The following is a 55,191-nucleotide window of genomic DNA, read 5'->3' on the forward strand; positions in this document are numbered from 1 at the left end:
GGAGATTGAAGACCTCCGCCGCGATAACGCCCTGACCGAAGCCGTTGATGAACTCAAACGTACCGAGGCAGATATCAATCGTCAGGTCATGATGGAAAGCCCGCTGGCGTCGAAGAAGCCTGGGCCCGCTGAGGCCGACAAACTGACAGATGAGGGCGCCTCGACCGCTGACTCTGTCGAACAGGACACACCGAGCGAGGCCGCATCGGCGCCAACACCTGATAAGCCAGCACCCAAAAAGCCGGCCGCAAAAAAGCAATCTCCCAAAAAGCAAACCAAGTCCGCCAGCGAGAGCGGCACCAGAAAATCCACGCCAAAGAAAGTCGCGCCGCAGCCTGACAAGACCGGGGCCGGTACTGAATGACGAAGGATATGCGCGCGGACGAAAAGCCGAACTTTACCGACGAAGACGAGATGGAATCCTCTCGTGCGCCGCTGCTCGATCATCTGATTGAGCTGCGCAGCCGCCTTATCTGGAGCATCGCCGCGCTCGCCGGGGCCAGCATCCTCTGTTTCTTCTTCGCACGGCCGCTCTACAACATCCTCCTCGCGCCGCTCGTTCAGGTGGCCGAGGTTGATCGCGGCGATACACGGTTTGAATTGATCTACACCGCGCCGCTCGAAGTCTTCTTCGTGCAATTGAAGCTCGCTTTGTTCGCTGGCGTGTTCGTCGCCTTTCCGGTCATGGGCTGGCAGATCTACTCTTTCGTGGCGCCGGGCCTCTACAAGCGTGAAAGAGGCGCGGTTCTGCCCTTTCTCATCGCCGCGCCGGTTCTTTTCCTGATTGGCGCGATCTTCGTCTACTATGTGATGCTGCCGCTGATTTCGAACTTCGCGCTCTCCTTCGAGCAGGAAGCGAGCGAAGGCGTCGCGGCGATTACCCCGCAGATCAAGGTGTCGGAATATCTCTCGCTGGTCATGGCGTTGATGCTGGCCTTCGGTCTGAGCTTCCAGCTGCCCGTCGTGCTCGGCCTGCTGGGACGCGCAGGTCTTGTCGGGACAGACACGCTCCGCAAGGGCCGCAAATATGCGCTTGTCGGCATTCTTGTTGCCGCGGCCTTCTTCACGCCGCCAGATCTTATCTCGCAGATCATGCTCGCCGTGCCGGTCTATTGTCTCTACGAGATCAGCATTGCCTGCGTCGCGATGATGGAGAAAAAGGCCGCCGAGGAAGAAGCCGAGCGGGCCGAAGAGTAACCCCGCTGCCAGAACCGCAAGAATGATCACCTTGCCCGGTTTCGAAGCGGCGATGTTTGGTCTAGATGAGGCCAGACAGAGACGTACACGATAGGGCTGGGCCTTGCATGTTTGATATCCGCGCCATCAGAGATAACCCACAGACGTTCCGCGACGCTTGGAACCGCCGTGCCGCCGGGCTGGGCGACAAGGTCGATGACATCCTCGCCCACGACACAGCGCTCAGAAAAGCGCTCACAGACAAGCAGGAAGCTGAAAGCGCGCGCAACGCCAATTCCAAGCTGATCGGCCAGGCCAAGGCCAAAGGCGACGAAGCTGAGTTCGAGCGCCTGCGCGCCGAAGTCGCCACGGCCAAGGAAACAATTGAAACAGCTGGCGAGCAGGAAGAAGAAGCCCGCAAACTGCTTGATGAACTCATCTACGGCCTGCCGAACCTTCCGCTCGAAGATGTGCCTGAAGGCACAGACGAAGAGGGCAATGTCGCTCAAAAACATTGGGGCAGCCCGCGCGACTTCAACTTCAAGCCGCAAGACCATGCAGACCTCGGCGAAAAGCTCGGGCTGATGGACTTTGAGACGGCTGCAAAGATGTCCGGCTCCCGGTTTGTGCTGCTCAGCGGCGCGCTCTCGCGGCTGGAGCGGGCGCTGGCGAGCTACATGCTCGACGTCCAGACGGGCGAGCATGGCTATACCGAGTGTTCGCCGCCTCTGCTCGTACGCGATGAAGCCATGTTTGGCACCGGACAGCTTCCGAAATTCGGTGAGGATTCTTTCCGCACGACAGATGGCATGTGGCTGATCGCGACATCAGAAATCTCGCTCACCAACATCGTCGCAGGCTCCATTATCGAAGCGACCTATCTGCCGCGCCGCTTCACTGCGCACACGCCGTGCTTCCGTTCAGAAGCGGGCAGTGCAGGGCGCGACACGCGCGGCATGATCCGTCTACACCAGTTCAACAAGGTGGAGATGGTCTCCATCGTGAAGGACGTCGAAGCGGGCCTCGAAGAGCTCGAACGCATGACGACCTGCGCCGAGACCATCCTCGAGCGCCTCGAGCTGCCATACCGGCGGATGCTGCTGTGCACGGGCGACATGGGTTTCGGCGCCCGCAAGACCTATGACCTCGAAGTCTGGCTGCCGAGCCAGGACACCTATCGCGAGATCAGCTCGTGCTCGTATTGCGGTGACTTCCAGGCCCGTCGCATGGATGCTCGCTGGCGCCCGGCACCGAGCGAGGACACTCCAAAGCCAAAGCCGGAATTCGTGCACACGCTGAACGGCTCCGGCCTCGCGGTCGGGCGCACGCTCGTTGCTGTGCTGGAGAACTACCAGCAGGAAGACGGCTCCATCGCCGTGCCGAAAGTCCTGCAGCCTTATATGGGCGGGCTTGAGGTGATTAGCTAAAACCAGACCTCATCCTGAGCCTGTCGACGGATGTGCAGCGAGCGGAACAGCAAAATGAGAATCCTCCTCACCAATGATGACGGCATTCACGCACCGGGGCTTTCCGTTCTGGAATCCATCGCGCGCGAGCTGTCTGACGACATCTGGATCGCCGCGCCGGAAGTTGAGCAATCGGGCCAGTCGCGCTCCATCACGCTGACGCAGCCGGTTCGTACGCGAGAAGTGCGCGAGAAATGCTGGGCCGTCATGGGCACACCGACCGACTGCGTGCTGCTCGCTGTGCATGAGCTGATGGATGAGAAGCCGGACCTTATCCTCTCCGGCGTCAATCGCGGCCAGAATATCGCTGAGGATACCAGCCTCTCCGGCACCATCGCTGGCGCCATGTTCGGCATGCATCTCGGCGTGCCCTCCATCGCGCTCAGCCAGGCGCAGAGCTTTCGCGAACGCGGCTCCCTGCCATGGGAAACGGCCAAGCAGTGGGGCGCGAAAGTGATCCGCCCACTCATCGACAAGGGCTGGCCGGATGATGTCGTGATGAATGTGAACTTCCCGGATCGTGAGCCCGATGACGTCGCGGGCGTCGAAATCACGCGGCAGGGGTTTCGCGACGAATCCATCATCCACACAGAGCGCCGTGAGGATCTTCGCGGAAATGACTATTTCTGGATCGGGTTTCAGGGCAAACTGTCCAAACCCGAAAAAGGCACCGATTTGCGCGCCATCTATGACGGAATGATATCGGTGACACCGCTCCACGTTGATCTGACGCACAATCGCTACCTGGAGACGCTAAGGGCGTCATGGCAGACCTGATCGCAGACCCTTTCCGGGCGGCCCGCCTGATCCTGCACCTGCGTCGGCAGGGCATCCGCAATGATGGCGTTCTCTCGACCATCGAGACCATCAATCGCGGCGTCTTCGTCGATCGCTCATTCCAAGCCCTGGCCGCTGAAGATGCTGCCTTGCCGATCCCATGCGGACAGATGTTGCCCAAGCCTGTCGTTGTTGCGCAACTCCTCAGCGCGCTCTCCGTCACGCCGGGGCGTCAGGACACGATTTTGCTGGTCGGCGCCGGTAGCGGATATGTCGCGGCGTTGCTCGCCCAGATCGGTCGGCACGTCTGGGCGGTGGAGCGCTATCGCAGGCTGGTGGATGAGGCGAGCCAGCGGCTGAAAGACCTGAAAGTGGATAACGTCAAAATCAAGCATGGCGACGGGCTGGCCGGCTGGCGCGAGCATGGCCCGTTTGACCGCATCCTTTTGATGGGCGCCGTTTCTGAAATCCCTGAAGCTCTGCTCGGACAGCTGGGTCGGGGTGGCATTCTCGTTGCGCCTTACGTCGCCGAAGGCCGGCCGCAGGGTATCCGCGCGCTCAGCAAGGCTGGCGTGAAGCATGACCTGCCCATTGCCGAGCCACTCACAAAGCTAAAGCCAGGTCTGGCAAAAGCGCTTTAGCGCGCCTCGCAGTTCGCGTGGGCGCCTATTCCTGGTCGACGTCAGCGCACTCACCTGGCGCCGCAACGCTAGCGCCCGCCGAGGCGGCTTTGCAGGCATTTGCGTATGTCTTGCCATCGCATCCGCAGACTGGATCATATTGCTCTGTGCAGAAATCAGGCTGCGGCTGGCAGGTGCCTGCGCCATCCATGACTTTCAGACATTGACCAGCAGGTTGCTCGCAATAAAGCCCGGCGGGGCAGGCAATGGCCGCGATCCCGCCGCACATCGCCCCTTCCGCATCAGGTGCGGCCTCTGGTTCTGGCAAGGTCGGGGTGTCGTCTGGCGTCTCCTGCGAGACGTCTGTGCCGGTTGAGTCCGGCGTTGCCACGTCATCGGCAGCTTGCTGGCAAGCCGTCAGCGCCAGAAATGCAAAGCCTAGCAGGAAATAACGCATATCAGCCCCCATAATCTTGTAGGGACAGAACACATGTCCGGCTGGCCTTTGCAATGAAAATCGCAAGGCCAGCCGGGAAATGTAGGTGTCTGGTCAGACTTTAGCTCTTCAGCGCCTCGGCAACGCGCGCGAAGATATTCTGACCATGCTCGCCGCCCATATTGAAATGGGTCTGGTCGGACTTGTCCGTGATCTGGTCCCATTTGGCGGCAACCGCTTCTGCCGTCAGATCATCATCGCGGCCAACGAACACGCCCTTGGTCTCGACAATTTCTGCCATCGAGAAAGCACCAGCGCCAGCTGAAAGCACCATGCCGGTCGGTGCGTCGTCCTTGACGAGGTTCATGACGCCCGGCGACACATATTCCGGCTTCAACTGTGCCAGGACTTCTGGCGGCATCAGGCCTTCGGTCATTTGCGTTGCTGCGATCGGGCAGACAGCGTTGACCTTGATGTTGTTCTTCGCGCCTTCGATCTTCAGCGTGTTCATCATGCCAACAAGGCCGAGCTTGGCGGCGCCGTAATTGGCTTGACCGAAATTGCCGTAGAGACCGGTGGAGGAAGTCGTCACGACGATACGGCCGAAATTCTGTTCCTTCATGATGTCCCAGGCGGCCTTCACTGGAAGGAAGCTGCCGATCAGATGGACGTCGATCACCAACTTGATGTCTGCGATGCTCATCTTCGAGAATGACTTGTCACGCAGGATGCCGGCATTGGCGATCAGGATGTCGATGCGGCCCCATTTGGCCATCGTGTCATCGATCATTTTCTGGACGCCGGCTTCATCTGCAACCGAAGAGCCGTTTGCAATCGCTTCACCGCCTAGGGCTTCGATTTCCTTGACGACGGCGTTTGCCGCGTCCGAGCTTCCGCCCGAGCCATCCATTTTCGGGCCAAGATCATTGACGACGACTTTTGCGCCGCGACGGGCCAGCTCCAGCGCGTGGCAACGGCCAAGGCCGCCGCCGGCGCCAGTAACGATGGCAACGCGATCATCAAAGCGGATATCGGACATGAAATTCTCCTGCAGTCTCTGTAAAAATCAGTGCGCCAGCCTTGCAGCACTGGTTCACCACAAGGTCAAGCATCGCGCAGGGTTAGCGCTTGCCGAAGACCGGCCGGCGTGCTGCATCAGGGATGGCTAAACAGGGAGGAAATAACAATGTTGGCTTATGTAACGCTCGGCAGCAACGACACCGAAAAGGCGCTGGCTTTCTATGATGCGCTGATGCCTGAAATGGGCGCCAAGCGCTTCTTCGACAATGAGAGGCTGTATTTTTACGGCACGGCGCCGGGACAGCCCATGCTGGCCATTGGCGGCACCTATGATGGTGAGCCTGCCACCTGCGGCAATGGCGTGATGCCCGCTCTGGCCTGCGACAGCAATGAAACGGTGGATCGCGTCTACAAGAAGGCGATTGAGCTCGGCGCCAAGGATGAGGGTGCCCCCGGCAACCGCATGCCGACCTTCTACGGCGCCTATTTCCGTGATCCAGACGGCCACAAGATCTGCGTCTGTAAACTCGGCTAGGCTGACAGATCAGCACCTGCAAAACAAAGAAAGCCGCCAGCTCAAAGGCTGGCGGCTTTCCAGTTTTGTATGACCAATGAGATCAGGAAGCGGTTTCGATCTCTTTGATGTCGCCTTCATGAAGCAGGCGTTTCACGGCTTCGTCGATGTAGCGTAGCAGTGGCTTGCCGTCGGTTTCAGGCTGACGGTTTGCCCAGTCGTCATGTTGCTGACGAAGATCGTTCAGCTTTGCCATCTTGGTGTCCAGCGCCTCAGATGAGTTCACGACACCATCAATCTGGTCTGTCGTGACAGGGCGTGGTTCCATATTGATCTCTTGGTCACGCAGCGGGGTAAATTTCTTATTCTTCATCGGGCTTCCTTCCAGTCTTGCTTCTCTACCAAACCAACGGGAACCGCGCCCGTCGGTTCCAAATAGGGCAAATCGGTGACTCTCAGGGCTGGACCTTCACAGATCGCAGATTATGGCTGGATTCAATCCGTGAAGAGAGAAGAGGGCCTTCTATGGAATGGGGTTGGGATAATGCGCGCGCGCTAATCGGCATTGCGGTTATATTCGGCATAGGTTGGCTGCTGTCCGAACGGCGCAAGGATTTTCCATGGCGCATCGTACTCGGCGCTGTCGGGATCCAGTTTGCATTTGCGCTGATATTGTTCGGTGTGCCGTGGGTTCGCCAGGGCCTGTTCAAGGCCAGCTATATCGTTGACAGCTTGCAGGAGGCCACACGTGCCGGCACGAGCTTCGTCTTCGGCTATGTCGGCGACAATCAGGCCGCGAGCAGTCTTATGGAAGGCGATGCGCCGCCACTCTTCTTCTTCCAGATATTGCCGGTTGTCATTGTCGTTGCCGCCCTCTCGGCCATTCTCTGGCACTGGCACATCCTGCGCTGGGTCACCAAGGGCTTCGCTTTCGTCTTCCGCAAGGCGATGGGCCTTGGCGGGGCAACCTCGCTGGCTGTATCTGCAAACGTCTTCATGGGCATGACGGAAGCGCCCGTCCTGATCAAGCCATACATCAAGGGCATGACCCGTTCGGAGATCTTCATCCTGATGACGGCGGGCTTTGCGACCATCGCGGGCTCGGTTCTGGTCGTCTATACGACCTTCCTGCAGCCGGTCATGGCAAATCCAGCTGCTCAGCTCCTCACGGCGTCGATTATCGCCGCGCCAGCCGCTGTCGCCATGGCGCTCACCATGGTGCCGGAGACCACCGACGAGAACCAGCGCGCCCACGAACCGGACTTTGAGTACGATTCCACCATGGACGCGTTCGCGACCGGTGCGGCCGACGGCCTTCAGATCGTTCTCAACATCGCGACCATGCTGATTGCAGCGCTGGCACTGCTCTGGCTTGCCAATGCCGGTCTCGCGGCTGCCCCGGACGTCAATGGAGAGCCTCTGTCGATCCAGCGTATCCTCGGCTGGATCTTCGCGCCGCTGATGTACATGATCGGTGTGCCATGGGGTGAAGCTTCGCTGTCGGGGTCGCTCATGGGCATCAAGACGGTGCTGACAGAGTTCGTTGCCTTCATCGAGCTCGGCAATGTGCCGGCCGATGCGATGGACCCGCGCACGCGTATTATCACCGCGCACGCCATCTGCGGCTTCGCGAATTTCGGCTCCATCGGCATCTTGATCGGGGGGTTGAACATTATCTGCCCCGAACGGCGCTCCACCTTCCTTGAACTCGCCTGGAAAACGCTGATTGCCGGGACGCTCGCAACCTGCCTTTCGGGGGCGGTAGTCGGGGCCTTGCCGGTGGCGCTCTTCACAGGCGGGGCCGGCTGACGCAGCTTCAGGCCTCGTCAAGCCAGGTGGCCCGCGCTAGATGGCGGATGAAGAGAGTAAACTCCATTCATCTGCCATCAGGGAAGAGACGCTTATGCCGTTTTGCCGACTGTTCGCCACGACCTCCAGCCTTGTCCTCCTGGCCCAGATCCCGACCGGGCTAGCAACTGGACAGGAGGTCGAGGGCCAGGGCAACGACGTGATCGTTGCCGATAGCCGGTTGCCGATTGTCGAGGTGTATGGGGACCGTCGCTCAGACCAGCCGGGCAGTGTCGCCACGCTCGATGCGGAAACAATCGCCGAGATCGACGCCGATCACCCGGCCGAGATCCTGAACGAGCTTCCCGGCGTCAACATCCAGATGAACTCTGGCCAGGAGCACCTCATCGCGCTTCGTTCCCCCGTGCTGACAGGCGGGGCCGGGCAGGGCAGCTTCCTGATCCTCGAAAACGGCGTGCCGACCCGCGCGCCCGCTTTCGGCAATGTGAATTCGCTGTTTGAGATCCACCACGAGGTCGCCGAAGCGATTGAGATCGTGCGGGGGCCCGCCTCCGCCAAATACGGCTCCAATGCGGTCCACGGCCTGATCAATGTGATCCTCGGCGAACCAGCGCCCGGGACCTATCTCGACACCCGCCTCAGTGGCTCGACCCTCAACCGCTACAGGGCTGACCTCACCAGCAATGTCGCAAACACGGCGCGGATCTCGCTCTCTGTTCAGGATGATGCAGGCTGGCGCGACAATACAGGCGTCGAGCAACAGAAGCTGTCCGGATCGTATGCATTCGATTTTGCCGGCTGGGATGGCCTCGCCTGGGTCACCGCAACAAACCTCAATCAGGAGACGGCCGGCTTTCTCGAAGGCTACAAGGCCTATCGTGAAGACGACATCGCCACGACAAATCCGAACCCTGAAGCCTATCGTGACGCCAAATGGGCCATGGGCGCGGTTCGCCTCTCACGGCCTCTCGGTGACGGGACGCTGACGCTCACGCCCTTCTATCGCTGGCAGGAGATGGAGTTCGCCCAGCACTTCCTGCCCAATGGCGGTTTTGAACAGAACGGTCAGGATGGCGGCGGCGTCATGGCGAGGTACGAACAGTCTTTTGATGCTGTCACGATGCGCGTCGGTGCCGACCTCGACATCTCGTCCGGCTGGCTGAAAGAGACCCAGCCAGACCCCTTCGGCTTCTTCCCGGGCGACAGCCGGTTCCCGACCGGCGTCCATTATGACTACACCGTCGACACCACCATGCTCGCGCTCTGGGGCGAGGCGGAATGGGAAGTCTCGGAAGACCTCACCATCCTCGCAGGCCTGCGCGGCGAGACGCATGAGTACGACTACTCCACCGACGTAGCGCCCGGCCCGAATGGCCGCTTCCTCGTGCCCGCTGACCGCGAAGACAGCTTTGATCTGCTGACCCCCAAACTCGGCGCAATCTGGACGCCGGGCAATGGCGCGATCAGCTATTACGCCAACTATGCCCGCGGCGAACGCGCCCCGCAGGCCTCAGACCTCTACCGTCTGCAATCCCAGCAAGGCATCGCCGAAGCCGATGTCGAGACGATGGACAGTATCGAAGTCGGCATGCGCGGGACCTCCATGAACGGCGCGCTCTATTTCGATCTCGCGGCCTATTACGCTGAGAAGGACAACTTCTTCTTCCGCGATTCCGATGGTCTCAACGTCACAGACGGTTCCACGCGCCATCAGGGTCTGGAGGCAAATCTCGCCTACGCGATCAGCGATCAGTTTTCCGTCTCGGCCACCGGCAGCCTCGCAGAACACACCTACACATTTGACCGCATCGTCGGAAACGGCTCGGAAATCATCCGCTCCGGCAATGAAGTCGACACCGCCCCGAACGTTTTGGGTGACCTGACGCTGAACTGGACGCCGACAGAGCGCTTCGAAGCCAGTCTTTCCGCCGAATATATCGGCGAATATTTCACAGACCCGGCTAATGAGCAGACCTATCCCGGCCACACGCTGACCAATGTCCGCCTGTCCTACGACTTCAGCGACGACCTCGAAGCCTATGTCATCGTCCGTAACCTGTTCGACCTCAACTATGCCGACCGGGCCGATTACGCCTTCGGCAATGACCGCTATTTCCCGGGCGAACCCCTGAACGCTACGTTCGGTGTGAGGAAGCGGTTTAACTGACGGCCCCGGGCCTCGCCCTTCGACAGGCTCAGGGTGAGGTCCTCCATCCTTGTTCGATTAAGCGAGACCTCATCCTCAGCGTGTCGAAGCCTCGTCCTAAGCTTGTCGACGCCTCATCCTGAGCCTGTCGAAGGATGAAGCTCCAAAGCGCTGCTTCGCCGCGCTTCCTCCCAACGTCACCCCTAGCATCGCCTGCCGGGTGCGCTACACCTCAATCAAAACGAGGAGGACACACCATGAAGCTCTATCACAGCCCGCAAGCGCCAAACCCGGAACGCGTCACCAAATTCCTGAAAGCCAAGGGAAAACTGGACGCTGTCGAGATCGAAGAGCTCTCGATCATGAAGCAGGAGCACAAGAGCGACGACTACCGCAAAGTCTCGCCTTTCTCGCAAGTCCCGGCGCTCGTCCTCGATGATGGCACCACGCTGACCGAAAGCCGCGCCATCTGCACCTATCTCGAAGGCGTCTTCCCGGAGCCAAACCTGATGGGAGACGACCCAAAAGAGAAAGCGCTCATCGAGATGTGGGATCGGCGCGTTGAGCTGATGCTGTTCCTGCAATTCGCGACCTGGTTCCGCAACAGCCACCCGGCGATGGCGCCGCTAGAAGTCCCGCAGCTTCCCGAGGTTGGCGCAAAAGCCGAGAAGAGCGCCAAGGCGATGGCCAAGCGCATCGATGCCCGCCTCGCCGACAATGACTTCCTCGCCGCCGGCCGCTTCTCCATCGCCGACATCACCCTCTACTGCTTCTGCGGCTTCGCTGGCGTCATGAAATGGAAGCCGCACGAAGAGTTCGAGAACATCGGCAAATGGCGCGAGCGCGCGAAGGCCGAGATCGGATGACGCCGTCCGGGCCGGCAGATATCTCGAAGGCTGAACCTGAGGAGACGCTCACGCCGCTGACATCGGCGGAAAAGCGTGTGTACTGGAAAAAGTACGAGGCGTGGTGTCAGGCGTGTGACAAGCAGGCGATGCGCGGTTCAGCTCTCATCGTGTTGATCCTTGGCGCCCTCCTGATGATCGCGGGACTGATCCTTGCTGTAGGTGCCTTCAGCTTTCGACTCTGGGGACTGCTCATTCCGTCAGGTCTCGCCTTGGTGGGAGTAAGCTCGGTTCTCGCGAACCGCCGCAAGGAGGCCTGGCGCCGGAACAATCCATTCCGGTTTCGCGAACAGGTTCGCCGTGTCAGACCGTCCTGACCAACCGATAGCCGCAATCGAGCGCGTCCAGCTCGAGCAGATGGCCGTAGCGCCGCTCCCAGCTGCCATCTTCCAGGTCGCTCTTCAAGCGCGCCAGGCCAACTGAGACGTCCCCGATCTTCCAGAAGGACGACATCGCCCGCCGTATCCGCTCATCGAGATAGGCGGCAGGCCGCCGCCAGTAGGCAGCAAGGAAACCGTCCGTACAGTCATGCGGTATCGGCACCGGTTCGATCTTGGCCTCTCCCAACCATTCGCCATACCGCGCCATAGGCGGCATGGCCTCTTCGTCGAGCGTCAGCAGGGCTGGGAAATAATCGAACAACCAGAACCCTTTATGGCTGGCATCGAATGTCAGAAACACAACCGGCCCGCGCGTCACGCGCCGCATCTCGGCGCATCCTTTCGCTTGGTCGCTCCAATGATGAATGGTCAGCACCGCAATGGACGCGTCGAAACTATCATCACCAAAAGGCAGCGTCTCAACGCTGCCTTGAATGACCTTGGCATCAGATACCGGCCGCTGCGCAATCATTTCCGCAGATGGCTCCACGGCCGTCAAATCCACGCCCGCAGGCTCATAGGACCCGCTGCCCGCGCCGACATTCAGCACGGTCCGGGCCTCACCAAGCGCGGCATGGATCTGGCGCGCGACCCGCGCATCCGGCTTGCGAAGTTCAGCGTAGTTCAGGCCTATCGTGTCGTAGAGCGCGTTCATGGCTGGAAGCGTAGCACGCCGCTTTTCGGCAGCGCTAGGGATCGAATTTCACGCCATTGATCTTTGCGGCGTCCTTCAGGCAGCCGAGGCACAGAATGCGGCAAACCTCATCGCTGATTGCTGCCCACTCTTCATCTTCAGAATTCCAGCAAGCATCGCAAAACGCCTGGAAATTACCTTCCTCATCCTGAAGCCAATTAAAGCCCACTGCCGCTTTTAGGCTGATCGATTCGACGAGATGTACGCAGACAAAAGTCGCTTCGCTTTCTCCATGTGAGCTACAATCAACTTTTGTCATGCAGGTGTGCCCGCAAACTCAACTTGGCTCGCCCGTTGCGCATCCACCCAGACCTGAATGTCCTCCAGCGCGCGAACCGCCTGAACACTCTTCTTGGCCCGGCCCTTGGCCTTGCCGCGCAGGCGCTTGCCTTCCTCATCCTTCTTCGGAATCGTTTCCGGGTCCGGATCGGGGAAGAGGCCGAAATTGATGTTCATCGGCTGGAAGCTCTGCTTGCCCTCAAGATGCCCGCCCGTGATGTGACCGATCAGGGCGCCAAGCGCAGTCATCGCAGACGGCTCCACGGCCGTCAAATCCACGCCCGCAGGCTCATAGGACCCGCTGCCCGCACCTACATTCAGCACGGTCCGGGCCTCACCGAGCGCGGCATGTATCTGGTGCGCGATCCGCGCATCCGGCTTTCGGAGCTGGGCGTAGTCGATGCCGATTGTGTCGTAGAGAGCCGTCATGTGACAAGTGATAGCACCGCTTTGGCGATCAGTCTCGCCAGATCAGATCTGCGCCCTCGACGCTGGGCGAGGGATATCCGGCGTCATGCGCAAATGGCAGCTCGCCGCCTGAACGAAGCGCGTCCAGTATGGCCGAAAAGTCGGTCTGGAAACGGAAACCGAGATCGCGTTCAAAGGCAGACGCATCGTACACCCGTCCGATGGATGAAGGCAGGGTCCAGTCATGGCGGGCATAAAGCTCTGGCGCATCCGGGAAATAGCGAGCGACTACGCTGGCGGCGTCTTCCTTTAGGGCGGCACAGTCTTCACGCTGGAAGGGTGTTGGCGCGGAGACGAGATACACGCCAAAGCCAAGCTCCGGCGCTTTTTCCAACGCGGCGATATGGGCGCGGGCGGCGTCTTCAACGGTCATTCGCCGGTTCAGAAACTCATTGGCCTTCAGGTTTTCCGGCGGAGGATCGGTGAGTGTGTCATCATCTTCGGGAAAGAAGCGTGAGGTGCGCAAAACAAGACAGGCGAGCCCTGTTTGCTGATGCACCTCACGGCAAAGATTCTCGGCGGCAAGTTTCGTGACGCCGTAGATGTTGCGCGGCGCGAGTGGCGTATGGTGCTCATCTAGCCAGACGGCCGCATCGCTCGCCTCAGCACGGATTGCCTTCGAGATCATCAGTGAGGTCGTTGACGTGAAGACGAACCGGCTATGACCGGCCGCCACTGCCGCCTCGAGCAGGTTGAGCGTCCCCGTCACATTGACGTCGATGAAGGCCTTTCTCGGAAAGCGGGCGATGTCCGGTTTGTGCAGCGCGCCGCCATGGATAATCGCTTCAATCCCGTGGTCGGAGACCACCCGGTCCACGAAGGATCGGTCAGCTATCGTTCCAATCTCCTGCGTGTGCGCGCCGGGCGCAACATCGATGCCCGTTACATTATGACCCGAGGCCGTGAGCATCGGTGCAAGATGGCGTCCGAGCCAGCCAGAAGAGCCTGTGAGGAGGACACGCATTGGTCTGGTCTATTCCGCCGCCACGCTCGCCCGTTGCGCATCCACCCAGACCTGAATGTCCTCCAGCGCGCGAACCGCCTGAACACCCTTCTTTGCGCGGCCTTTGGCCTTGCCGCGCAGGCGCTTGCCTTCCTCATCCTTTTTCGGAATGGTTTCCGGGTCCGGATCGGGGAAGAGGCCGAAATTGATATTCATCGGCTGGAAGCTCTGCTTGCCTTCCAGATGCCCGCCCGTGATGTGGCCGATGAGAGCGCCGAGCGCTGTCGTTGGCGGCGGCGGCGCAAGCTCAAGCCCGAGCCGTTCAGCCGCTGCAAACCGTCCGGCGAGCAGACCCATGGCCGCGCTTTCGACATAGCCTTCAACGCCCGTGACTTGTCCCGCAAAGCGAAGGCGCGGCATCGATTTCATGCGCAGTTGATTATCGAGCAGTTTCGGCGAATTCAGGAACGTGTTGCGGTGAATGCCGCCAAGCCGGGCGAACTGAGCGTTCTCAAGCCCTGGGATCATCCGGAAGATGTCTGCCTGCGCGCCATATTTCAGCTTGGTTTGGAAACCGACCATGTTCCACAGCGTGCCAAGCGCATTGTCCTGGCGCAGCTGCACCACGGCATGGGATTTCACGTCCGGATCATGTGGATTGGTCAGGCCAACCGGCTTCATCGGTCCGAAGCGCAGCGTCTCGCGCCCACGTTCCGCCATGACTTCAATCGGCAGACAGCCTTCAAAATAGGGCGTGTCCTTTTCCCAGTCCTTGAACTCGGTCTTCTCGCCCGCGATCAGCGCGTCGATGAAGGCGTTGTACTGGTCTTCATTCATGCCGCAATTGATATAGGCGGCTGTGTCGCCGTGCGGGCCGGGCTTGTCATAGCGGCTCTGTTTCCAGGCTTTGTCCATGTCGATGCTGTCGAAATAGACGATCGGCGCGATCGCATCGAAGAAGGCAAGGTCTTCCTCGCCCGTATGCGCGCGGATGGCTTCGGCGAGCTTGATCGACGTCAGCGGCCCGGTCGCGATGATGACGCTGTCCCAGTCTTCTTGCGGAATGCCGTCGATTTCTTCGCGCACAATGGTGACCAGCGGATGGGCTTCCAGCGTCGCGGTGACGTCTTCGGAAAAGCCTTCGCGGTCCACGGCCAGTGCACTGCCTGCCGGGACCTGATGATCGCCGCCCTTGGTAATGATCAGCCCGTTTGCCCGGCGCATCTCTTCATGAAGCACACCAACAGCATTCGAGGTGTGATCGTCAGACCGGAACGAGTTTGAACAGACGAGCTCGGCCAGCTTGTCGGTCTGGTGCGCTTCGGTGCCGCGAACGCCGCGCATCTCGTGAATGATGACAGGCACGCCCATATTGGCCGCCTGCCAGGCTGCTTCGGAGCCGGCCATGCCGCCGCCGATGATGTGGATAGGTTTGATGCTCATGATCGGGGATGTGACGTGGCGGGCCTGTCCGGTCAACCCTTTCAGAGCTGGCAGATCAGTCCGCGGTCTGGCGCGACCTCGCCTGCCGCCGAAGCTTGCCACGCCGCATCGATGGCCGCTTGGCCCGTCACGGTCTCAGGCGTCACGAAATTCCGCGAGACCGGATAGAAGGAGACCATGGCTTCGCGCGTCATCGCGCCGAGCTTCTCCGGGCCGAGGGCCTTGGCGCGCTCGGCCGCATAGGTCGGCACGAAGAAGAATTCCGGCTGCGGGCCTGCGAGCGTCCCAGATGGTGTGCGGTCAGCTTCCCAGTCGGTCATGCCGATCACCAGGCTGCGTTTCAGCGCGTCGCCGCAGGCATTGTGGACGGCGGCTGTCAGGGCAGGGCGGCCGACAAAGTCGACATAGGCTGCTGGGGCCTCAGGCGAGAGGCTGGACGCCTCATCATAGGTCTTCACGTCGGAATAAAGCCCAGCGCCCTTCACGAAGTCGACATTCGCAGGCGACGTCAGCCCGATCACCGTGACGCCCTGCCGGTGTAGCCCGTGCGCCGTCGCGAGGGCCGTCTTGGACGACGCGCTCGATATGATGACAGTCTTTGGCGGTGTTTTCCCGTTCATCAAACTGTCGACGATCATCCAGCCGGTCATGTAGAGCGGCCGGAACAGCATCTGCTCCGCTTCACGGTCAGCGACATAGATCGGGTCCGTGTCGGTGAAGATGTAGGTGTTATAGACCGGTGCGAGGGCTTGCCGGTGGGCGGCGCCATCACTGAAACCGGTTTTGCTGAGACGGGTCGGTTGAACGACAAGATGGCTGGAAATCGGGAAGTAGCCATAGACCCGGCGGCCCGGCTCAATCCCGTCGACATTCGACGTCTCAACCGTCGCAAAGCCCCAAACCGGGACGCGCCCATAGGACGGATTGCTTGCCGGGAAGAAGTCCCAATATTTCATCGGCTCGCCGCCAAACGCGGCGTACGTCACATTATTGGCCGTCAGCGCAAATGCATCGAGCTTCAGCCGAACCTCGCCCGAGCCAGCCTCGGCGTTTTCGGACACCCATTTCGTGTCGCGGATATTCGCTTTCGCCATCCAGTGCTGTTCGGCCATCGGTCACTCTCCCTGTTTCGCGAAAGCCTACAGGAAGCGTGCAGACCCGCCTAGCGATACCCCGACGCCAACGCGCATGAGGGGCTGGATCGCTCGCACGCTTTCGCTAAGAGAGGGCCGATGAAATCCGAAGACGACGCCAAACACCTGCCTCAAACCACGCTTGACCCAGGCGATTGGTCAGCCTTCCGCACGCGCGCCCACGCCATGCTGGACGCGGCCATCGACAAGATGGAGCGGGCAGGGGACGGCCCCGTCTGGACGCCTGTGGACGACGATCTGAAGCGGCAGCTGGCCACTGGCCTGCCCGTCAAAGGGCGCGGGGTAGACGCGGCGGATGACGCGATCCGCTCACTGCTCCCGCACGGCGTCGGCAACACCCATCCGCGCTTTTTCGGCTGGGTCCACGGCTCCGGCACGCCTGCGAATCTCATTGCAGACATCGCTGCTGCCGCACTCAACGCCAATGCAGGCGGACGCGACCACGCCGCCATCCAGGTTGAGCGCCAGCTCATCGGCTGGATGCGGGACCTGTTCAGCTTTCCGGAAACCGCCAACGGCCTTGTCACCACCGGCACATCCATGGCGACCATCAGCGCTCTCAAAGCCGCCCGTGCCCGCGCGACAGACCTCGCAGACCGAACATCCGGCATCGCGAACACCCGCCTCGTCGGGTACACCTCCGCTGAAGCCCATGCCTGCAATGCCCGCGCCTTCGACATGCTGGGCCTCGGCACGGACGCCCTGCGGCGGATCCCGACAGACGACGCGTTCCGGATCGATACCGCCGCGCTTCAGACAGTCATCGACGCAGACCGCGCTGCCGGTCTCCAGCCTTTCGCCATCATCGGCACCGCCGGTACCGTCAACACCGGCGCGATCGATGACCTCCCGGCGCTTGCTGCCATCGCCGCGCGCGAAAACATCTGGTTTCACATCGATGGGGCGTTCGCGGCCAGCGGCATCATGAGCGACAGGCTGCGCCCCAAACTCGCGGGGATAGAGCTCGCAGACTCCATCGCCTTCGACTTCCACAAATGGTGCCACGTCAATTACGATGCCGGCTTTGTCCTTGTCCGCGAGGGCGACTGGCTACGAAGCGCCTTCACGACCCGGCCCGACTATCTTCAGCCCAAACAACGCGGCCTCGCGGCAGGTGAACCCTGGCCGGTCGAGTTCGGACCTGAGCTTTCACGCGGCTTTCGCGCGCTGAAAGTCTGGGCGCATTTCCAGGAGTTCGGCACCAAACGCCTCGGCGCATCAATCTCCGCCAATTGCGACCTCATCGAACAGCTTGCCGCCCTTGTCGATGCAGACCCGCTCTTGCAACGCCTTGCGCCTGTCCAAACCAGCATCTGCTGCTTCCGCTACCAGCCCCACGATATCGACCCAGCCCATCTCGACGCCATAAACGATGAGATCGTCATCCGCCTGCAGGAGACGGGTATCGCGGCGCCCTCAACAACCTGGCTGAACGGAAAGCTCGCTATCCGCGTGAACATCACCAATCATCGCACCCGGCCGAGCGACCTCACTGTCCTGATCGACGCGATCCACGCGCTCGCGCCCAAGGCCATCGCCGACGTGACCGGCCGCCTCGAAAGCGAATAGCTGCCCTGATCCCTGCAAAACAGGCGCTGAGCCCGTTGCCGCCTCGTGGCCTTGCGTCTACTTGCTAGAGAATGACATCAAGTTTCAAAACACCGCCGCCCGACATCCTCGACAAGCTGATCGACAATTGCCTGAAGGCAGGCGCCAGCGCTGCAGATTGCAGCCTTGGCATCTCCGAAGGCGTCAGTGTCGATGTGCGCGGTGGAACGCTCGAAAATGTTGAGCGCAGCGAATCGCAAGGCGTCTCTCTCCGCGTTCTCTTCGGCCGTCGCCAGGCGCATGTCTCCGGCTCTGATCTTTCAGACGATGCGCTGAAAACCATGGCCGAACGCTGCGTCGCCATGGCCCGCGCCGTGCCCGAAGACAAATATGCGGGCCTCGCTGACCCGGACCTGCTCGCAAAAGACCCACCCGCCCTCGACCTTGAAGGCGACGGCGAAATCGCGCTCGAACGCCTCGAGGCTGACGCCATCGAAGCCGAGAAAGCCGCGCTTGCTGTCTCTGGCGTCAAAACCGTCTCGGCTTGCGGCAATGGCTGGAGCCGGTCGGAGCGATGGGTCGCGGCCAGCAATGGTTTCAGCTCATATCTCTCCGGCGGATCGACAGGCCTCGGTCTCGCTGCGGTCGCTGAACGCGATGGCGCCATGGAACGCGACTATGACAGTTGGAACGTCCGCAAGATGGCCGACATGCCATCGCCCGGCGAGATCGGCCGAACAGCCGGTGAGCGCGCCGTGGCTCGTCTCGGCCCCCGCAAGGTGAAGACCCAGAAAGCCAGCGTCATCTATGATCGGCGCGTCTCGTCCAGCCTGCTCAGCGCCTTCCTGTCAGCTATATCCGGCCCGTCCGTCGCACGCGGCGTCAGCTTCCTGAAAGACCGTCTCAATGAGAAAGTCTTCGCTGACGGCATCAATATCGTCGATGACCCGTTCCTCGAAAAGGCGCTCGGCTGCCGCAACCATGATGGCGAGGGCCTGCCGGTCGAACGCAAACTGCTGATCGATGATGGCGAGCTTACGCGCTGGCTGCTGAACACGGCATCGGCCAGCCAGCTCGGCCTAAAGCCCAACGGATTTGCCAGCGGCGGCTTCGGCAATCCGCCCGGCGTCGGCACATCGAACACACATATTGAAGCGGGCACCCAGTCGCCTGAAGACATGATGCGCGCAGCAGGCAAGGGCCTCCTCGTCACGGATATGTTCGGCCCGTCGATCAACCCCAATACGGGCGACTATTCGGTCGGTGTGGCTGGCTTCTGGTTCGAGAACGGCGAGATCCAGTACCCAGTCTCAGAGGTCACGATTGCCGGAGACCTCCCATCCATCTTCGCACGCCTCGTTCCAGCGAGTGATCTTGAGTTTCGCGGCCGCATGAACGCGCCGAGCCTTCTGGTTGAGGATATGTCGATTGCGGGAAACTGAGCCTGACTTCAGCGACGATCTGCGTCTGCTAAAAGACGCGGCGATTGAAGCCGGAAGCCGGGCGCTTGCCTATTTTGAGCGTGGCCAGGTGCCGTCCTGGGAGAAATATCCCGGCCACCCGGTCACAGAGGCAGACCTCGCCGTCAACAACATGCTGCAAGAGCGGTTGATGTCGGCCCGGCCAGACTATGGCTGGTTGTCAGAAGAGACGGCCGTCACACGTCGAACGCAACTCAAGGATACGGTCTGGTGCATCGATCCGATTGATGGCACGCGCGCCTTCATGAGCGGCGAACCCTATTGGGCGATCGGCGTCTCGCTCATCCAGAACGGACAAGCCGTGTGCGGCGTGGTCCATGCACCTGCGCTTGGGGAAACCTATGTGGCGGAGACGGGTAAAGGCGCCTGGCTGAATGGTCAGCGCATCTTTACGAGCAACCGTGACGAGGAAGATGGCTGCCGCATGATTGCGTCGGAATCGATGCTCACCCATCCGGCCTGGAAAGTCCCATGGCCACGTCTTGAGCTTGCCCGGCCAAAGCCGAACGCGACGCTCCTGCGTATGTGCTGGGTCGCAGCCGGGGGCTGGGATGCCACGCTCGCGCTCTGGCGCAAATCCGATTGGGATCTTGCCGCCGGCAGTATCATTGTGAGCGAGGCGGGCGGTATCGCCTCGACACATCTCGGCGAACCCTTCATCTTCAATCGCAGCGAGCCCGCGCAGAGAAGCCTCATTGCGGCTGGAAAGCAGTTGCATCCTCTGTTAGTGGAGCGCGTAAAAGGGGTCAGACTGCCCGATCCAAACTGGACGGTCAGGCCCTATGAAAAAACGAATGTAACGGAGCCCAAACCAATGGCCGATATGCCAGACTCAAAACAGCTGCTTCATCTCGTCATCGGTGGTGAGCTGAAGAATGTAAGCGGCGTGGAATTCGAAGACCTGTCCAAGATTGATTTCATCGGCGCTTTCCCGAATTACAAGGCGGCCTATGACGCCTGGAAATCTGCCGCCCAAAGCACGGTCGATAATGCCGAGATGCGGTATTTCATCCTGCATGCGCACAAGCTGCTAGACCCTGAAACAGGTTCGCACCATCACGTCTAACGCGTCTAAAAAGCACGGCAGGACACGTAGCCTGCTGCGGCTGGTCCGCGAGCGTTTCCGGCCGCATTGGGGCCACTTTGCCATCGGTACGGCTTGCGCGGCAATCACGGCGATTGCCGCAGCCTCCTATGGCTATCTGCTGAAGATGGTTGTCGAAGGGCTTGAAAAGCTCGCCGGCCCGACCGAGACCAGCGTGCCCGTCACGCTCTGGGTTCTGATTTGTGTGATTGGCCTGGCGGCCATTATCCGCTCGGTCTCGCTCTATGGCATGACGCTGGCCAACAATACGGGCGTTCAGCGCGCAATCGTCGACATTCAGGCCGACCAGTTTGCCTCGCTGACCGAAGGCGATTTCGCTCGCCTGTCTGGCGACAAATCAGGCGGGTTTGTCTCGCGCTTCATCAATGATGTGAATGCGATGCGCGATGCGGGCCTGCGCCTCGCCAACAATCTCACCAAGGGTGTGCTCACCGTCATCGGTGTCTTCATCACCATGCTCTTCATGGACTGGATGTTGACGCTGGTTCTGCTCGTGATCTACCCAATCGCTTTCGGGCCGGTCATTGGCCTTGGCAACCGGGTGCGCAAACGTTCCAAACAGGCGCAGAAGCAGATCGGTGAAGTCGCATCGCTTCTGTCTGAAAGCTTCCAGTCCGCACGCGTCGTGAAGGCCTATGGGCTTGAAGAGTATCAGCAGGCGAGGGCGAAGAAGAGCTTCGTGGAACGCTCACGGCTGTTCCTTAAAGTGCTGACGGACAGGGCGGCGGTCGATCCGATCCTCGAGATTACGGGTGGGCTGGCACTGGTCGGGATTCTTGCGCTCACTGCGTGGCGCATCGCGCAGGGCGACACCTCGCTCGGAAACTTTGTGGGTGTGATCGGTGCCGTTGCCGTTGCCGCGCCTGAGCTTCGCGCGCTTGGCACCCTGAATGCCGTCGCACAGGAAGGCGGTGCCGCCGCTGACCGCGTGTTCGAAATCCTGGATGCGGAACCTTCAACGCCGGATCGTACAGATGCACGAGAGCTGGTGTCTCCACGTGGATCGCTTGATTTTCGCGATGTGCACTTTGTCTATCCAGATGGTTCGCCAGCTTTGAAGGGGCTTAGCTTCTCGGTCAATCCGGGTGAAACGGTTGCGCTAGTCGGGCCATCCGGGGCTGGAAAATCAACTATATTCAATCTCTTGCTGCGACTTTATGATCCTCTGTCAGGGGCCGTACTTCTGGACGGCAATGATGTGCGGACCTTCACCGGCGCAAGCCTCAGGCGGGCCTCTGCGCTCGTCGCCCAGGAAGCGCTTCTCTTCGATGATACGATTGCGGCCAACATTGCGCTTGGCAGGGTTGGAGCCAGGCGGGACGACATCAAGGCCGCCGCCAAGGCCGCGAATGCCCATGACTTTATCCTGTCGCTTCCGGGGGGCTATGAAGCGCCGTGCGGTGAGATGGGGCGCAACCTGTCCGGCGGCCAACGCCAGAGAATAGCGCTCGCCCGTGCTATCCTCCGTCAGGCGCCCATACTGTTGCTCGACGAGGCGACATCGGCGCTCGATGCTGAAAGTGAAGCGAAGGTTCAGGCTGCGCTCGCTGAATTTGCGCAGGACCGTACAACGCTCGTCATCGCGCACCGCCTCTCCACCGTCCGCGCGGCGGACAGGATCATCGTGATCGAAGATGGCGAGGTCGTGGAAGAGGGCACCCATAGCCAGCTGATGGCCGCGCAGGGCGCCTACAAGAAGCTCGTCGAGCTGCAACTGAGCTAGTGGGCTCTGGCGCTGGGGTCTGTCGGAAACAAGGTTCTTATCCGCCCCCCGCGATCCTGTGGTTCAATCTTCGCCATGACCCGCGAATGGATCCTGCAAACCCTGGAAGAGCTGCGCGTCTGGTGCTGGCCCATCTTCCTGTGGGATCTGATGCGTATCCGCGCATGGCTCAACGCCAATCCGAACGAGACCGAAGAAATCTTGATGTTCGAAGTCCTGTCGAATGGCCGGATCATCATGACCAACCATCTTAAAGCGGATCGGCCAGACCCGGCGGACTGGGCGCACTACGCTCCGCGGGCGCCGTGGGAAAAGCTGGCTGTGGATGCGTGCCTGATGATTTGGGGCGTGCCCGCCGCATGCGAAGACAGTACGGATCGTGTTACGTCGGTTTTTCCGCTCGCAAACCTTTGTGTCGCCCAGCCCTTCTTCGACACGGGTTAGCGCTTAGTCCCAATCAGATTTCAGCTCACCTGCCGCCCATCCGCCGATGGTGCGGCCGCAGGTGCTGGCTTATCCGTAAGAGCGTTGCTGGGGCAGTTGCGCCGCGGAGGCTGTCAGGAATTTTGCGAGCTTCTCAGAGCTTTCGGCGCCCTGAACAGCAATACGGCGCATCGCAATATAGGTCGGCACGCCGCTCACCCCCATCTCGCGGAACGTGTCGGCTTCCTTGCGGGTCTCCTCAACATCCGCGCCGCTTGCGAGCAGCTTTGCGATGATGTCGCGCTCAAGTCCGATCTCTGCGCCGATATCAGCCAGCACGTCATGATCGCCAATATCCCGGATGTCATGGAAATAGGCCCGGAACAGCGCTTCCTTGGCTTCGGCACCTTTGCCCTGGCCTTGGGCCCAGCGAACGAGGCGATGCGCGTCAAAGCTATTGGGGCGATGTTTGAGGTCTTGGAACCGGAAAGGAATGTTTTCAGCTTCGCCATACTCGATCAGCACCTGGCGCATTGATGCCCAGCGGCTGTCTTCGGTCTCGGGGCCAAACTTGCTGGCCATGTAATCGCGATAATTCACGCCGCCCTCAGGAATGGTCGGGTCCAGCTCAAATGGGCGGAACAGCAATTCGACGTCCAGCTCAGGCACCAGCGCGATCGCGCCCTGAATGCGCCGCAAGCCGAGCCAGCACCAGGGGCAGACGAGGTCCGATACCATTTCGATGGTGAGTTTAGTCATGGGTCGCGCTCCTTGGTTTCCACCAATCTGATCGGCGCGCGCCCGGAATTCAAGGCAGGAAAGGAGGAGCTAGACGATTGCTGCGATGGTAAATCCGAACAGAAGGATCAGCGCCGCCCAGGCATTCGACTTGAAAACCTTGAGGGCATTCGCCTCATCGCGATTGACCATATAAACCTGCCAGACCGCATGAGCGAGGAAGCCGATAACGGTCAGCGCCCCAAGGCGCGGCGCGCTATTGGCTGCACTCGCCGCCGCAAAGAAGGCCGCTGCTGTGAGGTAAAAACAGAACGCGCCGAGCACTGCCTTGTCGCCCATCAGGCGTGCGGAGGACTTAACGCCAATCAGCGCATCGTCTTCCTTGTCCTGCAGCGCGTAGATCGTGTCATAGCCGACGGTCCAGGCGGCAAAGCCGAGATAGAGGAGGACGGTGCCCATCGAGACGTGCGTCGCCATGGCAGCCGCCACTAGAACGCCCCAGTTGATCGTGAAACCAAGCCAGGCCTGAGGCCACCACGTTACCCGTTTCATGAAAGGGTAGGCCACAATCAGCGGCAGGGCGAGCAGGGCCACCACCTTCGCGTCGGTCGGCAGACACAGCCATGCGATGAAGCCGACGGCAACTTGCAGCGCCAGAAAGATGTAGGCGTTGCGAACACTCACCTGACCAGACGGCAGGGGTCGGTTAGCGGTCCGATCGACCGCGGCGTCGAAGTCTTTGTCGGTAATATCGTTCCACGTGCAGGCCGCCCCGCGCATAGTGACAGCACCAATCGCAATGAGGAGGTCCCACCAGATATCGATCCAGAAGAACCCGGTGGCGATTCGTGTATAGGCGAGCGCTGCCATCGCCGGCAGCATGACAAGCCAGGTCCCTATCGGGCGGTCGAGCCGCGCGAGCGCCGCATAGGGCCGCAACGTGTCCGGCAGAGACGTCAGCCAGCCCGGCAGCGCACTATCGGCAGGGGCTGATGAGCTCGCGTCACTATGCTCAACGAACTCGGCTTCGATCGGTTCTTCAGGTCCGTGCTCTGTCTTTGTATCAGTCATGCCGCCCGTATAACCAAGTTTTGGGGTCAGGCGATAGAGATGGTTTTCCGGTTTACAAATTCCAGAATACCGTCGCGCGCCAGCTCGCGGCCATATCCGGAGGCCTTGATGCCGCCAAATGGCAGACGCGGATCGCTGGCGACCTTGCTGTTGACGAAGGTAGACCCGGCTTCAAGGTCACGGACGGCCTGTTCGATCTCTTCTTTGTCTTGCGTGAAGATCGCAGAGCCGAGACCGAACTCGCTTTCATTGGCGCGTTCAATTGCCTGGGTCAGGCTTTTGACCTTCCAGAGCGCCGCGACCGGCCCGAACATCTCCTCGCTATAAGCTGGCGAGCTCTCCGGGGCATCTTCGAGGATTTGCGGCGCGTACCACCAGCCCTTGTCCGGCAGGGCAGGAACATCAAGTAACGGCTTGGCGCCGGCTTTGATCGATTTGTCGACCTGATCGGCGAGATCATCGCCGATCGCCTTCATCGCGAGCGGCCCGATCTTGGTGCCGTCAGCCATCGGGTCCCCGATCTTGAGCGCTTTCATGCCGGAAACGAATTTGTCCCGGAACGCGTCATAGACGTCTTCGTGAACCAGAAAGCGCTTCGCCGCGATACAGGACTGGCCATTGTTCTGGACGCGTCCATCAATTGCGGTCTCTACGGCCGCATCGATATCAGCGGACGGCATGACGATGAAGGCATCGGTGCCGCCCAGCTCAAGCACGGTCGGCTTGATTTCATCACCAGCCGTCGACGCAACTGCGCTGCCAGCGGGGCCGGAGCCGGTGAGTGTCGCGGCTTTGACACGGCGATCACGCACGACGCCTTCAACCTTGTCAGACCCGATCAGAAGCGTCTGGAAACAGGCGCTCGGAAACCCGGCCTCCTTGAAGACCTCTTCAATGTTCAGCGCCGAGCGCCAGACATTGGAGGCATGTTTGAGGAGTCCAACATTACCCGCCATCAGGGCAGGGGCGGCGAACCGGAAGACCTGCCAGAACGGGAAGTTCCAAGGCATGACCGCCAGAACGGGGCCGAGAGGCAAATGACGAACGAAAGACTGGCTCGCATCCGATTTCAGCTTCTCATCAGCAAGATAGCTTTCGGCGTTCTCTGCATAATGGCGGCAAACCCAGGCACACTTCTTCAGTTCGCCCTTCGCTTGATCAAGCGGCTTGCCCATTTCCAGAGTCATCGTGCGCGCCCAGTCATCGACATGAGACTCAAGGACGTCAGCTGCCTTCATCATGAGGCCCGCGCGTTCTTCAAAACTTGTGAGGCGCCAGGAGTAGAAACGGTCCTCTGCGGCAGACAGCGCATGATCGATATCGACAGCGCTCATCGGCTCGAAGGTCTCAAGCACCTGCTCATCGGCGGGATTGACGGACTGGACACTCATGAAACACCTCAATTTGCTGACTTAACTGTTCTCCAAGCTAATCCTATATGGTGCCCATGAGTTCCGTTTCCCGTCTTTATGTCGCGTCGCCACTTGCAGCCGGCGACCTCGTCAACCTCGACGACAATCAGTCGAAATACCTGATGCGCGTGATGCGTCTTGGCGAAGGCGATGAGGTGCGCATCTTCAATGGCACGGATGGCGAGTGGTCAGCCAAGCTCGTACCACACAGCGCCAAGAAGGCGTCGCTGGAACCGGTCAGACAGACGCGCGAGCAGGTCGGTACGCCCGATCTGACGCTATTTTTTGCCCCGCTGAAGAAGGCGCGAACCGATTTTGTGGTCGAGAAAGCCTGCGAACTGGGTGTGCGCCAGATCCAGCCCGTGATGACCGAGTTCACGCAGTCGAGCCGTGTGCGAAGTGACCGGCTCCAATCGGTGGTCATTGAGGCGGCAGAGCAGACTGAGCGTATGGATGTGCCAAAAGTCCAGGATGATCGCCCGCTGCATGCCGCGCTGGACGACTGGCCTACCGGCAAGCCGCTCTACTATTGCGACGAAGCAGGGGATGCCAAGCCCTTCGCGCGCGTTCTGGAATCTTCGGAATCCAGGTCGGCCGGTATTCTGATCGGTCCGGAAGGGGGCTTTTCTCCAAAGGAGCGAGAACGCCTGAGGTCACTGGACTTTGTTGTCCCTGTTACGCTGGGGCCACGTATCCTTCGGGCAGAGACGGCAGCTGTATCTGCCCTCACTCTTTGGCAATCTATTGTTGGCGACTGGCAGGAACATCCCTATCTGCCTGAATCTGAACAAGGCTAAAGGGGCCCGACATGACGACACCAACGTCCGACATCGACGAAAGCGCCCCGCGCATCGAGTCCAAGGCCGAGATGGTCGAATGGTGCGAGATGGGTAATACGCCCGCCAGCGACTGGAAGATCGGCACTGAGCACGAAAAGTTCGGCTTCATCCGTGAGGGGCTGAAGCCGCTCCCTTATGATGGCGACGTTTCCATTCGGGCGATGCTCGAAGGATTGCGGGACCAGTTCGGCTGGGAGCCAATTGAAGAATCCGGCCTTCTCATCGGTCTCAAGAAGAATGGCGCAAGCGTCAGCCTTGAGCCAGGTGGCCAGTTTGAGCTCTCCGGTGCGCCGCTCGAGCATATCCATCAGACCTGCAACGAAGTCGGCGACCATCTTCGCGAAGTCCGCGAGATTGCAAACCCGCTCGGCGTCAGCTTTCTGGGCATGGGGTCATCGCCGCTCTGGACGATGGACGAGACCCCGATGATGCCGAAAGGCCGCTACGCCATCATGCGGGACTATATGACAAAGGTCGGCCGTCTTGGCCGCGAGATGATGTTCCGAACCTGTACGGTTCAGGTCAATCTCGACTTTTCGTCTGAAGCCGACATGGTGAAGAAGGCGCGCGTGTCTCTCGCGCTCCAGCCTCTCGGAACTGCCTTGTTCGCGAATTCGCCCTTCACTGAAGGTCGGACGAACGGCTTTCTCTCTTATCGATCGCATATCTGGACCGACACCGACCCGGACCGGTCAGGCATGCTGCCCTTCATGTTTGAGGACGGGGCCGGTTTTGAACGTTATGTCGATTACGCGCTTGATGTGCCGATGTATTTCGTGCGCCGCGGCGGCAAATATCTTGATGCGAGCGGGCTCAGTTTCCGCGATTTCCTCGAAGGCAAGCTGAGCATTCTGCCCGGCGAGAAGCCTGCGATTGATGATTTTGTTGATCACCTTTCAACGATCTTCCCTGAAGTGCGACTGAAACAGTTCCTTGAGATGCGGGGATCTGATTCGGGCCCCTGGAGCCGGCTGTGCGCGTTTTCGGCTTTCTGGTCTGGCCTTCTATATGACCCTGTCGCGCTCGATGGCGCCTGGCAGATTGTGAAGGACTGGACTGCGGCTGAACGCGAAGCTGTGCGCCAGTCTGTTCGTGTGCTCGGTCTGCGCACCCCGGTGCCTGGCGGTCGCACGCTTCAGGATGTTGCCATTGACGTTCTGGCGCTTAGCCGGAACGGCCTGAAGGCTCGCAGCAAGTTCAACACTGCTGGCGACGATGAAACCGGCTTCCTCGCTGAACTGGACGAGATTGCCGAAAGCGGTCTCACGCCGGCCGACAGGCTTCTCGAGCTCTATCACGGCGAATGGGGGAAACGGGTCGAGCCTGCCTTCGAAACGCTGGCTTATTAGCGTCCATTTGCGTATCTCGGATCGGAAAAGGCACATAATTGCTTGAGCCACGCTTTATCGCGTGGTCTTAGTGTGCGCCGTATTTAGAGATAAACAGTGAGTCCGGTATGGGCTCGGGGAGCAGATATGAGTGATGTTTCGGGAGGCGGCACAGTCGCTTCAGGCGCGGGGAAGACGTTTCTGGGCCACCCAAGGGGGCTGTTCGTCCTGTTCTTCACCGAGATGTGGGAGAGGTTCTCCTACTACGGTATGCGGGCCTTGCTCGTTCTCTACCTCACGAAGCATTTCCTTTTTGAACGCGATGCTGCCTACGGGCTCTATGGCGCTTATACGACGCTCGTGTTTATCGGGCCTGTCATTGGCGGCGTTCTAGCTGACCGATATCTCGGACAACGAAAAGCTGTTGTGCTCGGTGCGGTCTTGCTGGTTCTTGGCCATCTGGGCATGGCTATTGAAGGGTCTCCGGTCGCCGAAGGTGGGTCGCCCGATCCGACCGTGATGAATATTTTCTATCTCAGCCTTGCGCTGATCATTGTGGGTGTCGGTTTCCTCAAGGCCAATATCTCTACGATTGTTGGCGAACTCTATCCGAAGACCGATGCGCGGCGTGATGGTGCCTTCACGATTTTCTATGTGGGTATCAATCTCGGTGCATTCCTTGGCGCCCTTATCTCGGGCTATCTCGGCGAGACGTTTGGCTGGGCCTACGGCTTTGGGGCCGCAGGTTTCGGCATGCTGGCCGGTCTGGTTGTGTTTCTCTGGGGCAAGCCAGCCCTGCGCGGCGCCGGTGAGCCTCGTAATCCGGCTCTGTTGAAATCCTCTGTGCTCGGGCCGCTCAACCGTGAGCATCTGATCTGGGCCGGCACGCTGGTCGCTGTCCTGATCGTATGGCAGCTGGTTCGTAGTCAGGGCACCGTCAACATCGTGCTTCTGGCTGCGATGACAGTGACCTATCTCTACATCGTCTATCGCGCGGTCGTGAATTTGACCCCTCAGCAGCGCAACCGGATTATCGTTGCGTTGATCCTGATCACAACGAACGTCCTGTTCTGGGGCCTCTTTGAGCAGGCCGGGTCCTCGCTCAACATCTTCACCGATGAAAACGTCAATCGGAACCTGCTTGGCTGGGAAGTGCCCGCCTCGATGTTCCAGTCGATCAACGCGTTCTACATCATGGCGCTTGGTCCGGTGTTCGCGGGCCTTTGGGTCTGGCTTGGCAAAAAGGGGTGGGAGCCAAGTGCGCCGCTCAAATTTGCTCTGGGTCTGATGCAGCTCGGCCTTGGCTTCCTTGTGCTCGTCTGGGGCTCAGCCGCTGGCGACCTGACGCCGGTCATCTTCATCTTCTTGATCTATCTGCTTCACACGACCGGCGAGCTTTGTCTGTCACCTGTGGGGCTGTCCGCGATGACGCGCCTTTCAGTGACGAGCATGGTCGGCCTCATGATGGGCGCCTGGTTCCTTGCATCTGGCGCAGGTAACGCGGTTGCGGCGCTGATTGCGCAGGCAACGGCTGCTGGTGGAGAAGGCGGCGAAGCAGCAAGCGCCGCGCAGGTCCTTTCGGTCTATTCAAAAGTCGGCTGGATCTCCATCGGTGTTGGCGTCGCCTTTGCGGCCCTGTCGCCGATCCTCACCAAGTTCATGCACCTCGATACGCTCGAGGATGATGATAATCCTGGTACGGTTGATACGGGCGGTGCGATCAAGCCTGGCGGCGACACCGGCAAAACGCTCGGTTAAGCGTCAGAACACCAACTTAGAAAGCGCGCCGCTGGATCTTTCAGCGGCGCGCTTTTTTGTTCGCTGATGAGGGGTGTGTCTGACTTATTGAACCGGCCGCACTGGCAGGTCAGCTTCTATCCAGCCGTTCTCACCCAGCATGCCGCTGCGAACGCTGACGACGTTTTTGTAGCCGGCGTCCTTGAGCTGATCCCGAGCGCGCGCAGATCGCGCGCCCGAGCGGCAGATCAGTGCAATCGGGGCTGAGTGATCCTCGCCGGTCAGGCGATCAACCTCGCCGACGAAGTCTGGATTTTGCAGGGAAATCATCACCGCGTCGGATGCGACTCCGGTCTGTTTCCACTCATCGGGTGTGCGGACGTCTATCAGATAAGAATCTGTTTGCTCGAGAAAGGCAGACGTTTTCTCGACGGTGATCTCGTCATTCGAGGTCGAAGCTGAGCAAGCGGCAAGCGCTAAAGCGACGCTGACTGCGCCGATGACGATCGCGGACCGTCTTGGAAACTGTTTGATTGGCATGCTTGAGTGGTCCTCTGCGTGTCGGTCAAAAGTCAAATGATCAGCGGTCCGTGACGTCCGATTTGATGTTCCTGTCTTCTAACCCGCACCGCCAACGGTTATCGCGTCGATCTTGAGCGTTGGCTGACCGACGCCGACAGGCACGGTTTGCCCCGCCTTGCCGCACGTGCCGACGCCATCATCCATCGCGAAATCATTACCGATCATCGACACCTTGTTGAGCACGGTTGGGCCATGGCCAATGAGGGTGGCGTTCTTGACTGGCGCGACGACTTTGCCGTTCTCGACGAGATAGGCCTCGGTGCATTGGAACACGAAGTTGCCAGAGGTGATGTCGACCTGGCCGCCGCCGAAATCGACAGCCCAGATGCCACGCTTCATCGATTTGACGATTTCTTCCGGGTCGTCCTTGCCGCCAGCCATGACCGTATTGGTCATGCGCGGCATGATCGACGAATCATAGGATTCGCGGCGACCATTCCCTGTCGGTGCCATCCCCATGAGGCGGGCGTTCTGGCGGTCCTGCATGTAGCCTTTGAGGATCCCGTCCTCGATGAGCACCGTACGCTGCGTCGGTGTGCCTTCATCGTCGAAGGAGAGAGAGCCGCGGCGTGCTTCAATTGTGCCGTCGTCGATCACGGTGACGCCCTTGGCCGCGACCTGCTCGCCGATCTTGCCAGCATAGACGCTGGATTGTTTGCGGTTGAAATCGCCTTCGAGACCATGGCCGACGGCTTCATGGAGCAGGACGGCAGGCCAGCCTGGCCCGAGCACGACTTCCATTTCGCCAGCCGGGGCAGGAATTGATTCGAGGTTGATCTCGGCTTTCTTCAGAGCGCGCTCTGCCATGGCTTTCCAGCGGGCAGGGGCGATCCATTCGGCATATTCGGCGCGGCCACCGGCGCCTGCAGACGCCGATTCGCGGCGGCCATCCTTTTCCAGCGTAACGGAGATATTCAGGCGCACGAGTGGGCGCACATCGTGAAAGCTCTCGCCGGCCGGGCGGAGGACGTCGATCTCCTGATGACTGCCAGCGAGTGAGACAGAGACCTGAACCACGCGAGGATCGCGCGCCCGTACCCAGGCGTCGATTTCAGCGAGGAGTTCAGTCTTGACGGAGAAGCCTGGCGCTTCTGTTGGATCGATTGGCGCGTAGAGCCGACGGTTTACCGGCTGTGGACCGATATCGAGCGTGCCAGAATAGCCGCGCTTGGCAGCCGAGGCCGTCGAAGCGGCGCGGCGAATCGCGTCAATCGTCAGCTCTCCTGCATGGGCGCTGCCGCTGGTTTCGCCAGCAATGACGCGCAAGCCGAAGCCCTGGCTCGTGTCGAAGGCGGCCGATTTCAGTCGGCCATCATCGTAGACAAAGTTTTCCGAGCGTGAGCGCTGGACGTAAATGTCGCCATCATCGGCGCCCTCACAGGCGTCAGCGAGTATTTTGGCGGCATCGTTTTGATCGAAGGGGAGCTGGTTTTCTAACATGACCTGACAATGGTCACTCAGCTCGCCTGGCACAAGCCCCGGCTGCTACTGTTGCTCATCTACGGAAAAGCGCGCGAGTTGCCTTTTTGCAAGCTCCCAATCCGGCTTGAGCTCTAGGGCCTTCTGGAAGTCGAAGAAAGCGCCAGGCACGTCGCCCGTATTTTCCCGCGCAATCGCACGATTATAGTAGGCTGCGAATATATCGGTTGTTTCCAGCTCGATGGCCTTGTTCAGCGGAACGAGGGCAGATTGGAAGTCTTTCCTATAGATATGTGCCGCGCCCTCATTGAGATAGGCCGCGCCGAGCTCTGGCTCCAGCGAAATTGCGTTGGAATAATCAGACAGTGATTGCTCATACTCGCCTTCGCGCATGCGAATGACGCCGCGGTTCACATAGGTCGCTGCTCTGTTCTTGCGGGTGAGAGTCTCCTCACGAAGCGCCCGTGTGCAGGTCTCTTCAGCCGTTCGGTACATATAGTTGTTTTCGCGGGCCAGATCGTAACATTCCTTAGCCAGGCCGCTGCCAACGACAAAGACCTGCGCGCTGGCGGCGCCAGCGGCCAAGACTGTCGCGGCGAGCGTCAAAAGTATGCGGTGCATTTTCCTGTTCTCCTGACTTAGTGAGTTGAATGTAGCGCGAATGGGAACTCTTGCGAATAAGCTGCGACATATTCGAAAACACTGATGGGGTGGGTGGACGCGCGCTGTGAGTGTAGCTATTGCAAGGCTCAAAGCATCACTAAGGAGTCGGGCTGTGCGTTTTTTAATCGCTCTTCTTTCGATTTTGCCATTCGGCATGTTCGCAAACGCCGCGCAGCCAGAAGCTGGCGCGATCAATTTCCAACCCGCTGCGACGCGTATCGCAGAGCGGATTCACCACTTCCACTTCGGTGTGTTGGTGATCATTACGGTCATTACGCTCTTCGTTCTGGCACTGCTGATCTGGGTTTGTCTCAAGTATAGCCGGAAATCCAATCCGGTTGCTCGCAAGTTCAGCCACAACACGGCTGTCGAAATCGTCTGGACGGTCGTGCCTGTTCTTATTCTCGTGGCAATTGCCGGTCCATCTTTCTCCAACCTTTTCTATCAGGAGAACCAGCCGGACCTCGAAAAGATTGCGGCATCTGATTCGGACAATCCGAACATCTACCCGGAAGCTGCAGCTGAAGGTTGGGTCACGGTAAAGGCGCAGGGCAACCAGTGGAACTGGACTTACTCCTTCCCGGATGAGCTCGACAGCGGCGGCTACCCGGTTGAGTACGTGTCCAACCCGCTTCAGCGCGGCCTGAGCAATGACAACACCAATCCTGTAAACGGCCCGCGCAACCTTGCGACCGACTATCCGCTGGTGCTGCCAGCGAATCGGTATGTGCGCTATCAGACAGCGGCTTCAGACGTCATTCACTCGTGGACCGTTCCGGCGTTCGGGGTGAAGACTGACGCCGTTCCTGGCCGCCTCAATGAGGGCTGGTTCCTCGTTGAAGAGCCTGGCGTTTACTTTGGCCAGTGTTCCGAACTTTGCGGTAAGGACCACGCCTTCATGCCGATCGAGGTTCGCGTTGTTGAGCCTGAACAATACCAAGCCTGGATCGACGGCCTCAAAGCAGGCGACGACTTCGACGCTACTTTCGATGCCGTCCGTCCAGCAATCGTTGCATCTAGCCAAGAGCCGACGGGCGCTTCGACGCGCCTCGCTCAGGCCCAATAGGACCCAGAGGGAATTTCTGACATGGCAATGGATCAAGTCTCAGTCGCTCATGACGACCACGCCCACGACCACAAGCCGGGCTTCTTTACTCGCTGGTTCCTGTCTACGAACCACAAGGACATCGGGACGCTTTATCTCGTATTCGCAATTACTGCGGGTATCGTCGGATATACGCTGTCCGGTCTGATTCGTTGGGAGCTCGCAGAGCCGGGTATTGGTCCGATGACCAGTATCATGGAGTTCTTCGGCTATCAGGGCGACCAGGCCATTGAGCACGCCAAGCACTTCTACAACACGGTGATCACGTATCACGGCCTGATCATGATCTTCTTCATGGTTATGCCTGCGCTGATCGGTGGTTTTGGTAACTGGTTTGTCCCGCTAATGATCGGCGCGCCAGACATGGCGTTCCCGCGGATGAACAACATCTCGTTCTGGCTGACCGTTGCGGCCTTCGTGATGGCCTGTATCTCCATGGTCATCCCTGGCACCGGTAGCTTCCTCGGTTTTGGTGGCGGCTGGGTGCTGTATCCGCCTCTGTCGAGCGCAACAGGTCACCCTGGTCCTTCGATGGACCTTCTGATCCTGGCGCTTCACACGGCCGGTATCGCGTCCATTCTTGGTGCCATCAACTTCATCGTGACGATCCTGAATATGCGCGCACCGGGCATGACCCTGCACAAGATGCCGCTTTTCGCTTGGTCTGTTCTGGTGACGGCTGTCCTGCTGCTTCTGTCTCTGCCTGTTCTGGCCGGCGCGCTGACAATGCTTCTGACGGACCGCAATTTCGGTTCGCAATTCTTTGATCCGTCAGGCGGCGGTGACCCAATCATGTTCCAGCACCTTTTCTGGTTCTTCGGTCACCCTGAAGTCTACATCATGATCCTGCCGGCTTTCGGTATCATCTCGCACATCGTGTCGACCTTCTCGAAAAAGCCTGTCTTCGGCTATCTCGGCATGGCCTACGCCATGGTGTCCATCGGTGCGATTGGCTTCGTTGTCTGGGCTCACCACATGTACACCGTTGGTATGCCATCGGACATGAAGGCTTACTTCGTGGCCGCGACGATGGTGATCGCCGTGCCAACCGGCATCAAGATTTTCTCGTGGATTGCAACGATGTGGGGCGGTTCGATCGATTTCGAAGTGCCTATGGTTTGGGCCATCGGCTTCATCTTCCTGTTCACCGTCGGTGGTGTGACGGGGGTTGTTCTCGCCAATGCCGGTATCGACCATGCGCTGCACGACACCTATTATGTTGTGGCTCACTTCCACTACGTGCTCTCGCTCGGTGCAGTGTTCGGTCTGTTTGCAGGCTGGTACTACTGGTTCGAGAAAATGTTCGGCGTGAAGTACAACAAGACCATTGGTTATGCGCACTTCTGGACGATGTTCCTTGGTTCGAACCTGCTGTTCTTCCCGCAGCACTTCCTCGGCCTGAACGGCATGCCTCGCCGGTACATTGACTATGCTGACGGCTTCGCCACCTGGCACTTCTGGTCCTCGATGGGCTATGCGGTGACCATGGTTGCAACGCTGCTCTTCTTCGTCGGTGTCATTGAAGCCGCCGTCCGCCGTCGCAAGGCAACTGTTGATGCGCACGGACATGGTAACCCATGGGGTGAAGGCGCAACGACGCTGGAGTGGACGCTGCCTTCGCCGCCGCCATTCCACCAGTTCAACGAGCTGCCGGAAGTGAAGCCAGAGTCGCACCACTAAAGGTCGCCGAAGAGTTAGACATTGCGGGGCGGCCCTTTGCGTCAGTGGCGCAGAGGGCCGTTTCCACTAAGTTTCAGGATGGATTGAGAGATGTCTCACGTGGATATGATGGATACCAAGCCTGAACCGGTCCGTTATGCGACGGCCGGAGATTACCTGCAGCTGATGAAGCCGCGCATCATGATGCTGGTGGTTTTTACCGCTTTTGCCGGACTCGTCTCGGCTCAAGGCGTTACCGGCATCGCGATGAATCCTGTCATGGCAGCCATTGCGACCCTTGCTGTTGCGCTCGGTTCCGGGGCGGCTGGCGCCATAAATATGTGGTATGACGCCGACATCGATGCCGTCATGAAGCGCACGTCGACGCGGCCCATCCCATCAGGCGCGGTGCCACGCGATGAGGCGCTGGCCATGGGCCTCATCATGTCGGGCGTTTCGGTCCTGCTGATGTGGCTCGCGTCCAATCCGCTCGCTGCCATTCTGCTTGCTGTCTCGATCGCCTATTATGGCTGGTTCTACACAATGCTGCTCAAACGGCGCACGCCACAGAATATTGTGGTCGGAGGCGCTGCTGGCGCATTTCCCCCCGTCATCGGTTGGGCCGCAGTCACGGGCAATGCGCCGCTGGATGCCTGGTTGCTGTTTGCGATCATCTTTTTCTGGACACCGCCGCACTTCTGGGCGCTCAGCCTTCTGGCGCATGGCGAATATGCAAAGGCAGATGTGCCGATGCTGCCGGTCACGCATGGTGCGAAAACCACGCGTAATCATATTCTAGGATATTCGATCCTGCTGGCACCGCTGGCTGTATTGCCGGTGCTGACCGGTCTTGGGGGCTGGATCTACGGCATCACTGCGACGCTGCTTGGCGCAGGGTTCCTCTGGCTGGCCTTTGGAGTCTGGCGCAGTGAGGCGGGCGATGCTGGTGCACCGACCGCCGATCTCAAGCGCGCGAAGGGGCTATTTGCCTATTCAATCCTGTACCTGTTTGTGCTGTTCGCGGCGCTCATTGTTGAGCATGGCTTCGGGCTGTTCTTTCCAATCCTGGTGACGTCATGAGCGAAGAGCCAATTGTCCCGGTCAAGCTGGATGAAGCATCCCGCAAGGCCCAGAACCGCCGCAATATCTGGCTGGCACTCGCGCTCTTTGCGTTTGTGGTTCTGGTCGGGGTGACGACCGTTATACGCCTTGGTGATTCAGATCTGGGGCCGGATGGCGGCCTTTACTGGCGCAACGATCCGAAGCCGCAAAGCCAGCCTGCGCCTGAGCTGCCTGAGAATGCGGCGCCCGCCGATGAGGGGAGCCCAGGATGAAGAACAGTACGATTGGAATCGGTTTTGGCGCGATCTGCGTCGGAATGCTCGGCCTCGCCTTTGCATCCAAGCCGCTCTACGACACATTCTGCCGCGTGACCGGATATGGTGGCACCACGCAAATCGCTGAAGCTGCCCCGACGGATATACTGGAACGAGAGATCGAGGTCCGGTTTGACGCCAATGTCGCCGGTGCGCCAATCCTGTTCCGTCCTCTGCAAACAAGCATGAAGATCCGGCTCGGCGAGCATGGTCTTGCTTTTTACGAGGCGACAAACACGTCCGACCGTGATGTGAGCCTGATGGCGTCCTACAATGTGACGCCGCACAAAGCAGGCCTCTACTTCAACAAGCTGGAGTGTTTCTGCTTCACGGAGCGGATCATCAAGGCGGGCGAGACGAAAAAACTGCCTGTCGTCTATTTTTTGTCACCTGACATGGACGACGAAAGCAATATGGCGGATGTGCGTACGATAACGCTGTCCTATACTTTTTATCAAACTGACAGCTTTGAAGGTGCGGCGAATTCGGCTGCACTCAATTGAACTGTTGCGACTCTAGAGCGGCGCGGGCTAAAAGGCGCCAATAATTGGGAAGACTCGAGGGATTCCGGGCCATGGCACACGACGAAGTGAAACACGACTACCACCTTGTGAACCCATCACCATGGCCGTTGCTCGGGTCCATGGCGATGATCGTTCTGGCGCTGGGCGCCGTTACATTCATGAAAGGCCTTTTCGGCATGCCCGAGGGAACGCCGTGGTTGCTGCTCTTCGGCTTCCTCTGCGTCGGTTACGTCATGTTCGGCTGGTGGGGCGAAGTCATCAAGGAAGGCCGCGAAGGTGATCACACGCCGGTTGTCCAGATCGGTCTGAAATATGGCATGATCCTGTTTATCGCGTCGGAAATCATGTTCTTCGTTGCGTGGTTCTGGGGCTTTTTCGAATTTGCGATTTTCCACAGTGCCCGTATCGGCGCTTCGTATGATGCATCTAACCCGCTATACGCTGAGGCGCTTCAGGCTGTCGGCGGCCAGTGGCCACCTGCTGGTGTCGAACTGTTCGATCCGTTCCACCTGCCGCTGATGAACACGCTGGTGCTTTTGCTGTCTGGTACAACTGTGACGGCCGCGCACCATGCGCTTCAGCATGACAACCGCAAGACGGCGATCAGCATGCTTGCGCTTACCGTTGTGCTTGGTCTCGCTTTCACAGGACTTCAGGTCCTCGAATACACCCATGCTGGTTTCACCTATGACGGGACGATCTACGGCTCTGCCTTCTTTATGGCGACCGGCTTTCATGGCGCCCACGTTGTCATCGGTACGATCTTCCTGTTCGTCTGCCTCGTTCGTCTCATGACGGGCGGAATGAGCGCGAAGAAACATCTCGGCTTTGAGTTTGCGGCCTGGTACTGGCACTTCGTTGACGTCGTCTGGCTGTTCCTGTTCGCCTTTGTGTACGTCATTCCGTATCTCGTGCTGGGGCACTAGCCGGACGGTATGTCACGACGCATTTCACCCATTAGTGCTGGGCTCGGCTGCCGGTGCCCGGCCTGTGGTGAAGGCCCCGTTTTCAAATCCTATCTGGAGTTGGCGCCGCGCTGTACCGCGTGCGGCGCTGACTTCTCAAAGGCTGATGCCGGAGACGGGCCCGCCTTTTTCGTGATGTTTCTTCTGGGCATATTGATCATGCCCCCAGTCTTGTTGGTGCAGGCGCTGTTTTCGCCGCCCGTCTGGGTACATCTCCTGATCTGGACTCCCGTGATTGTTCTGCTGGCCGTTTTGCTGCTGCGACCGTTCAAATCGCTGATGTTTGCGCTGCAATGGAAGAATGACGCGTCTCAGGCCTCCTGGGTCGACAAGGATGACAGCGGGTCATGACCTTCAAGCCAATGCCGATTCTTTCAGTGTTCACCCTGGTGAGCCTGATAATTCTCATTGTGCTGGGAAACTGGCAGTACGGGCGATACAGCGAAAAGCTGAATAGTGCGCCGGAACAACAGGCCCAGTTTTCTGATGTGACTGTTGAAATTGATACGAGCAATCCCGGCATGGCCCAGCAGGTCTACGGGATCGTGGATGGCGAGGCGGTGTGGCGCCGGTACGTCCCCGGCCGGATCGACGGGCAGGGCGACATTGTGCTCGTGCTCTGGGATGCGACATCGGGCACAGCGCCCGTGCAGCTGCCCATATCGGATACGGGACCATATTTGCGCCGGGCGAACGTCTTTACGCGCCCAGCGCACAAGACCAGCATGTCGAGTGCGAGCTCGCCCGAAGAGAATCAGTGGTACGGCTTCGATTCATCAAAGCTTTTGGCTCGGCTAGGATATGAGCAGTCGAATGCCCGGGTTGTGGAGCCAGATCTGATCACGCTCCGGCTTGCCGAAGATGCGTCGCGGTCGAGGCGAACCGACAATCCATACGCCTTCGAGCGACCGCGAGACCCATTGCCACCGGAACGCCATTTCGGTTACGCACTCACCTGGTGGGGGCTTGGCGCAGGTCTGCTCGTCGTTTATCTGGCGTTCCATCATTCGCAAGGCCGTTTGAAGTTCAAGGACTAGGGCATGAAATTCATCTCAACCCGCGGGCAGGCGAGCCCGGTCGGATTTGTTGACGCTTGCCTGGCTGGGCTGGCGCCGGATGGCGGGCTTTACGTCCCTGAATTCTGGCCGCGCATTGAGCCGGCAGGCCCGAAGGAATCATATGTGTCCGTCGCATCACGCGTTATCGCGGCGTTTGCAGACGGCGAACTCACTACCGACGAAATCAACGGCATCTGCGAGCGCGCCTATGCAGGCTTTGCGCATCAGTCCGTCGCGCCGCTGGTCCAGTGGGGATCGAATGCGTTCATCATGGAATTGCATCACGGCCCCACGCTGGCATTCAAAGACATTGCGATGCAGCTAATCGCGCAGTTGTTTGATCATGTCCTCGCGGCGCGCGGCGCGCGGATGAGCGTGACCTGCGCGACGTCTGGCGACACAGGCGGCGCTGCTGCGGCGGCGTTCGCGGGTGCCTCACAGGTCGATCTTTTCATTCTGCATCCGTTTGAGCGTGTTTCACCGGTTCAGCGCCTTTTCATGACGACGACGGGCGCGTCCAACGTTCACAACATCGCGATTGATGGTGATTTCGATGCCTGTCAGTCGATTGTGAAGTCCTTGTTTGCCGATCGCGATTTCGTGGATGAGACCGGACTATCGGGCGTCAACTCGATCAACTGGGCGAGAATTGCGGCGCAGTCGGTCTACTACGCGACGGCCCAGGCTGCGCTTGGCTCTGACCGCCCATTGAAGTTCATCGTGCCCAGCGGGAACATGGGCGATGCGCTGGCTGGCTATGTCGCCGCGCGATGTGGATTGCTGAATGGCTTTGAAGCTGTTTGCGCTGTCAATGAAAACGAGACGCTGAAGACTCTGTTCGAAAGCGGCCGCATGGTGCGCACGCCAGCCATTGCGACCCCAAGCCCGGCAATGGATATCTCCGTGCCGAGCAACTTTGAGCGTATCGCGTTTGAGGTATCAGGTCGTGACCCGGAGGCTATCCGGCAGATCTATGCCGGGTTTGCGCAATCCGGCGACGTTGAGCTGCCGGAAAAGATCCGTGGACCACTGTCCTGTAGCGGTCTCTCCGCCCAATCGGTCTCAAACTCAACGACACTCGATGAGATGCGGAAGCTGCTCCAGGAGACAGGTTGGCTGATTTGCCCGCATACGGCGGTTGGCACGCAGGTGGCCCGTCAGTTGTTCGGCGATGATGACGCCACTATTGTGGTGCTGTCGACGGCGCATGCGGCGAAGTTCCCCGAAACCGTCCTTGAGGCGACGGGCGCCGACGCGCCTTTGCCGGCACGTGTTGCAAATGTCGCTGATCGCCCTGAGGTCTTTGATCGCCTCAGCTCTGACCCGACAGTGGTACGCGACTATATTCGCCAAAGGCAGCGCGACTGACTACTCGCCAGCGGGGCCGTGCCGCACTAGGCTTCCAGCATGGTTAAGGATTCGGATATTTCAGCGGGTAGCTGGTCGTGGGATGCTACGACCAACAAGCTGTCTATCGAAACCCAGACGTCTGCCGGACTAGATGAAATTGCGGGCGTTTGGTCCTTACAGTCGATCGGTCATGTTCTCGACGGATTGAGCCTGCGCCGATTGCGTCAGGCTTTGGAAATGAAGCAGGAGGATTATCGTCACCTCCTGTGTTCGCTGTCGCTTTCGGACGGAAAAATCGTTCGCATGGTGGGGCATTTTGCTGAGAACGGGAACGGCTCGGGCTCACTTCTCAAAGCGTATCGCCGCCATGACGAGATCAGAAGCAGCCCAGGACCGGCGCTTGAGGCGGTATTTCAGCCGATTGTGTCGCTGTCGACTGGCGAGATTGCCGGCTTTGAGGCGCTCGCGCGTTGGCAAGGCAATGCCCCCGGCAATCATTCTGGCTCAGATGGAACAGGCGACGAAGCTCTTGCGCCGAGTATGCTGATACGCGCCAGCGAAGCTTTGGCGAAATGGTGCTCATCTGCGCCCGGGAAAGACGTTTTCGTCAACGTCAATTTGACCGGCCGGGATCTTGCGCGACCGGACATACCCGATCTGGTTGCAGCGCTTGTCTCAGGCCATGGGTTTGAGCCTGGTCAGCTGCGCATTGAGTTGACAGAGCAAGCCGCCCTTAGGGATGCCATGCAGGCTCTTGAAGTAGTTGAAACGCTGAGAGCGGCCGGAGCAGGGCTCATTCTCGATGATTTCGGCTCAGGCCATTCGTCTTTTTCATGGCTCGCGGCGTTGCCGGCAGATGGTTTGAAAGTTGATGCGGAGCTCATCCGGCAACTCGACAAGCCGAGAGTTGAGACCATTCTTCAGGGGGTCACAGAAATTGCCGCGAAACTGGGTATGAGCTCAACGGCTGAGGGCATTGAGGATCTCGGCATGATCAAGACATTGCGCGGGCTTGGGTTCGACTATGCGCAGGGTTTTGCGTTTTCAAAACCGGTTGGGGCCGATCAGGCCTCAGCGTTCCTCAAAGCGTGAGAAGATCGCTATGCGGTTCCGCCACTCGAATGCAGGCGGGCCGCATCAATCCCCAGAAGCTGCAGGGCGCGGGCCCATTTTCCGTCATGGCTGTCGCCGTAGACAAGGTCGGGTATCGGTTCCCCAACGATCCAGGTGTGAGAGGCAATTTCATCCTCCAGCTGTCCTGCGCCCCAACCGGAATAGCCGAGCGCCATCACCGATTCGCGCGGCGCATCGCCGGACGCGATCGCGAGCAGGATATCTTTTGTGGCCGTCAGGCAGAAATCGTGGCTGATATCCAGCGTGGCGCCGTCGCAGTGAAAGTCGCCCGTATGCACCACAAAGCCGCGATCAGTCCCCACTGGGCCACCACTCAGTACAGCGTCCTCAGGGAGGCGAATATCCTGCTCGATCCCGAGTTGTGTCAGCAGTTGTGGAAGGGTTAGGTCATCGATGGGTTTGTTCAGGACGATGCCCATCGCGTAATCTGGTTCGTGCGCGCAAACGAGAATGAGCGCACGCGCGAATCTTGAATCTTCAATGCCGGGCATTGAAATCAGGATTTTGCCAGTCAGATCCTCAATCATGAAGCTTGCGCCTTTCGTTAACGCAAGGCTGACCCATGCCCGGACCATTGGCAAGGACCGATTGAAAGGCGCAGACAGGTTGCTTAAGAAGCATGCAAATCCAGAGGAGTATGACAATGACAATCAAACAAGGTGAAAAGCTGCCTGACGCAGTTCTCATGGAAATGACCGACAACGGCCCGGAACCGCGCAAGACGGGCGATATCTTTGCCGGCAAGACGGTTGCGCTCTTCGCGGTACCCGGCGCTTTCACGCCGACATGTTCAGCCAAGCATCTTCCCGGTTTCATTGAGAAGGCGGAAGCGCTTCACGGCAAGGGTGTCGACGATATCGTCTGTACGTCCGTCAACGATGTGTTCGTGATGAATGCCTGGGGTGAGCAAGCCAAGACGGGCGGCAAGGTTCGTATGCTGGCAGACGGCAATGGCGCATTTGCCAAGGCGCTTGGTCTGGAAATGGACGCCACAGGCTTTGGTATGGGCGCCCGCTCCAAACGCTATTCGATGCTCGTCAAGGACGGCGTCGTTGAAGAGTTGAACGTGGAAGATGGCGGCGAATACAAGGTTTCGAGCGCTGACTATCTGCTGGGCCAGATTTAAGTCCCTCAATTATACGAAGCAGTTTAGAAACGGCGCAGGGCAAATCAGCCTTGCGCCGTTTTTCGTTTTTTTCTTATTGAAAAACGATGATAAGCGCCCGATCTATAGTGGATAGAAAGAGTGCAGAGGGGATATCAAATGGAACCGTCATATATCGTCGCCGTCATACTCGCGGTGGCTGGCCTGGTGCTGCTGGTGTCTGCGGTGAAGGTCGTCCCGCAGGGCTATAATTACACCGTTGAGAATTTCGGCCGGTACACCAACACGCTGTCGCCGGGCCTGCATTTCATCGTGCCGTTCTACCAGCGGATCGGTCGTCGCATGAACATGATGGAAAGCGTTCTGGATATCCCGACGCAGGAAGTCATCACCAAGGATAACGCCATGGTGTCGTGTGACGCGGTGGTCTTCATCCAGGTGATTGATCCGGTTTCTGCCGCGTACGAAGTGAACAATCTTCAGAACGCGATTGAAAATTTGTCCCTGACCAACATCCGGACAGTTGTTGGTTCAATGGATCTTGATGAGGTTCTCTCCAATCGCGACGAGATCAATGCGCGGCTTCTGAACGTTGTCGATGCCGCAACCAATCCGTGGGGTGTGAAGGTTACCCGGATCGAGATTGCCGATCTCACACCGCCAGCAGATATTACCGAAGCTATGGCGCGCCAGATGAAGGCCGAACGTCTGAAACGGGCGGAAATTCTCACGGCGGAAGGCGACAAGCAGTCTGCCATCCTGAAAGCCGAAGGCGCCAAGCAGAGCCAGATCCTTGAGGCTGAGGGCCGACGGGAAGCGGCGTTCCGCGACGCTGAAGCGCGTGAGCGTGAGGCAGAGGCTGAAGCCAAGGCGACAGCCATGGTCTCCGAAGCTATCGCCAAGGGTGACGTCAACGCGATCAACTACTTCCTCGGCCAGCAATACGTGATGGCGTTTGAGAAGCTCGCGACATCGCAGAGCCAAAAGACGGTCATCATCCCGGCGGAGTTCAGCTCCATCATCGGTACGATTGAAGGCATCAAGGGCCTGACCGACAGTGCTGCGGCTAGTCGTTCTCAGACGGGCGGCGCGGTGCCACCAACACGGCGGGGGCGGGACTAGTCATGGATGCACTGATTGATCTCATGTGGCCGACGAATGCCTGGCACTGGCTAGGTATTGGATTGATCCTGCTGGCAATCGAAATGGCCGTTGGCACGTTCGATCTGCTCTGGATTGCGATTGCTGCAGCAGCGACGTCGGTGTTTGCCGCCATCGCACCGGGAAGCATCAGCGGCTGGGAAGGACAGCTTGTCCTCTTCGCGGTCGCGTCGATCGGCCTGCTTGTTTTCGGCCGAACCGTGTTCGCCGATATACGGATGAACGCCGCTGAACACCCAACGCTGAACAAACGAATGAGCCGCGCCGTGGGAAAGACCGGGACGGCGATGAGCGATTTCGTTGCTGGAGCCGGGCGCGTACGTCTTGGCGATACGGACTGGTCTGCTGAAACCGTAGATGGCAGCAATCCGGTTGCTGGCGCGAATGTGGTCGTTGAGGCGACGGCGGGCAATGCGCTTAGAGTTCGCGCGGCCTGATCGCTAGAAGAGACTCCCCTGCGGCGTGTCCGGTTTTGGCGGCGCAGGCGTTTTCGCGGGTGCGGGCTTTTTCGGCGTTGGTTTGGGCTTTTGAGAGTCGGACGTGACCTCAGCGTCAAATGAGCCATCGGCCAGCGTTACCGATAGAGCCTGGCCTGGCGCAAGGCCGTCGCTCGTTCTCAGCACGTCGCCTGACGCATCTTTGACGATCGCAAAGCCGCGATCCAGTGTCGCCTGATAGGAGAGCGCCTGAAGCAAATTCGCTTTTGAGGCGAGTGCCGTTCTGTGGCTCTCAATCTTTCGCTTCAATGCCGGCGTCGCGCGACTGGACGCTTCGCCAAGCGCCTGACGCGCGCGCCGGGCCTCAAGTTTGAGTGGCTCTATACGTAGCCTGCCGGCTGAACGTGCGAAGATGATCTGCTTGGACTTGATGGCTCCGGAGAGGCCTGAGCGCAGGCTGGCATCCAGATGATCGATGCGCTGGTTCTTTTGCGTCAGCAGCGTTTCAAGGCGCGGCAGGCGCGAGGCACGCAGGCGGTCGCGGTCGTGGCGCACCCGGCGGGCGAGGGCGCGTTTCAGGCTTTGGCCGCGTTCTTCAATCGACAGCAGAAGGTCAGAGCGAACGGGTACAGCGATTTCCGCGGCGCCGGTCGGCGTCGGTGCGCGGGCATCGGAGACGTAGTCGATGAGCGTGGTGTCGGTTTCGTGGCCGACGGCAGAGATCAGTGGAATTTCGCTCTCGAAGGCTGCGCGGACGACGTTCTCTTCGTTGAACGGCCAGAGGTCCTCAATCGAGCCGCCGCCACGCCCGACGATCAAGACATCGGGACGGTCATCGCCGGTCATCGCATTGAAGCCGCGAATGGCAGCCTCGATCTGCCCGGCCGCGGAATCGCCCTGCACGAGGGCAGGCCAGAGAATGACGCGGACGGGGAAGCGCTCACGGATGCGGTGAAGGATGTCGCGGATCACAGCACCGGTCGGGCTTGTGACGACGCCGACCGTACGCGGAAGATAGGGCAGGCGCTTTTTGTGACGTTCGTCGAACAGTCCTTCGGCGGCGAGCTTCTTCTTGCGCTCTTCCAACAGCGCCATGAGCGCGCCGGCACCGGCCGGGCGCATGAAGTCCGCGATCATCTGATAGTTTGAGCGGCCAGCATAGATGGAGAGCCGCCCTTCGGCGACAACTTCCAGACCTTCCTCTGGCTTGAAGGGCAGGCGCGAGACCGAGCCTTTCCACATCACTGTGTTGAGGACCGCCTTGTCGTCCTTGATGTCGGCATACATGTGGCCGGATCGGGCGATCGTCACACGGCCAAGTTCGCCGCGAACGCGCACATGATCGAAATTCGTCTCGATGGTCTTCTTGAGGCTTCCGGCAAGTTCAGAAACCGTCAATTCTGTGATGTTCGAGGCGGGGGTGTCGGTCACGTGATTAGCCTTGACTGCTCTTGTCAGGGTCAGACAGCCCGGCAGCAACAGTGCTGACGCGCGCCTTCAATTCCCCCGAGATGCGGGTCATCATGAACGTTCCTGTCCATTCGGACGGATCATCAAAGAACCATACGCCGCTGACGACGCAACAGTCGGGGTCCGTATCGCCGTGATAGCGCAGCAGCCGATGGTTTCCATCAGCGAGCGGCCCCTCAATCTTGGTGAACTGCACATCCAGGCCGAAGCGCTGGCCGATAATCTCGGATTCGCACTCACCATCCGGCGTTTGACCGTCAAAGTCCTCCTCAAGGACAGAGCCGGTGATTGTTCCGCCGTCTTCAGAGAGCCATGCGGTAAACGCAATGGCTTCATCTGTGAGATCGAAACTATAGAAGCCTGTCCACAGGCCGCTAAGGCTGTTGGTTCGGCGCGATTGAGAAGCGTTTCTTGTCATTGCTGATACCCTGCATTGATCACGGTCGATCCATCAAGGGGGAGTGTCCAGTCTGCCGTGAATTTATCTGTGACCATCCATTAGTGCTCGCGAGATTTGCCAGAGAGGCTGATTAAGGACTTGATCTCAGCAGGTTCGGCGTTCATCACCCGCCTCATGAAAATCCTCATTCTTGGTTCAGGCGGCCGCGAGCATTCGCTGGCCTGGAAAATCAGCCAGTCACCCTTGGTGGACGAAGTGTTCAGCGCGCCGGGAAACCCCGGCATGGACCAGATCGGCCCATGTTTTGATATTGATCCGACCAATCTGAAAGACGTGCAGGAACTGGCGCTTCAGCTGACGCCGGACCTGATCATCATCGGCCCAGAGGCGCCGCTGGCGGCAGGTGTTTCCGATGCGCTGCGGGCGCGCGGATTTGATGTCTTCGGACCAAGCCAGCAAGCCGCCCAGTTGGAAAGCTCTAAAGGCTTCGCCAAGGATCTGATGCAGAAGTATGGCGTGCCGACCGCGGCCTATGGCCGGTTTTCGGACCTGACCGAAGCGCTCGATTATCTTGAGACGATGAGTGCGCCTTACGTCATCAAGGCAGATGGTCTGGCAGGCGGCAAGGGCGTCGTGATCGCGGAAACGCTGGAAGTCGCCGAGAATACGGTCGAGGAGTTCATGACCGGCAAATACGGTGATGCATCGACCGAGATCGTCATCGAAGAGTTCATGACGGGCGAAGAAGCCTCAATCTTCGTCATGACCGATGGCGAAGGGGCGATCTATCTGCCACCGGCGCAGGACCACAAACGGGTCGGCGATGGGGATACCGGGCCGAATACAGGCGGCATGGGCGCCTATGCGCCAGCGCCCGTTGTTGATGCGCGCACCATGGAGCTTGTTCAGGCGCTGATCGTGGAGCCGATGCTGTCCGGCATGGCTGAAGACGGTATGCCCTATCAGGGCGTCCTCTATGTAGGCATCATGGTGACCGAGAGCGGCCCGAAAGTCGTTGAGTTCAATGCCCGCTTTGGTGACCCGGAGTGTCAGATCCTGATGACGGGTTTGCCCGGCGATATCGTCCCCGCGCTACTGGTTTGCTCAACGGGTGGGCTTGTCGGAAGCCATGCCGCCTTGTGCGAGATGATGGGGCTCTCCGACTATGAGCCAAGCGCCATCGTCGTTATGGCGGCCAAGGGATATCCTGAAGCGCCGATTAAGGGCGGCGTGATCAAGGGGGTCGAAGCGGCCAATGAGCTTGATGGTGTCACGGTCTTCCACGCCGGCACGGATAAAACAGCCTCTGGTGAACTTGTGGCGACAGGCGGGCGCGTGCTTGGCGTGGCTTCTACAGCGCTGAACCTGAAGCAGGCTATTGATGGCGCATATGATGGCGTCGCGAAGATCGACTTTCCTGACGGTTTCTTCCGCAAGGACATCGGGCGACGGGCGCTTGGATAAATATTTTTAATCTGGGGCAATGGTCGCAACCAGTTAGCGGCAGGGCCGTTGGTTCTTCAATAGCAACGCTTGAAGGACCAGCAGAATGCAAAATCCAAATATTGACGCCCTTAATGATGTCATCAAAACACTGATTGATAGCCAGCAAGGCTATCAAAAGGTGTGCGAGATGTCGGACGATAGCTACGCGCTACGTTCCAAGTTCCAGTCGCTCGCCAATGAGCGGACCGCACTTATCAACGACTTCCAGACGCAAGTCCGCGCTTATGGCGGCGAACCGCAGACGAGTGGCGGAGTTGCAGGCTCGATGCACAGAGCCTGGGCAGACTTCACGTCCATGTTCCGCGACGATGAGAAAGCCGCCCTGGAAGCCGTCGACACTGGTGAGGAGCACCTCGCCAAGGAAATTGACGACAAGCTCGAGAACACAGAGCTCGACGCTCAAGCCCGCGAGCTTCTCCGGCGCGCCAAGTCTTCCGCCTGTTATGGCGAGAACTTTGCCGACCAGCTGTCGTAATCTCGCTAAAGCGACATTCGTTTAAACGAACGGTCGAGAGCCGCCTTTTCGAAGGCGGCTCTTTTCGTTGCGGCAAGCAAGAAGTTGACTTGTCGGCTGTGTCTCCAGCGTTAGGGTGCGCCTGAAAGAATTATCAGGGAGTCATGCAATGACCGAGGCTGCCAACGCGCAGGAAATGTTCACCGGAACGAAGGAAGTCGTCGAGTCTCACAGGTTCGACGAAAGCAAGCTGGCCGACTGGATGCAGAAGAACGTCGAAGGCTATGAAGGCCCGTTGACGGTCAAGCAGTTCAAGGGCGGACAGTCCAATCCGACCTACAAGCTATTCACGCCGAACAAGACCTATGTGATGCGGCGCAAGCCGCCCGGAAAGCTGCTGCCATCGGCGCACGCCGTTGACCGCGAATTCCGGGTGATCAACGCGCTGTACCCGACTGGCTATCCAGTGGCGCGCCCGTACGGACTTTGTGAAGATGAAGACGTCATCGGCACCATTTTTTATGTGATGGACTGTGTCGAAGGTCGCATCCTCTGGGACGGAACACTTCCAGAGTATGAGCCAGCCGAACGCCGCAAGATCTACGAAGCCAAGGTCAAGACGTTTGCTGACCTGCATAATACGGATTGGCGCGCCATCGGGCTTACCGGATTTGGCAAGGAAGGCGATTATGTTGCGCGCCAGGTCCATCGCTGGACAAAGCAGTACAAGATGTCGGAAACCGAGCACATCGACGACATGGAAAAGCTGATCGATTGGCTTCCAAAAAATCTGCCCAAGAATGAGGACGTCACGATCGTCCATGGCGACTATCGGCTGGACAATATGGTGCTGCACCCAACTGAACCGAAAGTGATCGCGGTCCTGGACTGGGAGCTGTCGACGCTCGGCGACCCGCTGGCCGACTTCTCATATCACTTGATGAATTGGGTCATGCCGGGATCTGATCCGGCGCGCGGTTCTATTCCGAACATTCCTGACCTGAAGTCCTACGGTATTCCGACACTTGAGGAATATGTGGATATGTATTGTGAGCGGACCGGCCGCGATGGCATGCCGGACCTGAACTACTATTTCGCCTACAATGCGTTCCGGCTTGCGGGCATTCTGCAAGGGATTGTCGGCCGCGTCCGCGACGGCACAGCCTCGAACGCCAATGCCGCCGCGAATGCAGAGCGGGTGAAACCGCTTGCGGCCTTTGCGGCCTCGCGGGCCCGTATGGCCGGCATGGAAGGCTAGACCATGACAAAGATTATCGAAGGCCCGCTTCGCAAGCCGGCGCAAATGCTGGCCGAGCAGTCCTATGACGGGCACAGCTCAATCCATGATGACAAGGAAGCCGAGCGACTTGGCATCGCCGCTGGTCCGATTGAGGGGCCGACGCATTTCAGCCAGTTCACGCCGTATCTTGTCGACCTGTTCGGCAAGGCCTGGTTCGAGCGTGGGTGTTTCTCGACGCATTTTCTGAACATGGTGGTCGAAGGCGAGGCGGTGAAGGTCATCATCGAGCCGCGATCAGAGACGCATGCCTATTGCCGCGCTGTGAAGGAAGACGGCACGCCGGTTCTCGAAGCCAGCGCGACGCTTGAACCAGACCATGGAGAGACCTTGCTACGTGCGCGCATGGCCAATCTGCGGCCAGCGGGCGATCTCGTAATTCTCGAAAATATGAGAGTCGGTCTCACCTCCGATCAAGACGAGATTGTGCGGATGGATCCGGATCAGCACATGGGCAATCTCTATCCCTTCTCCCTGAATGAGAAGCTGAAGAAAATCACTGAGCCTATGGATTGGTACAGTGATGCGGACGCGTCGCCATGGGGCAAAGCAATTGTGCCGACCGAGATGGTGTCGGTGCTCGGCAACTATACGGGCGGTATGACCAAGTGGCCGATCAAGAAGCCGTCCATTGGCCTGTTTGCTGACCTTGAGATCAGGATGATCGATGGGCCGCTCTTCGTGGGCGAAACCTACAGGCTGAAGCGCGAAGTCGTTGCTCTGTCGCAAAGTCGCCGCGTAGAAAATTATTGGGTGGAAACGAGCTTTTTCGATGAGTCAGGCAAAACGCTGAAAGCGAAGATGCTTCTGAATCACGCGATCTTGAAGGCAAGCTATCCGGACTATCCGGCGGACCGGCTGCCAGGCTGATCAAGCGCAACCAGCGGTCAGATAATCATCTTCAAAGATGTAAGTCCGCGGGGCGATCGGGACGGTGATGTCTTTATAGACATTGTTGTTTGGGTCGTCCCATGACTGGATAAATTCTTCCATATAAGTGATGCGGTCGCCCAAATATTTTTGCAAATATTCGGCGTCGAGCATGCCCCAGTAATTGTCAGGCGCGACGCGGCAGTCTTCTTGTCTGGCGCTCTCCAGCATACGTTTGCTGACTTCGGCAATGTAATCCATGTCGACATTCTGAGCGGCAAGGTGGCCTTTCATGTGATCTCGCCCGCTCTGGTACATGGTGTAGGCGAAATCATAGCCAAATCCGGCCTGAAGCGCCGCGGCACGGCTTGGTTCCTCGCCATCATGGGTCCAGGCATACCACTGCTTGAAAGGCATCATGACGATACCATGCACGGCGAAATGGGCAGAGCGGTGAATGCGGATGTCATCTGCGCCGGGTAACAGCACCATGGCGCAGGCGGACATGCATTGTCCGGCGAAAACGACGGGTTCTCCGCGTCCATCAAGAATGCCGCTCATGATGCGCGCGGTCGCCACATTGCCGCCCGGGCTCGTTATAATGATCTGGTCCGCCGGCTCCATTTCGGCCAGCGACAGAAACTCCCGCGGGAAGATTGCCGCATTGTAGCAAATGCTGTCGCTGCCTTCGATGCGATACACACCCTCTGTTGCGAGGCAGGTTTCTACCAGCTCGTCGAGTTCAGCTGTCGGGCTGTCAAACTTGATGGGCTCGCCAGATTGAGCCTGAGCCGCGCCGGTAAAATAGGCGGGTCCGATTGCTGCAAGCGCGCAAGCGACGAGTGTAGAAGCTAATCGGCTCATCAATCTGTCTTTCTCTTTCAGGCGATTAGTTATCGCTTCAGGAGAGAGTGATCGGCTCTGACGCCCATGTCTAGAATTTGTAGCGGACAGGAATGTTTTTGGGACCGCCGACGAAGTTCGCCCGGATAAAGGCTGGCTCGCCTGCCAGTTCAATTGATTTGATTCGCGAGAACAGCTCTTCGTAGATTGCCTGCATTTCCAGACGCGCCAGATGCATGCCGAGGCACATATGTCCGCCATGACCGAAAGAAATGATCTTGTTGGGGGAGCGATCTACGCGGAAGCTGAACGGATCTTCAAATACGTCTTCGTCACGATTACCTGATGGATAACAGAGCAGTAAGCTCTCTCCTTCAAGTATTTTCTGGTCCCGCAGCTTGTAGTCGGCTTGTGCCGTGCGCATGAAGTGTTTGACCGGCGTCGTCCAGCGGATTGCCTCGTCAACGGCCGTGCGGGACATGCCTTTCGGGTCATCCAGCATCTTTTTGAGCTGAGCAGGATTGTTGAGCATTCCGAGCACACCGCCGCCTGTTGAGGCGCTGGTGGTGTCATGCCCGGCAGCTGCAACGATGATGTAATAGCTCATCGCCTCAAGTTGGCCGATCGGTTCGCCATCAATCGTGCCGTTTGCGATCACAGTCGACACATCATCCTTCGGCGCGTTGCGGCGGTCCTGCGTGATGTTCGTGAAATACATGAAGAACTGGGCGAGCGTTTCCTGGATCGAGGCAAGCCCGCTATCAGGATCATCGTCATCCAGAAGGCTCTTGTCCCGCATCAGGTCTGGATCTTGCGCGCCAAAGATCTCCTGTGTGAGCTTGAGCATCATGGGTTCATCCTGCTCGGGAACCCCGAGGATCTGCATGATGACGCGGAGAGGGTAGTGCAGGGCGATGTCCTGCTGGAAGTCGCATTCGCCGCCCATGTCTTCCATTCGATCGACGAACTCTTTGGCGAGGCCTTTGATGGCATCTTCGCGCTTTTTCACATTTTGCGGCATGAACCATTCCTGGGTCAGGTGGCGCAGCTTGTAATGCGATGGGTCATCGAGCTGGACCAGCGTCTTCAGAAGATGCGGGCCACCGGTCTGCGCGTAGACGCGCTCTTCTGCGCTCACATAGCTCAGCATTTCGCGCTGGCCGTTCGTGAACAGCTTGTTCTGACGGCTGACTTCCATGATGTCGGCATGTTTTGTGATCGCCCAGAAGGGACGGAAATGCTCTGGCTCACACCAGGCGACCGGGTCTTCGGCGCGCAGCCTGGTAAAGGCTTTGTCCAGCGCATGCATGTCGGCATAAACCGAGGGATCTACAATCTGGTTGCAGATTTCCGCTGCCGCCTCGCTCATTTGCCGTGACGGATTCTTCTTGGTTTCCGGTGGACGTGCAATCGCTGTATCGGACATGGTCTGCTCCCTTGAGTTAGCTTCAGCTACTTCTTGGATGCAGACTTATCCTTTCGGCGCCGCTTGTTAAGGCCTCCCCGCGCGTCACCTTTAGGTCCACGCTGAGGTCTTTTCACTTTGTCGCTGGCCGCTGGAAGATACGTGCCCAGAAGACGCTGGAGCTCCTGTTTCGGGACTTCCTCGACAGCGCCGGGTTTGAGGTCTGCGAGTTCGAACGGGCCGTAATTGGTCCGAATTAGCCGGTTGACCTCAAGGTCGACCGACTCAAGGGCACGGCGAACCTCGCGTTTCTTGCCCTCGGTCAGTTCAACGCTGATCCAGTTATTGGCGCCCGTTTCCCGTTCCAGCTCAGCGATGATCGGGGCGTATTCGATACCGTCCACGATGACGCCGGCTTTTAGCGCAGCAAGTTTATCAGGCGTGACGCGGCCATGCGCCCGTGCTCTGTAGCGTCGTTTGAACTCATTTCTCGGAAGCTCAAGCGTGCGAGCAAGCTCACCATCATTGGTGAGCAGTAGAAGGCCCTCGGTTGTCAGGTCGAGACGCCCGACGGTGACGGTTCGGGGCAGGTGCTTTGGTAGCTCATCATAGATCGTCCGCCGCCCGGCAGGGTCGATGGTCGTCGTGATGAGGCCAGATGGCTTGTGGTAGCGCCAGAGCCGCGTCTGCTCAGGCGGCTCGATCCGTTTGCCGTTGACCTTGATGGCTTCGCCGCCTGTCACCTTGAAGGCAGGAGAGGTCAGCGTGCGGCCATTGACCGACACCTTGCCGGATTCAATGAGCGTTTCGCATTCGCGCCGGGACGCGACGCCTGCGCGCGCGAGCCATTTGGCGATCCGCTCACCCTCTGACCAGTCGGTCGGCGTGAGAGAAGCGGGCTTGCTGTTGGGTTTGGTCCGTCTGCCGGGCCGGGGCGTCTCACGACGATCCGTCATATGGTTATCCTTTAAGGGTTACCCTAGTTGCAGAACCGGAGCAGCAATTGCAAGCCCGAGCGCGAGTTCCATCGGTATCCAGACCAGCATCATGCCTGGTCCACGGTTCGCCTTCGTATCGACAAGGTAGGAAAGGAGGCGCCCGATGCCGGCACCAAACCAGCCCGCGGCGACTGGCATCAGGGCGAAAATGGCAAAGGCAGGCGGGACTGCGAAGAGGATAACGAGCGCTGTCATATGCACCATGAATAACAGGCCGCCATAGGTGGCGCGAAATTCGGAGAAGCCGCCTTCTTTTCCAGGGCTCGGATCGGGCTGAAGTCTTACAACGCCTTGCGCCCATCGCGGCGCAAGAAGCGCGCCGAGCCCAATCAGGGCACACAGGAAAAGCGCGATCGCCGAGATAATTGAGGGTACCAGCATGATGTTGTCCTTATCAGGTTTATGCGGGAGCTAGCTTGTGCGGATCAGAACACCAGTCCCGAAGGCCCAGTTTTTAGACGCCCGCTGCTTTCCAGGCAGACTTCGGCCAGCGGCGGTGTTGCCAGAACCATTGCTCTGGATTGGCGCGGACCTGCGCTTCAAGAAACTCAGTTATCTTCACAACGCAGTCGGTGACAGCCTCGTCACCCGATAGTCCGGGGTCCGGGCTGATCGGTTCGTGTATCGTCACGCGGAAGCGGGCAGGGCCTGTTCGGACGGTCGAGACGGGGATGATCGGGACATTGTATTTCAGCGCCAGCCGTGCGGGACCGGGCGCGGTCATGGCATCATGACCAAAGAAGGGAATGGCGAGCCCCTTGTTGAACTTCTGATCATTCATCAAGGCCACGGAACGACCAGCGGTGAGCGCCCGCATGAGCTCTCTCGTGCCGAGACCCTTCGGTGTGAGAACGCCAATGCCATAATCGTGGCGAACCTTGTTGATCCGGCGATCGATGTGGGGATTGTTAAGGGCGCGATACGTAACAAGGCAATCGACCGGCCGCCGACATATGACGGCAGCCATGACTTCCCAGTTGGCGAAATGTCCTGAGATGAAGACGGCGCCTTCTGGGGCGTTTTCGACCGCGTCGAGCCGTTCGGGGTGCACGACCTCGACCCGGTCACCTTCGTATGGGTTGATGCGGGGCAGGTGGGGTAACTCACCTGCGGTCCGGCCTGTGCTCTCCCATGACGCGGCCGCGACGCGGTCGACTTCCTCATCGCTCCAGTCTGGAAACGCCAGACGCAAATTTCGCTTGGCCGTGCGGTTCTGGCTAAGGAGCGGGGCAATCTTTTTGACGATCCATCCTGCCGCGTTCGACGCGCGGTCCGGCCCGAGCATTTTCATCGGCCACCAGTAGATGACATCCCAGGCAACGGCCTCCAGCCACCACTGAACGCGCTGCCTGAAAGTGGCGCGGTTATCGATGTCCTTTGGGCGGACATATTGAGGTGATTCTGGCTCGCTCATTTCGGCAGCCGTTCTGAAACAGATGCCAGGAGCTTGTCGAGTGTGTCAGTGTCTTTGAAGCGGGCCTGCACCGGGAAGGTCATGACGTCTCGTCGGTCATCTGTGCCGAGGCGTACATAGTCTTTTTCTGTGGTGACCAATACCGCATCCCTCTGCTTTGCGAGGTCTCTTAAATAGCGCAGATCGGACTTGTCGTAAGGGTGATGGTCGGGGAAGGGGACGGCATCTGCCAGCGAGACACCGCTTTGCGATAGCGTGTCAAAGAATTTTTCCGGTCTACCGATCCCGGCGAACGCCACGTACGCCCCTTCGGGCAGGGTCCCCGTCGGCTCGATCTGCGCGAAGAGAACGGGATTGGCAA

General features: G+C 59.1%; 59 protein-coding genes (2 of these 59 cut by a window edge). 35 read left to right on the forward strand and 24 right to left on the reverse strand.

Features of this window, described 5'->3' with window-relative positions:
* The 5 genes from tatB to B8783_RS04750 all read left to right on the forward strand — a co-directional run.
* Nucleotides 1-364, forward strand: the 3' portion of a protein-coding gene (gene tatB / locus B8783_RS04730; protein WP_084418630.1) for a Sec-independent protein translocase protein TatB. 194 nt of this gene lie to the left of the window's left edge; 364 of the gene's 558 nt are visible here — the last part of the coding sequence; its start codon lies off the left edge, out of view; it ends in the stop codon at nt 362-364.
* Nucleotides 361-1,197: a twin-arginine translocase subunit TatC gene (gene tatC / locus B8783_RS04735; protein ID WP_084418631.1), complete on the forward strand. Its 837-nt coding sequence runs from the start codon at nt 361-363 to the stop codon at nt 1,195-1,197. The genes tatB and tatC overlap by 4 nt, the downstream gene beginning before the upstream one ends.
* A gap of 107 nt (nt 1,198-1,304) precedes the next feature.
* The gene (serS, locus tag B8783_RS04740) at nt 1,305-2,603 is read left to right on the forward strand and encodes a serine--tRNA ligase (RefSeq protein ID WP_084418632.1); all 1,299 of its coding nucleotides are present in this window, start codon (nt 1,305-1,307) and stop codon (nt 2,601-2,603) included.
* 54 nt (nt 2,604-2,657) lie between these two features.
* The gene (gene surE, locus B8783_RS04745) at nt 2,658-3,419 is read left to right on the forward strand and encodes a 5'/3'-nucleotidase SurE (protein WP_084421888.1); all 762 of its coding nucleotides are present in this window, start codon (nt 2,658-2,660) and stop codon (nt 3,417-3,419) included.
* Nucleotides 3,407-4,060, forward strand: a complete 654-nt coding sequence (locus B8783_RS04750) for a protein-L-isoaspartate O-methyltransferase family protein (protein ID WP_084418633.1) — start codon at nt 3,407-3,409, stop codon at nt 4,058-4,060. Before surE ends, B8783_RS04750 begins: the two co-directional genes overlap by 13 nt.
* 25 nt (nt 4,061-4,085) lie before the next feature.
* Here B8783_RS04750 and B8783_RS18580 read toward each other — a convergent pair whose 3' ends face one another.
* Nucleotides 4,086-4,496, reverse strand: a complete 411-nt coding sequence (locus tag B8783_RS18580; RefSeq protein WP_084421890.1) for a Kazal-type serine protease inhibitor domain-containing protein — start codon at nt 4,494-4,496, stop codon at nt 4,086-4,088.
* A 100-nt stretch (nt 4,497-4,596) separates the two neighbouring features.
* Nucleotides 4,597-5,514 carry an SDR family NAD(P)-dependent oxidoreductase gene (locus B8783_RS04760; RefSeq protein WP_084418634.1) on the reverse strand — a complete coding sequence of 306 codons (918 nt, stop codon included), beginning with the start codon at nt 5,512-5,514 and terminating at the stop codon, nt 4,597-4,599.
* Nucleotides 5,515-5,661: 147 nt separating this feature from the next.
* Between B8783_RS04760 and B8783_RS04765 the strand changes: the two genes are divergently transcribed.
* Nucleotides 5,662-6,030 (forward strand): VOC family protein, encoded by a 369-nt coding sequence (locus tag B8783_RS04765; RefSeq protein WP_084418635.1) that lies wholly within the window; start codon nt 5,662-5,664, stop codon nt 6,028-6,030.
* A gap of 82 nt (nt 6,031-6,112) precedes the next feature.
* Here B8783_RS04765 and B8783_RS04770 read toward each other — a convergent pair whose 3' ends face one another.
* Entirely contained in the window at nt 6,113-6,382 is a 270-nt protein-coding gene (locus B8783_RS04770) for a hypothetical protein (RefSeq protein ID WP_084418636.1), read from the reverse strand.
* A gap of 152 nt (nt 6,383-6,534) precedes the next feature.
* Here B8783_RS04770 and B8783_RS04775 point away from each other — a divergent pair, with 152 nt between their 5' ends.
* The 4 genes from B8783_RS04775 (at nt 6,535) to B8783_RS04790 (ending at nt 11,186) form a co-directional block, all read left to right on the forward strand.
* The gene (locus B8783_RS04775) at nt 6,535-7,818 is read left to right on the forward strand and encodes a NupC/NupG family nucleoside CNT transporter (protein ID WP_084418637.1); all 1,284 of its coding nucleotides are present in this window, start codon (nt 6,535-6,537) and stop codon (nt 7,816-7,818) included.
* Nucleotides 7,819-7,912: 94 nt separating this feature from the next.
* On the forward strand, nt 7,913-9,985 hold the full coding sequence (locus tag B8783_RS04780; protein WP_084421892.1) for a TonB-dependent receptor: 2,073 nt from the start codon (nt 7,913-7,915) through the stop codon (nt 9,983-9,985).
* A 236-nt stretch (nt 9,986-10,221) separates the two neighbouring features.
* Nucleotides 10,222-10,830 carry a glutathione S-transferase family protein gene (locus tag B8783_RS04785; RefSeq protein WP_084418638.1) on the forward strand — a complete coding sequence of 203 codons (609 nt, stop codon included), beginning with the start codon at nt 10,222-10,224 and terminating at the stop codon, nt 10,828-10,830.
* Complete coding sequence (locus tag B8783_RS04790) at nt 10,827-11,186, forward strand: hypothetical protein (RefSeq protein WP_084418639.1); 360 nt, start codon at nt 10,827-10,829, stop codon at nt 11,184-11,186. Before B8783_RS04785 ends, B8783_RS04790 begins: the two co-directional genes overlap by 4 nt.
* On the opposite strand, the gene B8783_RS04795 is transcribed toward B8783_RS04790, so the two are convergent.
* The 6 genes from B8783_RS04795 to B8783_RS04820 are packed head-to-tail and all read right to left on the reverse strand — an operon-like array spanning nt 11,173 to nt 16,188.
* Nucleotides 11,173-11,904 (reverse strand): class I SAM-dependent methyltransferase, encoded by a 732-nt coding sequence (locus B8783_RS04795; protein WP_084418640.1) that lies wholly within the window; start codon nt 11,902-11,904, stop codon nt 11,173-11,175. The two genes, B8783_RS04790 and B8783_RS04795, sit on opposite strands and share 14 nt — an antisense overlap.
* 34 nt (nt 11,905-11,938) lie before the next feature.
* On the reverse strand, nt 11,939-12,202 hold the full coding sequence (locus B8783_RS04800; RefSeq protein ID WP_084418641.1) for a hypothetical protein: 264 nt from the start codon (nt 12,200-12,202) through the stop codon (nt 11,939-11,941).
* Nucleotides 12,199-12,651 (reverse strand): methyltransferase domain-containing protein, encoded by a 453-nt coding sequence (locus tag B8783_RS18585; RefSeq protein WP_084418642.1) that lies wholly within the window; start codon nt 12,649-12,651, stop codon nt 12,199-12,201. Before B8783_RS18585 ends, B8783_RS04800 begins: the two co-directional genes overlap by 4 nt.
* 28 nt (nt 12,652-12,679) lie before the next feature.
* Nucleotides 12,680-13,654, reverse strand: coding sequence for an NAD-dependent epimerase/dehydratase family protein (locus tag B8783_RS04810; protein WP_084418643.1), 975 nt, complete (start codon nt 13,652-13,654; stop codon nt 12,680-12,682).
* A gap of 9 nt (nt 13,655-13,663) precedes the next feature.
* Complete coding sequence (gene trmFO, locus B8783_RS04815) at nt 13,664-15,076, reverse strand: methylenetetrahydrofolate--tRNA-(uracil(54)-C(5))-methyltransferase (FADH(2)-oxidizing) TrmFO (protein WP_084421894.1); 1,413 nt, start codon at nt 15,074-15,076, stop codon at nt 13,664-13,666.
* 41 nt (nt 15,077-15,117) lie between these two features.
* Nucleotides 15,118-16,188, reverse strand: a complete 1,071-nt coding sequence (locus tag B8783_RS04820; protein ID WP_084418644.1) for a DUF2855 family protein — start codon at nt 16,186-16,188, stop codon at nt 15,118-15,120.
* A 120-nt stretch (nt 16,189-16,308) separates the two neighbouring features.
* Here B8783_RS04820 and B8783_RS04825 point away from each other — a divergent pair, with 120 nt between their 5' ends.
* The 5 genes from B8783_RS04825 to B8783_RS04845 all read left to right on the forward strand — a co-directional run bounded on the left by B8783_RS04825 (nt 16,309) and on the right by B8783_RS04845 (nt 22,531).
* Nucleotides 16,309-17,799, forward strand: coding sequence for a pyridoxal phosphate-dependent decarboxylase family protein (locus B8783_RS04825; RefSeq protein WP_199288153.1), 1,491 nt, complete (start codon nt 16,309-16,311; stop codon nt 17,797-17,799).
* Between the two features lie 71 nt (nt 17,800-17,870).
* Nucleotides 17,871-19,220 (forward strand): TldD/PmbA family protein, encoded by a 1,350-nt coding sequence (locus tag B8783_RS04830; RefSeq protein ID WP_084418645.1) that lies wholly within the window; start codon nt 17,871-17,873, stop codon nt 19,218-19,220.
* Entirely contained in the window at nt 19,207-20,325 is a 1,119-nt protein-coding gene (locus B8783_RS04835; protein WP_084418646.1) for an inositol monophosphatase family protein, read from the forward strand. The genes B8783_RS04830 and B8783_RS04835 overlap by 14 nt, the downstream gene beginning before the upstream one ends.
* A 40-nt stretch (nt 20,326-20,365) precedes the next feature.
* Nucleotides 20,366-22,087, forward strand: a complete 1,722-nt coding sequence (locus B8783_RS04840) for an ABC transporter ATP-binding protein (protein ID WP_233355863.1) — start codon at nt 20,366-20,368, stop codon at nt 22,085-22,087.
* Between the two features lie 75 nt (nt 22,088-22,162).
* The gene (locus B8783_RS04845) at nt 22,163-22,531 is read left to right on the forward strand and encodes a hypothetical protein (RefSeq protein WP_084418648.1); all 369 of its coding nucleotides are present in this window, start codon (nt 22,163-22,165) and stop codon (nt 22,529-22,531) included.
* 69 nt (nt 22,532-22,600) lie between these two features.
* Here B8783_RS04845 and B8783_RS04850 read toward each other — a convergent pair whose 3' ends face one another.
* The 3 genes from B8783_RS04850 to B8783_RS04860 form a co-directional block, all read right to left on the reverse strand.
* Nucleotides 22,601-23,269 carry a DsbA family oxidoreductase gene (locus B8783_RS04850; protein WP_084418650.1) on the reverse strand — a complete coding sequence of 223 codons (669 nt, stop codon included), beginning with the start codon at nt 23,267-23,269 and terminating at the stop codon, nt 22,601-22,603.
* A gap of 69 nt (nt 23,270-23,338) precedes the next feature.
* Entirely contained in the window at nt 23,339-24,319 is a 981-nt protein-coding gene (locus tag B8783_RS04855) for a 4-hydroxybenzoate octaprenyltransferase (protein ID WP_084418652.1), read from the reverse strand.
* Nucleotides 24,320-24,345: 26 nt separating this feature from the next.
* A complete protein-coding gene (locus B8783_RS04860) occupies nt 24,346-25,710 on the reverse strand; it encodes an NAD-dependent succinate-semialdehyde dehydrogenase (protein ID WP_084418653.1) in 1,365 nt (454 codons plus the stop codon).
* 56 nt (nt 25,711-25,766) lie between these two features.
* On the opposite strand from B8783_RS04860, the gene B8783_RS04865 reads away from it, so the two are divergent.
* The 3 genes from B8783_RS04865 to B8783_RS04875 all read left to right on the forward strand — a co-directional run bounded on the left by B8783_RS04865 (nt 25,767) and on the right by B8783_RS04875 (nt 29,656).
* Nucleotides 25,767-26,528, forward strand: a complete 762-nt coding sequence (locus tag B8783_RS04865) for a 16S rRNA (uracil(1498)-N(3))-methyltransferase (RefSeq protein WP_169711705.1) — start codon at nt 25,767-25,769, stop codon at nt 26,526-26,528.
* Between the two features lie 11 nt (nt 26,529-26,539).
* Nucleotides 26,540-27,919, forward strand: a complete 1,380-nt coding sequence (locus B8783_RS04870; protein ID WP_084418657.1) for a glutamate--cysteine ligase — start codon at nt 26,540-26,542, stop codon at nt 27,917-27,919.
* Nucleotides 27,920-28,045: 126 nt separating this feature from the next.
* A complete protein-coding gene (locus tag B8783_RS04875; protein ID WP_084418659.1) occupies nt 28,046-29,656 on the forward strand; it encodes a peptide MFS transporter in 1,611 nt (536 codons plus the stop codon).
* Nucleotides 29,657-29,740: 84 nt separating this feature from the next.
* Here the strand turns inward: B8783_RS04875 and B8783_RS04880 are convergent, their stop codons facing one another.
* From B8783_RS04880 to B8783_RS04890, 3 genes are all read right to left on the reverse strand, one after another.
* On the reverse strand, nt 29,741-30,175 hold the full coding sequence (locus tag B8783_RS04880; RefSeq protein ID WP_084418662.1) for a rhodanese-like domain-containing protein: 435 nt from the start codon (nt 30,173-30,175) through the stop codon (nt 29,741-29,743).
* Nucleotides 30,176-30,253: 78 nt separating this feature from the next.
* Entirely contained in the window at nt 30,254-31,657 is a 1,404-nt protein-coding gene (gene tldD / locus B8783_RS04885; RefSeq protein ID WP_084418664.1) for a metalloprotease TldD, read from the reverse strand.
* A gap of 45 nt (nt 31,658-31,702) precedes the next feature.
* Nucleotides 31,703-32,257: a tetratricopeptide repeat protein gene (locus B8783_RS04890; RefSeq protein WP_084418666.1), complete on the reverse strand. Its 555-nt coding sequence runs from the start codon at nt 32,255-32,257 to the stop codon at nt 31,703-31,705.
* A 154-nt stretch (nt 32,258-32,411) separates the two neighbouring features.
* On the opposite strand from B8783_RS04890, the gene coxB reads away from it, so the two are divergent.
* From coxB to B8783_RS04940, 10 genes are all read left to right on the forward strand, one after another.
* Nucleotides 32,412-33,365 carry a cytochrome c oxidase subunit II gene (gene coxB / locus B8783_RS04895; protein WP_084418667.1) on the forward strand — a complete coding sequence of 318 codons (954 nt, stop codon included), beginning with the start codon at nt 32,412-32,414 and terminating at the stop codon, nt 33,363-33,365.
* 21 nt (nt 33,366-33,386) lie between these two features.
* Nucleotides 33,387-35,084, forward strand: a complete 1,698-nt coding sequence (gene ctaD, locus B8783_RS04900) for a cytochrome c oxidase subunit I (protein WP_084418669.1) — start codon at nt 33,387-33,389, stop codon at nt 35,082-35,084.
* A 90-nt stretch (nt 35,085-35,174) separates the two neighbouring features.
* The gene (cyoE, locus tag B8783_RS04905) at nt 35,175-36,143 is read left to right on the forward strand and encodes a heme o synthase (protein WP_084418671.1); all 969 of its coding nucleotides are present in this window, start codon (nt 35,175-35,177) and stop codon (nt 36,141-36,143) included.
* Nucleotides 36,140-36,397, forward strand: coding sequence for a hypothetical protein (locus B8783_RS04910; RefSeq protein ID WP_084418673.1), 258 nt, complete (start codon nt 36,140-36,142; stop codon nt 36,395-36,397). The genes cyoE and B8783_RS04910 overlap by 4 nt, the downstream gene beginning before the upstream one ends.
* On the forward strand, nt 36,394-36,942 hold the full coding sequence (locus tag B8783_RS04915) for a cytochrome c oxidase assembly protein (RefSeq protein ID WP_084418675.1): 549 nt from the start codon (nt 36,394-36,396) through the stop codon (nt 36,940-36,942). Before B8783_RS04910 ends, B8783_RS04915 begins: the two co-directional genes overlap by 4 nt.
* A 71-nt stretch (nt 36,943-37,013) precedes the next feature.
* Entirely contained in the window at nt 37,014-37,889 is an 876-nt protein-coding gene (locus tag B8783_RS04920; protein ID WP_084418677.1) for a cytochrome c oxidase subunit 3, read from the forward strand.
* A gap of 9 nt (nt 37,890-37,898) precedes the next feature.
* Nucleotides 37,899-38,279 (forward strand): DUF983 domain-containing protein, encoded by a 381-nt coding sequence (locus B8783_RS04925; protein WP_084418679.1) that lies wholly within the window; start codon nt 37,899-37,901, stop codon nt 38,277-38,279.
* Nucleotides 38,276-38,965 carry an SURF1 family cytochrome oxidase biogenesis protein gene (locus B8783_RS04930; protein WP_084418681.1) on the forward strand — a complete coding sequence of 230 codons (690 nt, stop codon included), beginning with the start codon at nt 38,276-38,278 and terminating at the stop codon, nt 38,963-38,965. Before B8783_RS04925 ends, B8783_RS04930 begins: the two co-directional genes overlap by 4 nt.
* Nucleotides 38,966-38,968: 3 nt before the next feature.
* Nucleotides 38,969-40,354, forward strand: a complete 1,386-nt coding sequence (gene thrC / locus B8783_RS04935; RefSeq protein WP_084418682.1) for a threonine synthase — start codon at nt 38,969-38,971, stop codon at nt 40,352-40,354.
* A 39-nt stretch (nt 40,355-40,393) separates the two neighbouring features.
* The gene (locus B8783_RS04940) at nt 40,394-41,428 is read left to right on the forward strand and encodes an EAL domain-containing protein (RefSeq protein ID WP_084418684.1); all 1,035 of its coding nucleotides are present in this window, start codon (nt 40,394-40,396) and stop codon (nt 41,426-41,428) included.
* Nucleotides 41,429-41,436: 8 nt separating this feature from the next.
* Here the strand turns inward: B8783_RS04940 and B8783_RS04945 are convergent, their stop codons facing one another.
* A complete protein-coding gene (locus B8783_RS04945; protein ID WP_084421898.1) occupies nt 41,437-41,997 on the reverse strand; it encodes a YqgE/AlgH family protein in 561 nt (186 codons plus the stop codon).
* 116 nt (nt 41,998-42,113) lie between these two features.
* Between B8783_RS04945 and B8783_RS04950 the strand changes: the two genes are divergently transcribed.
* The 3 genes from B8783_RS04950 (at nt 42,114) to B8783_RS04960 (ending at nt 44,173) form a co-directional block, all read left to right on the forward strand.
* Complete coding sequence (locus B8783_RS04950) at nt 42,114-42,596, forward strand: peroxiredoxin (protein ID WP_084421900.1); 483 nt, start codon at nt 42,114-42,116, stop codon at nt 42,594-42,596.
* Nucleotides 42,597-42,734: 138 nt separating this feature from the next.
* Entirely contained in the window at nt 42,735-43,697 is a 963-nt protein-coding gene (locus tag B8783_RS04955; protein ID WP_084418685.1) for an SPFH domain-containing protein, read from the forward strand.
* Nucleotides 43,698-43,699: 2 nt separating this feature from the next.
* Entirely contained in the window at nt 43,700-44,173 is a 474-nt protein-coding gene (locus B8783_RS04960; protein ID WP_084418687.1) for an NfeD family protein, read from the forward strand.
* A gap of 3 nt (nt 44,174-44,176) precedes the next feature.
* Here B8783_RS04960 and xseA read toward each other — a convergent pair whose 3' ends face one another.
* Complete coding sequence (gene xseA / locus B8783_RS04965; protein ID WP_084418689.1) at nt 44,177-45,604, reverse strand: exodeoxyribonuclease VII large subunit; 1,428 nt, start codon at nt 45,602-45,604, stop codon at nt 44,177-44,179.
* Nucleotides 45,605-45,608: 4 nt separating this feature from the next.
* Nucleotides 45,609-46,061 carry a hypothetical protein gene (locus B8783_RS04970; RefSeq protein WP_084418690.1) on the reverse strand — a complete coding sequence of 151 codons (453 nt, stop codon included), beginning with the start codon at nt 46,059-46,061 and terminating at the stop codon, nt 45,609-45,611.
* 156 nt (nt 46,062-46,217) lie between these two features.
* Between B8783_RS04970 and purD the strand changes: the two genes are divergently transcribed.
* The 4 genes from purD (at nt 46,218) to B8783_RS04990 (ending at nt 50,170) form a co-directional block, all read left to right on the forward strand.
* Nucleotides 46,218-47,507: a phosphoribosylamine--glycine ligase gene (gene purD / locus B8783_RS04975; RefSeq protein WP_084421902.1), complete on the forward strand. Its 1,290-nt coding sequence runs from the start codon at nt 46,218-46,220 to the stop codon at nt 47,505-47,507.
* A gap of 85 nt (nt 47,508-47,592) precedes the next feature.
* Nucleotides 47,593-48,024: a ferritin-like domain-containing protein gene (locus tag B8783_RS04980; RefSeq protein ID WP_084418691.1), complete on the forward strand. Its 432-nt coding sequence runs from the start codon at nt 47,593-47,595 to the stop codon at nt 48,022-48,024.
* 148 nt (nt 48,025-48,172) lie between these two features.
* On the forward strand, nt 48,173-49,261 hold the full coding sequence (locus tag B8783_RS04985; RefSeq protein ID WP_084418693.1) for a phosphotransferase family protein: 1,089 nt from the start codon (nt 48,173-48,175) through the stop codon (nt 49,259-49,261).
* Between the two features lie 3 nt (nt 49,262-49,264).
* Nucleotides 49,265-50,170, forward strand: coding sequence for a hypothetical protein (locus tag B8783_RS04990; protein WP_084418695.1), 906 nt, complete (start codon nt 49,265-49,267; stop codon nt 50,168-50,170).
* On the opposite strand, the gene B8783_RS04995 is transcribed toward B8783_RS04990, so the two are convergent.
* The 6 genes from B8783_RS04995 to lpxK form a co-directional block, all read right to left on the reverse strand.
* The gene (locus B8783_RS04995) at nt 50,171-51,034 is read right to left on the reverse strand and encodes a hypothetical protein (RefSeq protein ID WP_084418697.1); all 864 of its coding nucleotides are present in this window, start codon (nt 51,032-51,034) and stop codon (nt 50,171-50,173) included. It lies immediately after the preceding gene.
* 70 nt (nt 51,035-51,104) lie between these two features.
* Complete coding sequence (locus tag B8783_RS05000; protein WP_084418698.1) at nt 51,105-52,439, reverse strand: cytochrome P450; 1,335 nt, start codon at nt 52,437-52,439, stop codon at nt 51,105-51,107.
* A 26-nt stretch (nt 52,440-52,465) separates the two neighbouring features.
* Complete coding sequence (locus B8783_RS05005) at nt 52,466-53,374, reverse strand: pseudouridine synthase (RefSeq protein WP_084418700.1); 909 nt, start codon at nt 53,372-53,374, stop codon at nt 52,466-52,468.
* A gap of 18 nt (nt 53,375-53,392) precedes the next feature.
* Entirely contained in the window at nt 53,393-53,797 is a 405-nt protein-coding gene (locus tag B8783_RS05010) for a hypothetical protein (protein ID WP_084418702.1), read from the reverse strand.
* A 73-nt stretch (nt 53,798-53,870) separates the two neighbouring features.
* Nucleotides 53,871-54,830 carry a lysophospholipid acyltransferase family protein gene (locus tag B8783_RS05015; RefSeq protein ID WP_084418704.1) on the reverse strand — a complete coding sequence of 320 codons (960 nt, stop codon included), beginning with the start codon at nt 54,828-54,830 and terminating at the stop codon, nt 53,871-53,873.
* Nucleotides 54,827-55,191, reverse strand: partial view of a tetraacyldisaccharide 4'-kinase gene (lpxK, locus tag B8783_RS05020; protein ID WP_084418706.1) — the 3' portion only. Its footprint extends 640 nt past the window's final position; only the last 365 of its 1,005 coding nucleotides appear in the window; its start codon lies off the right edge, out of view; the stop codon is at nt 54,827-54,829. Before lpxK ends, B8783_RS05015 begins: the two co-directional genes overlap by 4 nt.

It is taken from the genome of Henriciella litoralis, from assembly GCF_002088935.1.
In the GTDB taxonomy this organism is placed as follows: domain Bacteria; phylum Pseudomonadota; class Alphaproteobacteria; order Caulobacterales; family Hyphomonadaceae; genus Henriciella; species Henriciella litoralis.

What these genes read in the sequence shown, in the direction of transcription:
- tatC (WP_084418631.1), top strand. Translation starts at nt 361, where the DNA reads ATGACGAAGGATATGCGCGCGGACGAAAAGCCGAACTTTACCGACGAA.
- serS (WP_084418632.1), top strand. Translation starts at nt 1,305, where the DNA reads ATGTTTGATATCCGCGCCATCAGAGATAACCCACAGACGTTCCGCGAC.
- surE (WP_084421888.1), top strand. Translation starts at nt 2,658, where the DNA reads ATGAGAATCCTCCTCACCAATGATGACGGCATTCACGCACCGGGGCTT.
- B8783_RS04750 (WP_084418633.1), top strand. Translation starts at nt 3,407, where the DNA reads ATGGCAGACCTGATCGCAGACCCTTTCCGGGCGGCCCGCCTGATCCTG.
- B8783_RS18580 (WP_084421890.1), bottom strand. Translation starts at nt 4,496, where the DNA reads ATGCGTTATTTCCTGCTAGGCTTTGCATTTCTGGCGCTGACGGCTTGC.
- B8783_RS04760 (WP_084418634.1), bottom strand. Translation starts at nt 5,514, where the DNA reads ATGTCCGATATCCGCTTTGATGATCGCGTTGCCATCGTTACTGGCGCC.
- B8783_RS04765 (WP_084418635.1), top strand. Translation starts at nt 5,662, where the DNA reads ATGTTGGCTTATGTAACGCTCGGCAGCAACGACACCGAAAAGGCGCTG.
- B8783_RS04770 (WP_084418636.1), bottom strand. Translation starts at nt 6,382, where the DNA reads ATGAAGAATAAGAAATTTACCCCGCTGCGTGACCAAGAGATCAATATG.
- B8783_RS04775 (WP_084418637.1), top strand. Translation starts at nt 6,535, where the DNA reads ATGGAATGGGGTTGGGATAATGCGCGCGCGCTAATCGGCATTGCGGTT.
- B8783_RS04780 (WP_084421892.1), top strand. Translation starts at nt 7,913, where the DNA reads ATGCCGTTTTGCCGACTGTTCGCCACGACCTCCAGCCTTGTCCTCCTG.
- B8783_RS04785 (WP_084418638.1), top strand. Translation starts at nt 10,222, where the DNA reads ATGAAGCTCTATCACAGCCCGCAAGCGCCAAACCCGGAACGCGTCACC.
- B8783_RS04790 (WP_084418639.1), top strand. Translation starts at nt 10,827, where the DNA reads ATGACGCCGTCCGGGCCGGCAGATATCTCGAAGGCTGAACCTGAGGAG.
- B8783_RS04795 (WP_084418640.1), bottom strand. Translation starts at nt 11,904, where the DNA reads ATGAACGCGCTCTACGACACGATAGGCCTGAACTACGCTGAACTTCGC.
- B8783_RS04800 (WP_084418641.1), bottom strand. Translation starts at nt 12,202, where the DNA reads ATGACAAAAGTTGATTGTAGCTCACATGGAGAAAGCGAAGCGACTTTT.
- B8783_RS18585 (WP_084418642.1), bottom strand. Translation starts at nt 12,651, where the DNA reads ATGACGGCTCTCTACGACACAATCGGCATCGACTACGCCCAGCTCCGA.
- B8783_RS04810 (WP_084418643.1), bottom strand. Translation starts at nt 13,654, where the DNA reads ATGCGTGTCCTCCTCACAGGCTCTTCTGGCTGGCTCGGACGCCATCTT.
- trmFO (WP_084421894.1), bottom strand. Translation starts at nt 15,076, where the DNA reads ATGAGCATCAAACCTATCCACATCATCGGCGGCGGCATGGCCGGCTCC.
- B8783_RS04820 (WP_084418644.1), bottom strand. Translation starts at nt 16,188, where the DNA reads ATGGCCGAACAGCACTGGATGGCGAAAGCGAATATCCGCGACACGAAA.
- B8783_RS04825 (WP_199288153.1), top strand. Translation starts at nt 16,309, where the DNA reads ATGAAATCCGAAGACGACGCCAAACACCTGCCTCAAACCACGCTTGAC.
- B8783_RS04830 (WP_084418645.1), top strand. Translation starts at nt 17,871, where the DNA reads ATGACATCAAGTTTCAAAACACCGCCGCCCGACATCCTCGACAAGCTG.
- B8783_RS04845 (WP_084418648.1), top strand. Translation starts at nt 22,163, where the DNA reads ATGACCCGCGAATGGATCCTGCAAACCCTGGAAGAGCTGCGCGTCTGG.
- B8783_RS04850 (WP_084418650.1), bottom strand. Translation starts at nt 23,269, where the DNA reads ATGACTAAACTCACCATCGAAATGGTATCGGACCTCGTCTGCCCCTGG.
- B8783_RS04855 (WP_084418652.1), bottom strand. Translation starts at nt 24,319, where the DNA reads ATGACTGATACAAAGACAGAGCACGGACCTGAAGAACCGATCGAAGCC.
- B8783_RS04860 (WP_084418653.1), bottom strand. Translation starts at nt 25,710, where the DNA reads ATGAGTGTCCAGTCCGTCAATCCCGCCGATGAGCAGGTGCTTGAGACC.
- B8783_RS04865 (WP_169711705.1), top strand. Translation starts at nt 25,767, where the DNA reads ATGAGTTCCGTTTCCCGTCTTTATGTCGCGTCGCCACTTGCAGCCGGC.
- B8783_RS04870 (WP_084418657.1), top strand. Translation starts at nt 26,540, where the DNA reads ATGACGACACCAACGTCCGACATCGACGAAAGCGCCCCGCGCATCGAG.
- B8783_RS04875 (WP_084418659.1), top strand. Translation starts at nt 28,046, where the DNA reads ATGAGTGATGTTTCGGGAGGCGGCACAGTCGCTTCAGGCGCGGGGAAG.
- B8783_RS04880 (WP_084418662.1), bottom strand. Translation starts at nt 30,175, where the DNA reads ATGCCAATCAAACAGTTTCCAAGACGGTCCGCGATCGTCATCGGCGCA.
- tldD (WP_084418664.1), bottom strand. Translation starts at nt 31,657, where the DNA reads ATGTTAGAAAACCAGCTCCCCTTCGATCAAAACGATGCCGCCAAAATA.
- B8783_RS04890 (WP_084418666.1), bottom strand. Translation starts at nt 32,257, where the DNA reads ATGCACCGCATACTTTTGACGCTCGCCGCGACAGTCTTGGCCGCTGGC.
- ctaD (WP_084418669.1), top strand. Translation starts at nt 33,387, where the DNA reads ATGGCAATGGATCAAGTCTCAGTCGCTCATGACGACCACGCCCACGAC.
- cyoE (WP_084418671.1), top strand. Translation starts at nt 35,175, where the DNA reads ATGTCTCACGTGGATATGATGGATACCAAGCCTGAACCGGTCCGTTAT.
- B8783_RS04910 (WP_084418673.1), top strand. Translation starts at nt 36,140, where the DNA reads ATGAGCGAAGAGCCAATTGTCCCGGTCAAGCTGGATGAAGCATCCCGC.
- B8783_RS04915 (WP_084418675.1), top strand. Translation starts at nt 36,394, where the DNA reads ATGAAGAACAGTACGATTGGAATCGGTTTTGGCGCGATCTGCGTCGGA.
- B8783_RS04920 (WP_084418677.1), top strand. Translation starts at nt 37,014, where the DNA reads ATGGCACACGACGAAGTGAAACACGACTACCACCTTGTGAACCCATCA.
- B8783_RS04925 (WP_084418679.1), top strand. Translation starts at nt 37,899, where the DNA reads ATGTCACGACGCATTTCACCCATTAGTGCTGGGCTCGGCTGCCGGTGC.
- B8783_RS04930 (WP_084418681.1), top strand. Translation starts at nt 38,276, where the DNA reads ATGACCTTCAAGCCAATGCCGATTCTTTCAGTGTTCACCCTGGTGAGC.
- thrC (WP_084418682.1), top strand. Translation starts at nt 38,969, where the DNA reads ATGAAATTCATCTCAACCCGCGGGCAGGCGAGCCCGGTCGGATTTGTT.
- B8783_RS04940 (WP_084418684.1), top strand. Translation starts at nt 40,394, where the DNA reads ATGGTTAAGGATTCGGATATTTCAGCGGGTAGCTGGTCGTGGGATGCT.
- B8783_RS04945 (WP_084421898.1), bottom strand. Translation starts at nt 41,997, where the DNA reads ATGATTGAGGATCTGACTGGCAAAATCCTGATTTCAATGCCCGGCATT.
- B8783_RS04950 (WP_084421900.1), top strand. Translation starts at nt 42,114, where the DNA reads ATGACAATCAAACAAGGTGAAAAGCTGCCTGACGCAGTTCTCATGGAA.
- B8783_RS04955 (WP_084418685.1), top strand. Translation starts at nt 42,735, where the DNA reads ATGGAACCGTCATATATCGTCGCCGTCATACTCGCGGTGGCTGGCCTG.
- B8783_RS04960 (WP_084418687.1), top strand. Translation starts at nt 43,700, where the DNA reads ATGGATGCACTGATTGATCTCATGTGGCCGACGAATGCCTGGCACTGG.
- B8783_RS04970 (WP_084418690.1), bottom strand. Translation starts at nt 46,061, where the DNA reads ATGACAAGAAACGCTTCTCAATCGCGCCGAACCAACAGCCTTAGCGGC.
- purD (WP_084421902.1), top strand. Translation starts at nt 46,218, where the DNA reads ATGAAAATCCTCATTCTTGGTTCAGGCGGCCGCGAGCATTCGCTGGCC.
- B8783_RS04980 (WP_084418691.1), top strand. Translation starts at nt 47,593, where the DNA reads ATGCAAAATCCAAATATTGACGCCCTTAATGATGTCATCAAAACACTG.
- B8783_RS04985 (WP_084418693.1), top strand. Translation starts at nt 48,173, where the DNA reads ATGACCGAGGCTGCCAACGCGCAGGAAATGTTCACCGGAACGAAGGAA.
- B8783_RS04990 (WP_084418695.1), top strand. Translation starts at nt 49,265, where the DNA reads ATGACAAAGATTATCGAAGGCCCGCTTCGCAAGCCGGCGCAAATGCTG.
- B8783_RS04995 (WP_084418697.1), bottom strand. Translation starts at nt 51,034, where the DNA reads ATGAGCCGATTAGCTTCTACACTCGTCGCTTGCGCGCTTGCAGCAATC.
- B8783_RS05000 (WP_084418698.1), bottom strand. Translation starts at nt 52,439, where the DNA reads ATGTCCGATACAGCGATTGCACGTCCACCGGAAACCAAGAAGAATCCG.
- B8783_RS05005 (WP_084418700.1), bottom strand. Translation starts at nt 53,374, where the DNA reads ATGACGGATCGTCGTGAGACGCCCCGGCCCGGCAGACGGACCAAACCC.
- B8783_RS05010 (WP_084418702.1), bottom strand. Translation starts at nt 53,797, where the DNA reads ATGCTGGTACCCTCAATTATCTCGGCGATCGCGCTTTTCCTGTGTGCC.
- B8783_RS05015 (WP_084418704.1), bottom strand. Translation starts at nt 54,830, where the DNA reads ATGAGCGAGCCAGAATCACCTCAATATGTCCGCCCAAAGGACATCGAT.